General features: G+C 67.5%; 46 protein-coding genes (2 of these 46 only partly in view). 36 read left to right on the top strand and 10 right to left on the bottom strand.

Annotated elements, in window-relative coordinates; translation table 11 throughout:
• From AC1DCJ_RS11285 to AC1DCJ_RS11270, 4 genes are all read left to right on the top strand, one after another.
• Positions 1-971, top strand: partial view of an ESPR-type extended signal peptide-containing protein gene (locus AC1DCJ_RS11285; protein WP_478070974.1) — the final stretch only. 4726 nt of this gene lie to the left of the window's left edge; the window shows 971 of its 5697 coding nt (coding positions 4727-5697); the start codon falls outside the window, past its left edge; it ends in the stop codon at positions 969-971.
• Positions 972-1036: 65 nt separating this feature from the next.
• On the top strand, positions 1037-1480 hold the full coding sequence (locus tag AC1DCJ_RS11280; protein ID WP_478070973.1) for a hypothetical protein: 444 nt from the start codon (positions 1037-1039) through the stop codon (positions 1478-1480).
• Positions 1471-2277, top strand: a complete 807-nt coding sequence (locus AC1DCJ_RS11275; protein ID WP_478070972.1) for a hypothetical protein — start codon at positions 1471-1473, stop codon at positions 2275-2277. Before AC1DCJ_RS11280 ends, AC1DCJ_RS11275 begins: the two co-directional genes overlap by 10 nt.
• Positions 2278-2337: 60 nt before the next feature.
• A complete protein-coding gene (locus tag AC1DCJ_RS11270; protein WP_478070971.1) occupies positions 2338-3183 on the top strand; it encodes a hypothetical protein in 846 nt (281 codons plus the stop codon).
• Between the two features lie 35 nt (positions 3184-3218).
• On the opposite strand, the gene AC1DCJ_RS11265 is transcribed toward AC1DCJ_RS11270, so the two are convergent.
• Positions 3219-3863: a hypothetical protein gene (locus AC1DCJ_RS11265; protein WP_478070970.1), complete on the bottom strand. Its 645-nt coding sequence runs from the start codon at positions 3861-3863 to the stop codon at positions 3219-3221.
• Between the two features lie 144 nt (positions 3864-4007).
• Complete coding sequence (locus AC1DCJ_RS11260; RefSeq protein WP_137190211.1) at positions 4008-6428, bottom strand: penicillin-binding protein 1A; 2421 nt, start codon at positions 6426-6428, stop codon at positions 4008-4010.
• A gap of 224 nt (positions 6429-6652) precedes the next feature.
• On the opposite strand from AC1DCJ_RS11260, the gene AC1DCJ_RS11255 reads away from it, so the two are divergent.
• Genes AC1DCJ_RS11255 through AC1DCJ_RS11235 form a run of 5 tightly spaced genes read left to right on the top strand, consistent with a single transcriptional unit; the run spans position 6653 to position 11760 of the window.
• A complete protein-coding gene (locus tag AC1DCJ_RS11255) occupies positions 6653-7711 on the top strand; it encodes a pilus assembly protein PilM (RefSeq protein WP_038686523.1) in 1059 nt (352 codons plus the stop codon).
• Positions 7711-8556, top strand: a complete 846-nt coding sequence (locus AC1DCJ_RS11250; protein WP_137190210.1) for a PilN domain-containing protein — start codon at positions 7711-7713, stop codon at positions 8554-8556. The genes AC1DCJ_RS11255 and AC1DCJ_RS11250 overlap by 1 nt, the downstream gene beginning before the upstream one ends.
• Positions 8553-9227 (top strand): type IV pilus inner membrane component PilO, encoded by a 675-nt coding sequence (locus AC1DCJ_RS11245; protein ID WP_137190209.1) that lies wholly within the window; start codon positions 8553-8555, stop codon positions 9225-9227. Before AC1DCJ_RS11250 ends, AC1DCJ_RS11245 begins: the two co-directional genes overlap by 4 nt.
• Positions 9224-9757 carry a pilus assembly protein PilP gene (locus tag AC1DCJ_RS11240; protein WP_392731903.1) on the top strand — a complete coding sequence of 178 codons (534 nt, stop codon included), beginning with the start codon at positions 9224-9226 and terminating at the stop codon, positions 9755-9757. Before AC1DCJ_RS11245 ends, AC1DCJ_RS11240 begins: the two co-directional genes overlap by 4 nt.
• Positions 9758-9777: 20 nt before the next feature.
• Positions 9778-11760: a type IV pilus secretin PilQ gene (locus AC1DCJ_RS11235; RefSeq protein WP_428711908.1), complete on the top strand. Its 1983-nt coding sequence runs from the start codon at positions 9778-9780 to the stop codon at positions 11758-11760.
• Positions 11761-11979: 219 nt separating this feature from the next.
• Here the strand turns inward: AC1DCJ_RS11235 and AC1DCJ_RS11230 are convergent, their stop codons facing one another.
• The gene (locus tag AC1DCJ_RS11230) at positions 11980-12723 is read right to left on the bottom strand and encodes a hypothetical protein (RefSeq protein WP_478070969.1); all 744 of its coding nucleotides are present in this window, start codon (positions 12721-12723) and stop codon (positions 11980-11982) included.
• Between the two features lie 400 nt (positions 12724-13123).
• On the opposite strand from AC1DCJ_RS11230, the gene AC1DCJ_RS11225 reads away from it, so the two are divergent.
• From AC1DCJ_RS11225 to tkt, 8 genes are all read left to right on the top strand, one after another.
• Entirely contained in the window at positions 13124-14167 is a 1044-nt protein-coding gene (locus AC1DCJ_RS11225; protein WP_394343865.1) for an AAA family ATPase, read from the top strand.
• A 5-nt stretch (positions 14168-14172) separates the two neighbouring features.
• Positions 14173-15099, top strand: coding sequence for a DUF58 domain-containing protein (locus AC1DCJ_RS11220; protein WP_478070968.1), 927 nt, complete (start codon positions 14173-14175; stop codon positions 15097-15099).
• On the top strand, positions 15096-15557 hold the full coding sequence (locus AC1DCJ_RS11215; RefSeq protein WP_478070967.1) for a DUF4381 family protein: 462 nt from the start codon (positions 15096-15098) through the stop codon (positions 15555-15557). The genes AC1DCJ_RS11220 and AC1DCJ_RS11215 overlap by 4 nt, the downstream gene beginning before the upstream one ends.
• 5 nt (positions 15558-15562) lie before the next feature.
• Entirely contained in the window at positions 15563-16585 is a 1023-nt protein-coding gene (locus tag AC1DCJ_RS11210; RefSeq protein ID WP_478070966.1) for a vWA domain-containing protein, read from the top strand.
• Positions 16582-18315, top strand: coding sequence for a VWA domain-containing protein (locus AC1DCJ_RS11205; protein WP_478070965.1), 1734 nt, complete (start codon positions 16582-16584; stop codon positions 18313-18315). The genes AC1DCJ_RS11210 and AC1DCJ_RS11205 overlap by 4 nt, the downstream gene beginning before the upstream one ends.
• The gene (locus AC1DCJ_RS11200) at positions 18312-20006 is read left to right on the top strand and encodes a BatD family protein (protein ID WP_478070964.1); all 1695 of its coding nucleotides are present in this window, start codon (positions 18312-18314) and stop codon (positions 20004-20006) included. Before AC1DCJ_RS11205 ends, AC1DCJ_RS11200 begins: the two co-directional genes overlap by 4 nt.
• A gap of 66 nt (positions 20007-20072) precedes the next feature.
• A complete protein-coding gene (locus AC1DCJ_RS11195) occupies positions 20073-21395 on the top strand; it encodes a dicarboxylate/amino acid:cation symporter (RefSeq protein WP_478070963.1) in 1323 nt (440 codons plus the stop codon).
• A gap of 163 nt (positions 21396-21558) precedes the next feature.
• The gene (gene tkt, locus AC1DCJ_RS11190; RefSeq protein WP_141057420.1) at positions 21559-23568 is read left to right on the top strand and encodes a transketolase; all 2010 of its coding nucleotides are present in this window, start codon (positions 21559-21561) and stop codon (positions 23566-23568) included.
• Between the two features lie 493 nt (positions 23569-24061).
• Here the strand turns inward: tkt and AC1DCJ_RS11185 are convergent, their stop codons facing one another.
• Both AC1DCJ_RS11185 and AC1DCJ_RS11180 read right to left on the bottom strand, forming a co-directional pair.
• Complete coding sequence (locus AC1DCJ_RS11185; RefSeq protein ID WP_478070962.1) at positions 24062-26014, bottom strand: acetyl-CoA hydrolase/transferase C-terminal domain-containing protein; 1953 nt, start codon at positions 26012-26014, stop codon at positions 24062-24064.
• A gap of 31 nt (positions 26015-26045) precedes the next feature.
• Positions 26046-26603 (bottom strand): flavin reductase family protein, encoded by a 558-nt coding sequence (locus AC1DCJ_RS11180; protein ID WP_478070961.1) that lies wholly within the window; start codon positions 26601-26603, stop codon positions 26046-26048.
• Between the two features lie 118 nt (positions 26604-26721).
• On the opposite strand from AC1DCJ_RS11180, the gene AC1DCJ_RS11175 reads away from it, so the two are divergent.
• From AC1DCJ_RS11175 to AC1DCJ_RS11165, 3 genes are read left to right on the top strand one after another with little or no spacing between them, the layout of a single operon-like run.
• Positions 26722-27087 carry a BlaI/MecI/CopY family transcriptional regulator gene (locus tag AC1DCJ_RS11175; RefSeq protein WP_137190198.1) on the top strand — a complete coding sequence of 122 codons (366 nt, stop codon included), beginning with the start codon at positions 26722-26724 and terminating at the stop codon, positions 27085-27087.
• Positions 27080-28306 (top strand): M56 family metallopeptidase, encoded by a 1227-nt coding sequence (locus tag AC1DCJ_RS11170; protein ID WP_478070960.1) that lies wholly within the window; start codon positions 27080-27082, stop codon positions 28304-28306. The genes AC1DCJ_RS11175 and AC1DCJ_RS11170 overlap by 8 nt, the downstream gene beginning before the upstream one ends.
• Positions 28307-28323: 17 nt before the next feature.
• A complete protein-coding gene (locus AC1DCJ_RS11165; RefSeq protein WP_478070959.1) occupies positions 28324-28878 on the top strand; it encodes a hypothetical protein in 555 nt (184 codons plus the stop codon).
• A 132-nt stretch (positions 28879-29010) separates the two neighbouring features.
• On the opposite strand, the gene AC1DCJ_RS11160 is transcribed toward AC1DCJ_RS11165, so the two are convergent.
• Together AC1DCJ_RS11160 and AC1DCJ_RS11155 are read right to left on the bottom strand one after the other, a co-directional pair.
• On the bottom strand, positions 29011-29817 hold the full coding sequence (locus AC1DCJ_RS11160; protein ID WP_141057426.1) for an MBL fold metallo-hydrolase: 807 nt from the start codon (positions 29815-29817) through the stop codon (positions 29011-29013).
• Between the two features lie 9 nt (positions 29818-29826).
• Positions 29827-30642 (bottom strand): S1/P1 nuclease, encoded by an 816-nt coding sequence (locus tag AC1DCJ_RS11155; RefSeq protein ID WP_478070958.1) that lies wholly within the window; start codon positions 30640-30642, stop codon positions 29827-29829.
• Positions 30643-30746: 104 nt separating this feature from the next.
• Here AC1DCJ_RS11155 and AC1DCJ_RS11150 point away from each other — a divergent pair, with 104 nt between their 5' ends.
• On the top strand, positions 30747-31448 hold the full coding sequence (locus tag AC1DCJ_RS11150; protein WP_478070957.1) for an aspartate/glutamate racemase family protein: 702 nt from the start codon (positions 30747-30749) through the stop codon (positions 31446-31448).
• A 504-nt stretch (positions 31449-31952) separates the two neighbouring features.
• On the opposite strand, the gene AC1DCJ_RS11145 is transcribed toward AC1DCJ_RS11150, so the two are convergent.
• The gene (locus AC1DCJ_RS11145; RefSeq protein ID WP_038686559.1) at positions 31953-32582 is read right to left on the bottom strand and encodes an OmpW/AlkL family protein; all 630 of its coding nucleotides are present in this window, start codon (positions 32580-32582) and stop codon (positions 31953-31955) included.
• Between the two features lie 199 nt (positions 32583-32781).
• Here AC1DCJ_RS11145 and gap point away from each other — a divergent pair, with 199 nt between their 5' ends.
• The 8 genes from gap (at position 32782) to AC1DCJ_RS11105 (ending at position 44878) form a co-directional block, all read left to right on the top strand.
• Complete coding sequence (gap, locus tag AC1DCJ_RS11140) at positions 32782-33786, top strand: type I glyceraldehyde-3-phosphate dehydrogenase (protein ID WP_038686561.1); 1005 nt, start codon at positions 32782-32784, stop codon at positions 33784-33786.
• A 184-nt stretch (positions 33787-33970) separates the two neighbouring features.
• Positions 33971-36667, top strand: a complete 2697-nt coding sequence (locus AC1DCJ_RS11135; protein ID WP_478070956.1) for a DUF2339 domain-containing protein — start codon at positions 33971-33973, stop codon at positions 36665-36667.
• Positions 36667-38031 carry a DUF3999 domain-containing protein gene (locus AC1DCJ_RS11130; RefSeq protein WP_478070955.1) on the top strand — a complete coding sequence of 455 codons (1365 nt, stop codon included), beginning with the start codon at positions 36667-36669 and terminating at the stop codon, positions 38029-38031. Before AC1DCJ_RS11135 ends, AC1DCJ_RS11130 begins: the two co-directional genes overlap by 1 nt.
• 632 nt (positions 38032-38663) lie before the next feature.
• Positions 38664-39839 (top strand): phosphoglycerate kinase, encoded by a 1176-nt coding sequence (locus AC1DCJ_RS11125; protein ID WP_314404346.1) that lies wholly within the window; start codon positions 38664-38666, stop codon positions 39837-39839.
• Positions 39839-40504 (top strand): HAD hydrolase-like protein, encoded by a 666-nt coding sequence (locus AC1DCJ_RS11120; RefSeq protein WP_478070954.1) that lies wholly within the window; start codon positions 39839-39841, stop codon positions 40502-40504. The genes AC1DCJ_RS11125 and AC1DCJ_RS11120 overlap by 1 nt, the downstream gene beginning before the upstream one ends.
• Positions 40505-40717: 213 nt before the next feature.
• Positions 40718-42184, top strand: a complete 1467-nt coding sequence (pyk, locus tag AC1DCJ_RS11115; protein WP_137190187.1) for a pyruvate kinase — start codon at positions 40718-40720, stop codon at positions 42182-42184.
• Between the two features lie 167 nt (positions 42185-42351).
• Positions 42352-43356 (top strand): class I fructose-bisphosphate aldolase, encoded by a 1005-nt coding sequence (locus tag AC1DCJ_RS11110; RefSeq protein ID WP_141057437.1) that lies wholly within the window; start codon positions 42352-42354, stop codon positions 43354-43356.
• Between the two features lie 190 nt (positions 43357-43546).
• On the top strand, positions 43547-44878 hold the full coding sequence (locus tag AC1DCJ_RS11105; protein ID WP_478070953.1) for a M1 family metallopeptidase: 1332 nt from the start codon (positions 43547-43549) through the stop codon (positions 44876-44878).
• Positions 44879-45185: 307 nt separating this feature from the next.
• Here the strand turns inward: AC1DCJ_RS11105 and AC1DCJ_RS11100 are convergent, their stop codons facing one another.
• Positions 45186-45785: an O-acetyl-ADP-ribose deacetylase gene (locus AC1DCJ_RS11100; protein WP_137190185.1), complete on the bottom strand. Its 600-nt coding sequence runs from the start codon at positions 45783-45785 to the stop codon at positions 45186-45188.
• 246 nt (positions 45786-46031) lie between these two features.
• Positions 46032-46991, bottom strand: a complete 960-nt coding sequence (cysK, locus tag AC1DCJ_RS11095) for a cysteine synthase A (protein WP_478070952.1) — start codon at positions 46989-46991, stop codon at positions 46032-46034.
• Between the two features lie 204 nt (positions 46992-47195).
• Here cysK and AC1DCJ_RS11090 point away from each other — a divergent pair, with 204 nt between their 5' ends.
• From AC1DCJ_RS11090 to AC1DCJ_RS11060, 7 genes are all read left to right on the top strand, one after another.
• Positions 47196-48179, top strand: coding sequence for a LysR family transcriptional regulator (locus AC1DCJ_RS11090; protein WP_038686579.1), 984 nt, complete (start codon positions 47196-47198; stop codon positions 48177-48179).
• Positions 48180-48489: 310 nt separating this feature from the next.
• Positions 48490-48924, top strand: a complete 435-nt coding sequence (locus AC1DCJ_RS11085; RefSeq protein WP_478070982.1) for a DUF2946 family protein — start codon at positions 48490-48492, stop codon at positions 48922-48924.
• Between the two features lie 73 nt (positions 48925-48997).
• Positions 48998-51058: a TonB-dependent copper receptor gene (locus AC1DCJ_RS11080; RefSeq protein WP_478070951.1), complete on the top strand. Its 2061-nt coding sequence runs from the start codon at positions 48998-49000 to the stop codon at positions 51056-51058.
• 414 nt (positions 51059-51472) lie between these two features.
• Complete coding sequence (locus AC1DCJ_RS11075; protein WP_137190182.1) at positions 51473-52558, top strand: efflux RND transporter periplasmic adaptor subunit; 1086 nt, start codon at positions 51473-51475, stop codon at positions 52556-52558.
• Complete coding sequence (locus AC1DCJ_RS11070) at positions 52555-55680, top strand: efflux RND transporter permease subunit (RefSeq protein ID WP_478070950.1); 3126 nt, start codon at positions 52555-52557, stop codon at positions 55678-55680. The genes AC1DCJ_RS11075 and AC1DCJ_RS11070 overlap by 4 nt, the downstream gene beginning before the upstream one ends.
• A gap of 338 nt (positions 55681-56018) precedes the next feature.
• Positions 56019-57536 (top strand): alanine/glycine:cation symporter family protein, encoded by a 1518-nt coding sequence (locus AC1DCJ_RS11065; protein WP_478070949.1) that lies wholly within the window; start codon positions 56019-56021, stop codon positions 57534-57536.
• Positions 57529-57671: the beginning of a TrmH family RNA methyltransferase gene (locus AC1DCJ_RS11060; RefSeq protein WP_425533146.1), read on the top strand. Its footprint extends 697 nt past the window's final position; only the first 143 of its 840 coding nucleotides appear in the window; it begins with the start codon at positions 57529-57531; its stop codon lies off the right edge, out of view. Before AC1DCJ_RS11065 ends, AC1DCJ_RS11060 begins: the two co-directional genes overlap by 8 nt.

Below are 57671 nucleotides of genomic sequence, written 5' to 3'. Positions count from 1 at the left end.
TGAATGTAGCAGGTGGCCGCAGTGCCAACGACGCCGCCACCGTAGGCCAGCTCCGTGGCGCGCTTGCGACCCTTGGCAGTGATGTCGATGCCAACGGCAACATCGTCGGTCCAACCTTCAAGGTGCAGGGCGGCTCGCAGCACACCCTGGGCGATGCTCTAACCGCGCTCGACACTGCCGTGATCACCAACGGCAACCGCGTCGACCGGGTGGAGCACCAACTTCGCTCGGTCTTCCAGGACAGCCCCGCCACCCGCGCTGACGGCCTCAACCAGCTCAACCTGGCCGGCGCCAACGGCATGGTGCTCGGCAACGTGGCCAACGGTCTGATCGCACCCGGCAGCCGGGATGCGGTCAACGGCGGCCAGTTGCATGCCATGGAGCAGCGCCTGGATGGCCGCATCGACGGTCTGGAACAGCGCGTTGACACCCCGCCGGAAGGTCGCGCAATGGCGACCGCCAGTGCACCTACGCCGCCCGTGGCTGCGGAGGAGGAAGGCAGTGGCGCGGTATCGGGTACGCCGGAGGCCGCCTCTGCCGCAGACGGGGGTGCTCGCATCGCCAGTGCCGACGACGGCGGCAAGCCGTCCAAGGCCGACGCACCCGCCCCTGCACCCACCCCCACGCCGCAGGTTAGCACCGCCGATCTGGAGAAGATGCTCGCCCGCGCCAACGAGTACACCGATGACGCGATCAAAGGGGTCGAACAGCGTCTGGACAAGATGGACAAGCGCTTCAACCGGCTGGCGGCCATGAACAGCGCGCAGAGCGCGATGGCCATGAACACCGCCGGCCTGGCCACCTACAACCGCCTCGGTGCCGGTGTGGGCTACAGCGATGGCGAATCGGCCATGGCCGTGGGCTACCAGCGGGTGCTCAACGAGAAGGGCTCGGCCACCTTCAGCCTCAACGGCGCGTTCACCAACAGCGGTGAGCAGAGCGTTGGCCTGGGTGTTGGTATCGGTTGGTAACGCGCAGGGCAGGGCAGGGCACCGTCGAGGTGCCCTGCCCACTGCGCAATGAAAAGGGGAACGCGATGGACACCATCGGTAACCAGATCGCCTGGCGGCTGGGCTATCTGAACATTCTTCAGGGCGTTATTGCCCGTCTGGCCAACAGCGCCGCGGCGATGAAGGCGGGCAGCGTGGCAGTGCTGACCGGGCTGCTGGCCTGCGCGGTAGGCCAGCAGGCGTCCTCCTTCCACTGGGCGCTGTTCGTCCTGCCCGGCGCGCTGTTCATGGGCTTTCATGCGTTTTTCCTGCAGCAGGAGCGCGCCTTCGTGCAGTTGTACAACGCGGCCAGCGATGCGCCCCTGGCCCAGGTGCTGTCCTACCGCATCGACGCGGCCCGGTTGGCGGCGGTGCGCGAGCCGTTGCTGAAGGTGCTGTGCCGCCCAACCGTGTTGGCTTTCCATCCGCCGCTGGTGGCCGGCGTCGTGCTGGTCTACCGGGTTGTGCGGGAGGCATCACGATGCTGCTGAAGCTGCGCGTACGCAATTTCAATGGCGCCGGGCTGAAGGTGGACGCGCCGGCCGTCGCCGCGCTCCAGGAGCGGTGTCATGCCACGTGGCGGGCCGTTGCCGCCTACCTGATGGACAGCGGTACGGTGCTGGATGCCGAGTCTGTGCAGCAGGTTGTGGCACCCGCGTTCCAGCCCGACGTGTTCCTGTCGCATGGGCGCGGCGATCGAGAACAGGTGCTGCAGCTCGCGGTCATGCTTGAGCAGCTGGGGCTGACGGTGTTCGTCGACTCGTGCCTGTGGCTCAACGCCTACACCGTGCAGCAGGAATTGGACGAGTCACTCTCGGCGCGCCGGAACTCACCCGGCACGCATCACTTTCACTATCACCGCGTGGTGCGGACGTCGGCCAGCCTGCATATGGTGTTCAATGCCGCCCTGCAGCGGCTGATCGATGGCTGCGAGCTGTTCCTGCATCTGGAGGGCGAGGCCGAAGCTCTACGCACATGCGTGGAGGATGGTCGCCATGCGGGGGCACCGTGGGTGCTTTCCGAGCTGATGTTTGCCCGCCATCTGCCGAGGCGTGGCCGCCCCCGGCTGACCTTGGAGGCAATGAAATCCAAGGCTGACGAAGGCGTGGCGTTCGGCGCCCCTGAAGCGGCGCACGCGCTGGAGTGGGAGGTGCTGGAGCGTGCAATCGCCGACACAACGGGATTCCCGACAACCTCCTACGCTCACGACCATCCGATTTTCCTGGATCACCTTTACGGAAAGCTGCCGTTGAGCGAACAGGAAAGGCGGCTGTTGGGCTGGCTGTGATTCGACATGCCGTGATCTGAACAGCGTAGCTGCACAAGGCAAGAGGAAAAGAGCATGCTTATGGATGTAAGGATCACCGATTTCGACGACCTGCGCCTGCGCGTCACCCAGGACGAGTTGGACGCCTACAAGGCGCGCAATACCCCGGAGCTTGATGACATCACCGACTACCTGTCGGGTAAGGACAACCTGCTGGACGCCGATGCCATTGCAGCGCGTCTGTTTGCGGTGGAAAAGGCAGATGTGTTCCTCTCCCATGCGCATCGGGATCACGACGCCGTAGTGGCGTTGGCGGTGACGCTGGAGAAGTTGGGGTTGAAGGTGTTTGTCGACGCGTGTGTCTGGGGAGATGTTTACGCCCTGTTGCTCAAGGTGGATCAGGCAAGAGCGGAATTGCCACTCCAGCCGGGGCTGTTTGATTACACCCGCGCCACCCGCAATGCCGCCAACATGTACATGATCCTCAACGTGGCACTGCAGCGCATGATCGACCAGTCGGAGCTGCTGCTGTTCCTGGACAGCAACGCGGTGCGCGTCCAGGACTACGTGGAGGGTGAGGCGTACATCGGCTCACCGTGGATATTCGCCGAATTGATGTTCGCGCAGATGGTGGCGCGTCGTCCGCGACTGATGGGTACCGGCATCGAGAATCTCAGGGAGGTTTTTGCCAAGGACGACCGCGATGCGACCGCACCCATGGTCCGCTACCGGTTGCCCGAAAGCTCGCACACGATGCCCGCGGCCACGTTGAACCGGCTGATTTCAAGCGCGACGTTTGCCGCGACGCTGGCGACCCGCTTCAACCTGCGCAGCAGTGGCTACGATTTCCTGGATCACTTTTACCAAGCCCTGCCGTTGCGCGCTGCGGAGCGCGAACTGCTGGGATGGACGAAGGATGCAACGTAGCGCCGTGCGGAAACCGGTCGGGTTACGGCCCGTGGCTATCCCGCCAGGTAGCCGGCCATCTCCGCCTCGGCCAACACCTCACGAAGCTGCGCCACCGAGGCCCGCCGCATCGGCTTGTCATCGATAGCCGACAGAGGCGGCTGGCGCAGCGCGTCGTATGGCAGCACCGCGATGTCGAAGGTCAGGTCTTCGGCGCTGAACACCCAGACCGGCACGTCCAGCACGCGCTCGCGGTCCAGCCGCAGGCGGCGGGTACGCAGCTCGGCCGGGATGCCGTGTTCGTCGAAGTAGCGCTGCACCGCATCGGCGTCGTCGCTGTGCACCTGCAGCTGCACCGGGCTGTTGGCGTCGGCGGTCCCGTCCAGTACGGGCCCGCACAGACGCGGGGCGAACTGGGCCAGGAACTCCATCGCACGCAGGGCCGCTTCGCGGCGCTGGCGCAGGTGGGCACCATGATCGGCGCCGGCGAACAGGCGCTGGTACTCGCGCAGCGCGTCCTCGATTTCGGCGTTGCGGGGCAGGGAGGCGTCGTCGTGGATGTCCAGCCGGGCCGCCGCCTTGAGCTTGGCCTGATGGTAGTCGCGGATGCCGCCCTCGGCCATCAGCCGGGCGGCCTCATGGGCGAGCCGGTGGCGGCGCTCGCGGGTCTGGGTGGCTGCATGCTGACGGGCTCGATGCATGACCGGTACTCCTGTGCGACCTGCACGGCAATGTACACCGGCGATGTGACATACGTGTAGAGCCCGGCTCTACGTGGGGTGGGGGCGAGGGCAACGAAAAAGGCCGGGCAATGCCCGGCCTTCCTCGTCATCCTGCCGTCGACATCAGAAGATATCGAACGCGGCGTCGTCGGCCTGCTGGACATGGGTATCGAAGCTGTACTCCTCGATCTTGTCCATGTCTTCCACCTTGACCCACTCGGTGGCGCCGTTGAGGGTGGCCTGGACCATCCCGGACGGCGGCTCGTTCTGCGCGATCGGGGTGTCCTTCAGCGCAGCGCGCATGTAGTCGATCCAGATCGGCAGTGCAGCCTTGCCGCCGTACTCGCGGTAGCCGAGCGAGCGGAAGTCATCGCGACCCACCCACACGGTGGTGGCGTAAGGACCGCCGAAGCCGGAGAACCAGGCATCGCGGTGGTCGTTGGTGGAACCGGTCTTGCCGCCCACGTCCTCGCGGCCGAGGACCTTGGCCGCGGTGCCGGTGCCGCGCTGGACCACGTCGCGCATCATCGACACCAGCTGGTAGGCGGTGCGTGCGTCGATGGCGCGCGGGGCCACCTTGGCGTCCGGGTTCACCGGCTTGGCCGGTTCGGCCGCCTGCTGCGGCTTGGGCGCCGCGGCGGTGGCCGGGGCAGCCGGTGCGCCAAAGTTGAAGCCGTCCACCACCTGGCTGACCGGCGCGCCGCCGCTGGTGCCGGCGCAGTCGCGGCAGGCCATGGCCGGGTTTTCCTTGAACACCACCACGCCGTCACGGTCGGTCACCTGGTCGATCACCCAGGTGTCCACCCGCGAACCGCCATTGGCGAAGACGGCATAGCCGCGCGCCACCGACAACGGGGTCACCGAGGCGGTACCCAGCGACATCGACAGGTTGGGCGGCAGCTCGGCCTCGGCAAAGCCGAACTCGCTGATGTACTTGCGCGCGTAGTCCACGCCCATGCCGTCCAGCAGGCGCACCGAGACCAGGTTGCGCGACTGCACCAGCGCCTCACGCAGGCGCATCGGGCCACGGAAGCCGCCGCCGTCGTTCTGCGGCGACCAGGTCTTGCCGCGGCGGTCGCGGAACACCACCGGGGCATCCAGCACGATCGAGGCGGGGTTGAAGCCCTTGTCGAACGCGGCCGCATAGATGAACGGCTTGAAGCTCGAACCCGGCTGGCGGCGCGCCTGGGTGGCGCGGTTGAACTTGTTGCCGGAGAAGCTGAAGCCGCCCACCAGTGCCTTCAGGGCGCCACTTTCGGCATCCAGCGAGACCAGCGCGGACTGGCCGCGCGGGATCTGGTCGATCAGCCACTCGCCTTCCTTCTCGCCGGCGCGCACGCGCACAAGGTCGCCCCGGGTCAACAGCTTGGCCGGGGTCTTGTTGACCCAGCGGCTGGCGGCGACGGGTAGCACCAGCTCGCTGCGGTTGGCCAGCACCACGGTGGCGCTGCCGTCGGCGGCGGTGGACGCCACGATCGCCGGCAGCAGCCCGGACTGGGCCGGGATGCCGACCAGCTTGGCCGCCAGCGCCTTGGCATCGGCATCGGCCGGCACCTCGAAGTGCTGCTCCACGCCATGCCAACCATGCCGGTGGTCGTACACGCGCAGGCCATCGCGCACGGCGATGTTGGCCGCCGTCTGCAACTCGGCATTGATCGTGGTGGTCACGTGGTAACCCTTGTTGACCACGTCGCCGCCGAAGCGGGCGATCATTTCCTGGCGGACCAGCTCGGCCACGTAGGGGGCTTCGACCTGCACCGGCGGCTCATGCGCGCTGGCGTGCATCGGCACCGCCTTGGCGGCGTCGGCCTCGGCCTGGCTGATGAAGCCCAGGCTGGCCATGCGCTGCAGCACATAGAAGTCGCGGCGCTCGCGGGCCCGCTCGGGGTTGCTGATCGGGTTGCCCGAGGACGGGAACTTGGGGATGCCGGCCAGCGAGGCCATCTCGTCCAGATCCAGATCGCCCAGCTTCTTGCCGTAGTAGAACTCGGCCGCAGCGGCCACGCCGTAGGCGCGGTTGCCGAAGAAACTCTTGTTCAGGTACAGCTCGAAGATCTCGTCCTTGCTCAGCTCGGACTCGATCTTGCGCGCCAGCAGGATCTCGGCCAGCTTGCGCGTGTAGCTGTATTCGGAGCTCAGGAAGAATTGGCGGGCGACCTGCTGGGTGATGGTGGACCCACCCGGCACGCGCTTGTCGTTGGTGGTGGCCAGCAGCCAGACCGCGCGGCCGATGCCCTTGTAGTCCACCCCGCCATGCTCGTAGAAGCGGGCGTCCTCGGTGGCCAGGAAGGCCTGCTTGAGACGTTCCGGGACCTCCTTCATGGTGATCGGTACGCGCCGCGACTCGCCGAAGACGGCCATCAGCTTGCCATCGCTGGCATACACGTACATGGGCTCCTGCATCTCGATGTCGCGCAGGGTCTGCACGTCCGGGAGCTTGGAGGAAATGGCGTAGTACAGGCCACCTGCGACGGCGGCGCCGATCAGGCCCAGGACCAGGATGGCGACCAGCAACCAGCGCAGCCAGCGGCGAAAGCGTGTCATCAGTGACAGATTCCGATTGCGAATTTCGTGGCCGCAGAGTATAGATTACGCAAGGGAACGGCTGGGGTTGTTCCCGGGGAGCGCAGATCGACGACCGTCTGGGGAGCCGTGAAACGTGCGGTAGTGCACGTTTCACTGCGTGATGGTTGCGGTTTGCAAAAAAAACGTTATTAATGCGCGGGCGCAGGTTATGCGTCCAAGTGCCCGTCGGCAGGGGAGAAACCGTGGGGCTTATCCCAAAAAGCCAGTCGCCGCTTATTGGCGTCGACATCAGCTCGACTGCAGTAAAGCTCTTGCAGCTTTCCCGCAGTGGCAATCGTTTCCGCGTGGAACATTACGCTGTGGAACCACTTCCGCCGAATGCGGTCGTGGAAAAGAACATCGTGGAAGTGGAGGCCGTGGGTGAGGCTATCCGCCGCGCCGTGAACCGTTCCGGTACGAAGGCCCGGCATGCTGCCGCAGCCGTCGCCGGCTCGGCGGTGATCACCAAGCTGATCCCGATGCCGGCTGATCTGGACGAGAACGACATGGAGGCCCAGGTCGAGCTCGAAGCGGTCAACTACATCCCGTACCCGATCGAGGAAGTGAACCTCGATTTCGAGGTGCTGGGCGCCATTCCCAACAACCCGGAGATGGTCCAGGTGCTGTTGGCGGCGTCGCGGTCGGAGAACGTGGAGCTGCGCCAATCGGCGCTGGAGCTCGGCGGGCTGACCGCCCGGGTCATGGACGTGGAGGCCTTCGCGGTCGAGAACGCCTTTGCCCTGGTCGCCAGCGAACTGCCGATCGCCAGTGATGGCGTGGTCGCCCTGGTGGACATCGGTGCCACCATGACCACCCTGAACGTCCTGCGGGGCGGGCGTAGCCTGTACAGCCGCGAACAGGTGTTCGGCGGCAAGCAGCTCACCGACGAAGTGATGCGCCGCTACGGCCTCACCTACGAGGAAGCCGGCTTGGCCAAGCGCCAGGGCGGGCTGCCGGAAAGCTACGAGATGGAAGTGCTGGAGCCGTTCAAGGAAGCCACGGTCCAGCAGATCAGCCGCCTGCTCCAGTTCTTCTATGCCGGTAGTGAATTCAACCGCGTGGACCACATCGTGCTGGCCGGCGGTTGCGCGGCGCTGGCCGGGTTGCCGGAGATGGTGGAAGAACAGCTGGGCGTGGCCACCGTGGTGGCCAACCCGCTGGCACAGATGACCCTGGGTCCCAAGGTCCAGGCGCATGCCCTGGCCCAGGATGCCCCGGCGCTGATGATTGCCACCGGTCTGGCGCTGAGGAGCTTTGACTGATGGCAAGAATCAATCTATTGCCGTGGCGCGCCGAGCGGCGCAAGCAACGCCAGCGCGACTTCTACGGCATGCTCGGCTTCGCCGCCATCGGCGGGGTCCTGCTGTCGCTGTTGATCTGGTTCTACTACGACCGGCAGGTCAGCGGGCAGGGCGAGCGCAATGCCTTCCTGCAGACCGAGATCGCCAAGGTCAAGGAGCAGAACAAGGAGATCGACCGCCTGGATCGCCAGCGTGACCGCCTGCTGGCGCGCAAGAAGGTGATCGAGGAACTGCAGGCCAAGCGCTCGCAGATGGTCCACCTGTTCGACGCGCTGGTGCGCACCATTCCCGATGGGGTGGTGCTGACCGCGCTCAAGCAGGAAGGCGACATCCTCACCCTGCAGGGGCGCACCCAGTCCAACGCCCGGGTCAGCGCCTACATGCGCAACCTGGAAACGTCGGGCTGGATGAGCAAGCCGGAGTTGTCGGTGATCGAGGCCAAGAAGCCCGAGCCCGGCAAGGACGGTCCCACCACCCTGACCGACATCAGCGCGTTGCCGTACATGTTCGAGGTCAAGGTCACCCTGCCGGCGCAGAGCGAGCCGGTCAATGGCGTGAACCCCGATGGCAGCGTGGTGGTGCCGGCCGATGCCGCCGCCGCCCCGGCTGATCCGGCCGCCGCGCCGGTGGCCCCGCTGTCGCCCGGTGCTGCACCGACCTCGACCCCGCCCGCCGCTGCGCCCGCAACGGCCCCGGCCCAGGCACCGGCCGCCGAGCCGGCCAAGCCGTCGGGCAGCCGCATCGCACCGCCCGCCGCGCCTGCACAACCGGCGGCGTCCAGTACGCCGCAGAAGGGGGGCGCATGAGCCAGAAGATGAATCTCAAAGAGCTGGACTTCAACAACATCGGCAATTGGCCGCAGCAGGCCAAGGTGGTGTTTTGCGCGCTGCTCGCCTTGCTGATCGTGTTCCTGGCGTGGTTCGCCCTGATCAGCGGCAAACGTGAAGAGCTGGCCTCGCTGGAAAGCACCGAGACCAGCCTGCGGGAAGAGTTCACCAAGGAGCAGGGGCGTGCGGTCAATCTGGCCCCGCTCAAGCAGCAGCTGGCCCAGATGGAGCAGGTGCTGCAGCAGATGCTGCGCCAGCTGCCCAGCAAGACCGAAATGCCGGACCTGATCATCGACATCTCGCAGACCGCGCTGTCCAGCGGCCTGGTCAATGAGCTGTTCCAGCCCGGTGCCGAGCAGCCCAAGGAGTTCTACGCCGAAAAGCCGATCGCCCTGCGCATGGTGGGTAGCTACCACCAGTTCGGTGCCTTCGTCAGCGGCGTGGCCTCGCTGCCGCGCGTGGTCATCCTGACCATGCACGACATCAACCTGAAGCCCAAGGATCCCAAGACCGGCATCACCGCGCGCAGCGGTGCGCTGGAGCTGTCCGGTACGGTCAAGACCTACCGTTACCTGGACGAGCTGGAAATGGAAGCGCAGGAAAAGGCGGCCGCCGCCGACAAGACCGCCAAGCCCGGAGGCACGCCATGAGCCTGGGGATGACCGCACGGGTATGCGGGTTGCTGGTGCTGGCATTGCTGGCCGGCTGCGCACGGGGGGTGAGCAGTACCCCCGGCGATGCGCCGAACCTGGAAAAGTGGGTGGAGGACGTGCGTGCGCGCCCGGCGCCCCCGCTTGAGCCACTGCCGGTGATGCAGCAGTTTGAAACGTTCGAGTATTCCGCGCAGGGGATGCGGGATCCGTTCACCGATGCCTGGACCAATCCGCAGGGCGGGTCGGGACTGCGTCCGGACCCGAACCGCCGCAAGGAACCGCTGGAAGCCTTCCCGCTGGATGCCTTGGACATGGTCGGTTCGCTGGGAACCGGTGGCGGCCTGGTCGCGCTGGTGATGGCGCCGGACAAGGTCACCTATCGGGTGCGTCCGGGCGTCTACCTGGGGCAGAGCGACGGCCGGGTGACCGGGGTCTTCGAAGACCGGATCGAACTGATTGAACTGGTGCCGGATGGCGCGGGCGGCTGGCTGGAACGGCCTGCATCGCTTGCGCTTGAAGATCAATGAATGATTACGGGGATAGCACGATGACCTTTTCCAATGCCATGCGGCAGCGTCCCAACCGGCGCCCGAAGCTGATCCACCTGTGCGCGCTGGGAGTCGCGCTCATGGTGGCCAATGGCACGCTGTTGGCGGCCACGCCCGCAGCAGCTCCACAGCCTGCCGCCAGCGCCGCGCCGATCACCGCGCCGGCTTCGCTGTCGGTATCCAAGATCGATTTCAAGCGCGGTGAAGACGGCGCCGGGCGGTTGATCCTGCAGTTCGACGGCAAGGGCGCCAGCCCGGACCTGCGCACCCAGGGCAACAACGTGGTGATCGACGTCGGCAACGTACGTCTGCCGGAGAACCTGCAGAAGCCGATCAACGTGGTCGATTTCGCCACGCCGGTGCAGCGTATCGATCCCAAGCCCTACGGTGGCGGCACCCAGCTGGTGCTCAATACCAATACCGCGTTCGAGTCGCTGGCCTACCAGACCGGCAACGAGTACGTCGTAGAGATCAGCCCGCGCAAGGCGGCCCCGGCCACTGGCGCGATCAATGCCACCACCGTGACCCAGGCGGCCACCGCGATCGCCCAGCGCGGTTACAGCGGCAAGCCGGTGACCTTCAACTTCCAGGACGTGCCGGTGCGCACGGTGCTGCAGTTGATCGCCGAGGAGTCCAACCTGAACATCGTTGCCTCCGACAGTGTCGAAGGCAATGTCACCCTGCGCCTGGTCAACGTGCCGTGGGACCAGGCGCTGGACATCGTGCTGCGCGCCAAGGGCCTGGACAAGCGCCGTGATGGCGGCGTGGTGTGGGTGGCCCCGCAGCCGGAGCTGGCCAAGTTCGAGCAGGACAAGGAAGACGCGCGGATCGCGATCGAGAACCGCGAAGACCTGGTCACCGATTACATCCAGATCAACTACCACAACGCCGCGCAGATCTTCAAAGCGCTGACCGAAGCCAAGGGCATCGGCGGTAGCGGCAGCGGTGGTGGCGGTGGTAGTGGCGGTAGCAACAGTTCGCAGGAAGACAGCGGGTTCCTGTCCTCGCGCGGTCGCATCGTTGCCGACGAGCGCACCAATACGCTGATGATCAGCGACATCCCGAAGAAGCTGGCGCGCATGCGCGAGCTGATCAACGTGATCGACCGCCCGGTTGACCAGGTGTTGATCGAAAGCCGCATCGTCATCGCCACCGATACGTTCGCCCGTGAACTGGGGGCCAAGTTCGGCATCAGTGGTGCGCGCGACAATGTGTACTTCGGCGGCAACGTTGAAGAGAACCACGAAAACGTCAACAGCAACTCGACCAATGCTACCCAGTACGCGCGTGACGTGGCGGCATGGGAAGCCGGTGGCCGCACTGGCGCAATACCCGTGCGGACTCCCAACACACTGAGCGGCAAGAACCTCAACTGGAACCTGCCCGTCGCGGCGGCCTCCAACCCGGGTTCGCTGGCACTGTCGATCCTCAATGCCGGTTACCTGCTGGACGTGGAGTTGTCGGCCATGCAGCAGGAATCGCGTGGCGAGGTGATCTCCAACCCGCGCGTGGTGACCACCAACCAGCGCGAAGCGCTGATCAAGCAGGGTAAGGAAATTGCCTACGTCACCATCACCGGTGGCGGCAGCGGTGGTGCCGCAACGCCCAACGTGCAGTTCAAGGAAGTGGTGCTGGAGTTGAAGGTCACCCCGACCATCACCAACGACAACCGCGTGTTCCTGAACATGTCGGTCAAGAAGGATGAAGTGGAGAGCTACATCCGGCTGCAGGGCTACGGTGAAGTGCCCACGATCAATCGTCGTGAGGTAAACACGGCCGTGCTGGTGGAGGACGGTCAGACCGTCGTCATCGGTGGCGTGTACGAGTTCACCGACCGTGACAGCGTCAACAAGGTGCCGTTCCTGGGCGACGTGCCGTTCCTGGGCAACCTGTTCAAGAAGCGTAGCCGCAACAAGGACAAGGCCGAGCTGTTGGTCTTCGTGACCCCGAAGGTATTGCGGGTGGCAAAGCGCGCCGACTGAGACTTGGTCGGCAGGGCTCCTGAGGCTCTACTTGGGTAGTCAGCCAGCGAGCTTATCAGGTGATTCGACAAAAACGACGCCCCGATTGGGGCGTCGTTTTTTGGTTTGCTAAGAAGTGTGGTGTCAGGTGGCTGCCGTGTGCCGTCAAACATCGACATCGACATCGAGAGCGCTGAGCGCTCTCAGCTCGAGTCGCAGGCCTGACGGGCCGCCGTAAATCTAGTTCGCGCCAGCCTGCGTCAAGGCGTCTTCAGTGGCGGAAGTGACCGAGCTGCCGTATCCACGGAAATACGATCCCTTGCACTGAAGGTTGGTCGTGAAAATTACTCCGTTGAGAATTGCAGGCGAGAAAGAGCAGTTAGTTGTAAGGGTTGCAGTCAGGCGCATAACTTTCATTGCGGCGTTGTTGGCTTGATCAATGTCCGAGCCTAGTCCATTTATGTTCCATGCCGCGCCGGCAGCATTTCTGCATTGGTACGAGAAGCGGAAGCCGTGCAGTTCTGGGTAGTAGGAGCCCTGCAGGCTGGCGCTACAGTAGCTGCCGGACGCCGCTCTCTCCGTTGCGATCTCAAGAACGCGGTTCGCTGCAATCGTTGGGGTGCTTCCAATCGCGGTTGTGGGGTACCCATTGCAATAGAAGGTGGCGTATGCGCCTATGCCGTAGCTTCCTGTGGTAACGCTACTGGCTCCCGCAGTACATCGAATGCCAGCTTCCGACACTGCTATGAATCCATTCAAGTTCTTCACCGCTTCATCGGGCGAAACCCCTATTCCATAGACATCTCCTCCAGAGCAGGTCCGTATCGCCAGCGTCGAGGAAAGACTTGTCATCTGCTCAAATCGCGTGCTGCCGCACGATTGCATTTTTATCTCGCTTCCAGCAGCGGGTATGGCCAAGGCAGGCGCCATATGAAGAAGTCCGAGCGCAATGGTGCTCAGAACTAAGGTGGAAGAAACTCTCATCTCGTTGGCATCCTTTCATCGACTGGAGCGGCAAAAGCTACCGTGTAGGCCCGCTCGTAGTCGTAGGGAATCGGCGCCACCGTATGTAGGATATTGCCTCCGATTTCAGATTATGGGGCGTGCATCACGTCAGTCTCAGAGCACGTGCCTCTTTCACGGAGCACGGACGATTCCAGGCACGTGGTCGATTCGCGCATAGGGACGAGGTGGTAGCGCCCGACCAACCCTGGGGGCAAGTTCCCAGGCTGCCGGACTGAGTGAGTAGGAGCCGAGGGACGTGTCCGAGCTTGCGCGCCCTCTCCAACTGACCCGCGGTTCAGCTAGCTTTGATGTCCTTTGTCCGAAGCCCTGCCATCATGTCGATGGAACCTTCGCACGCCGCGTGGGTCACATGGACGCCATGAACCTGCCTCCCCCCATGCCCGATTTCCCGACTGACCTCCCGGTCGATACGCCTGCGGCCGACGCAGCCCATAGCCGCCTCCACGAGGGTTTCCGCGCCCTGCGCGACGCCCTGGCCGGCGAGATCGTCGGACAGGCGGCGCTGGTTGATCGGCTGCTGACGGCCTTGCTGGCCGACGGCCACCTGCTGGTCGAAGGCGCGCCGGGCCTGGCCAAGACCACCGCCATCCGCGCGCTGGCTGCGCGCCTGGACGCGGACTTCTCGCGCGTGCAGTTCACCCCGGACCTGTTGCCGGCCGATCTGACCGGCACTGAAATCTGGCGTCCGCAGGAAGGCCGCTTCGAATTCGTGCCGGGGCCGATCTTCCATCCGATCCTGCTGGCCGATGAGATCAACCGTGCGCCGGCCAAGGTGCAGTCGGCGCTGCTGGAGGCGATGGGCGAGCGTCAGGTCACCGTCGGCCGCCACACCTACGCGCTGCCGGCGTTGTTCCTGGTGATGGCCACGCAGAACCCGATCGAGCAGGAGGGCACCTTCCCGCTGCCCGAAGCGCAGCTGGACCGGTTCCTGATGCATGTACGCATCGGCTATCCCGACTCCGATGCCGAAGCGGAGATCCTGCGCCTGGCGCGCGAGCGCGCCCGCGATGCCTTGGGTGCACCGCCGCCGGCGCCGGCGCGGATGCCGCTGCAGGATGTGTTCGACGCGCGCAAGGAAGTGCTGTCACTGCACATGGCGCCGGCATTGGAGCGCTACCTGATCGAAATCGTGCTGGCCTCCCGCGATGCGTCGCGGTACGACCCGGCGCTGGCCCGTCGCATCGCCTGGGGGGCCAGCCCGCGCGGCTCCATCGCGCTGGAGCGCTGCGCACGTGCGCGCGCCTGGCTGGCCGGCCGCGACTTCGTGACCCCCGATGACGTGCGCAGCGTGGCGCCGGATGTGCTGCGCCACCGTGTGCTGCCCAGTTACGAAGCCACCGCCGAAGGCTGGGATGGCGACCGCCTGGTGGCCGAACTGCTGGCTCGCGTACCGGCACCCTGATCCCGATGGACGCCAACGTGGACAGCGTGGCAGGCACGACCATGGGCGACGGCTTGCGCCCCAGCCTGGCCGAACTGGTCGCCTTGCGGCGCAATGCGCACCGGTTGGCGCCAGCCCGGCGGGGTCGGCTCGGCCATGCCGGCAGCGCGCCCGCGCCGATGCGGGGGCGCGGCATGGAATACGCCGAGTCGCGCGAGTACGTGGCCGGTGACGACGCCCGGCATATCGACTGGCGTGTTACCGCCCGCACCGGGCGCGCGCATACCAAGCTGTTCCAGGCCGAACGCGAGCGCCTGACCCTGCTGGTGGCCGACACCGACCCGGTGCTCTATTTCGGCACCCGGGTCCGCTTCAAGTCGGTGCAGGCCGCGCGCGTCGGCGCGATTGCCGCCTGGTTGGCGCAGCGCCAGGGCGATCGCCTGGGTGCACTGCGCGGCAGTGCGGTTGAAGCGCCGGTGCCGCCTGCCGGTGGCACCCGGGGCGTCCTGCGCGTGCTGGATGCCTTGACCCGCTGGTACGCCGAACCGCCTTCCGACGATGCCGGCCTGGACCGTGCACTGGAACATGCCGCCCGCCTGCTGCGGCCGGGTGCGCGCGTGGTGGTGCTGGCCGACCCCGGCCAGGCCGCCGCCATCAGCGTTGCACGCTGGACCGCGCTGGCGATGCACCACGAAGTGGTGGTGATGCTGCTGGTCGATCCGCTTGAGCTGGCCCCTCCGGCGGCGCCGCTGGCGTTCCTGTCCGAGGGCCGGCGGGTGATGCTCGACCTGGACCGCGCCAACGTCCGCGAGCATTGGCGCACGCGCTTCGTGGCCCCGTTGGAGACACTGCAGAAGCAGCTGTCGTCGCGCCGCATCCAGGTGCATGTGGTGGCCACCGATGACGCCAGCGACTGCTGGTTGACCCCGATGCCCTCGGCGGTGGTGGCATGAGCGCGGCCAGCAGTCTGCCGCTGCGCGATGTGCACCTGCCGCCGTCACCGCCGTGGTGGCCACCGGCCCCGGGCTGGTGGCTGGTGCTGGCGGCGCTGCTGGGTGTGGTCGCGCTGCTGTGGTGGTGGCGGGCGCGTCGCCGTCGCCGCGAACAACGTTGGATGCGCCTGTTCGACGACGGCGTGGCGCAGGCCGCCACCCCGGTGGATGAAGTGGCCGCCATCGCCGCGCTGCTGCGCCGTGCCGCGCGTACCCATCAACCCGGTGCCGAGCTGCTGCAGGGCGAAGCCTGGCTCGAATTCCTCGATGAACCCGGCAGTCGCGCCTTCTCCGATGGCGATGGCCGGCTGCTGTTGGACGGCGGCTACCGCCCCACGGTGGACGCCGAGGCCGCCACGCGCTTGCGGGTATTGGCGCGTCGGCGTTTCCTGGGACTGATGGCGGGGCGTCGCCGATGATCGCGATGCAGATACCCGAACACTGGGCCGCCTGGTTGCCCAACTGGCTGGCGTGGTTGGACACGCTGGCCTGGCCCTGGATGCTGGCCGCGCTGCCGTTGCCGGTGCTGATGCACGGGTGGCCACAGCGCGGCGCCACCGCTGCCGCACTGCGCGTGCCCTATGCGGCGGCGCAGTTGCAGGCGTTGGGCGTGGCCGCGGGCGGGCGTTCGCTGGGGCTGGGGCGGCTGGTGCTGTGGCTGGCCTGGGCCTGCCTGTGCGTGGCCGCCGCGCGCCCGCAACAACTGGGTGAGGCGGTGACGCCGCCGCAGCAGGGACGACAGATGATGCTGGCCGTCGATGTGTCGGGCAGCATGAGCGAAGCGGACATGCTGCTCGGGCACCAGGTGGTGGACCGTTTGACGGCCGCCAAGGCCGTGCTGGCGGATTTCCTCGACCGGCGTGCCGGTGATCGCGTCGGTCTGCTGATCTTCGGCGAACGCGCCTATACGCTGACCCCGTTGACCGGCGACCTGGCCAGCGTGCGCCTGCAACTGGGCGACAGCGTGGTTGGCCTGGCCGGGCGCGAAACCGCCATCGGCGATGCGATCGCGCTGGCGGTGAAACGCCTGCGCGAACAACCGCAGGGGCAGCGCGTGCTGATCCTGCTCACCGACGGCGTAAGCAATGCCGGCGTGCTCGAACCGCTGCGCGCGGCAGAACTGGCCAAGGCCGAAGGCGTGCGCGTGTACACCGTGGCCTTCGGCGGCGACGGCGGCTTCAGCCTGTTCGGCGTGCAGATCGCACCGGGCGAAGACCCCGTTGATGAAGCCACCCTGCAGAAGATTGCCACGCTCACCGGTGGCCGCGCATTCCGCGCGCGCAATACCGACGAGCTGGCCGGCATCTATGCCGAACTGCAGCGGCTGGAACCGGTGGCATCGGCCGGGCCGGCGGTGCGACCGCGCATCGAACGGTATGCCTGGCCGTTGGCGCTGTCGCTGCTGCTGGCCGGGCTGGCTTGGTTGCTGCCAAGGCGGTGGGCATGAACATCGACTGGAATGCCCTGCACCTGGTGCGCCCGCAGGCGCTGTGGCTGCTGCTGGCGCTGCCGCTGATCGCCGCCCTCTGGTACTGGCGCCGCCGCCGCGGCAGCGCCTGGCACACTGCCGTGGATGCACATCTGCTGCGCCACCTGCTGGTGGCCGGCGGGCAGCGTGCGTGGGGCGGCCTGATCGCGTTGCTGCTGGGCTGGACGTTGGCCGTGGTTGCATTGGCCGGCCCCAGCTGGCGGCAGGTGGCCCAGCCGTTGTGGCAATCACCGGCGCCGCTGGTGGTGGCGCTGGACCTGTCCTCGCGGGTGACCGCCACCGACCTGCCGCCCTCGCGGCTGCTGCAGGCGCGGGCCAAACTGGCCGCACTGCTGCGCGAGCGCAAAGGCGGGGAGGTTGCCCTGCTGGTGTACGCCGACGATGCGTACACGGTGGCACCCCTGACAGCCGATACCGCCAATGTGGCGCTGTACCTGGACGCGCTGGGACCAGACGTGATGCCGCGTGATGGCCAGCATGCCGAGCGCGCGCTGGATGCGGCCGTACTGCTGCTGCAACAGTCCGGCGCACGCAGCGGTGACATCCTGCTGCTCACCGATCGTGCCGACGCTGCCGCCAGCAGCGCGGCCACCGCGGCGCGGCGCCAGGGCGTGACGGTCTCGGTACTTGGCGTGGGCACGCCCACCGGCGCCGCCTACCGCAGTGGCGACGGACAGATTGCCCAGGCGCGCCTGGACGAAGCCTCCCTGCGCGCGGTGGCCAGTGCGGGCGGCGGCCAGTACGCGCGGATGGCCAGCGACGATGGCGACCTGCGCGCCTTGGGCGTGCTGACTCCCAAGACAAGCATGGACGATCGCCGCGATGGCAATGGCATGGCGTGGCGCGATGAAGGGTTCTGGTTGTTGCCGCCGTTGATGCTGCTGTCGTTGTGGGCGTTCCGCCGCCGCGGCCTGGCCGTGGTGCTGGTGGCCTGCCTGGCCGCGCCGCTGGCATTGCCAACCCCTGCGTATGCCGCCGAAGGCACCTGGTGGACGCGTGCCGATCAGGTGGACCAGCAGGCACTGGCGGCGGGTGTGGAGGCCTACCGGCGGGGTGACTTCAAGGCCGCCCAGGCGCAGTTCGACGGCATCGACAGCGACGCTGGCTGGTACAACCTGGGCAACGCACTGGCCCGCCAAGGTCAGTACGACGCTGCGATCGAGGCGTATGACAAGGCGTTGCGCAAGACGCCGGGCATGCCCGATGCGGTCGCCAACCGCGCGGCGGTGGATGCCGCCCGCAAGCGCAAGCCGCCGTCGGCGCCGCCCAAGGACGGCCAAGGCAAGCAGCCGCCCACCTCGCCACCGTCGCAGGGCCAGGGCCAACCGGGCAAGGACGCCGGCCAGCCGCCGAAGCAGCCCGGGCAGCAGAGCCCTGGTCAGCCGCCGGGCACGCCGGCGCAAGGCAAGGACAAGGACACGCAGGGCGCCGGCAATCCCGATCCCAACCCCGCCGCCCAGGCCCAGGCCGATGCGGCCCAGCGCCAGCAGATGCAACAGGCGTTGCAGCGGCAGGGCAAGGACGGCAAGGACACCCCGGCGCAACGGCAGGCCGCGGAAACCCCACAGCAGCGCGAGCAGCGCCAAGCCGTGGAAGCCTGGATGCGGCGGGTGCCGGATGATCCGGGCAGCCTGTTGCGCGCCAAGTTCCAACTCGAAAACGAACGCAGGAAACGGGAAGGACGATGAGCACCATTTCGACCACGCGACGCTGGATGCGCGGCTGCTGCTGGCTGCTGCTGGCGGCGAGCAGCTGGGCCCAGGCGCAGACCCGTGCCTGGCTGGACCGCGAGCAGATCAGCGACGGCGAAACGGTGACCCTCAACATCGAGAGCGATGCGGGCGGGGCACCGGACTACGCGCCCCTGCGCGCCGATTTCGAGCTCAGCGGGCAGACCAGCAGCCGCCAGATGCAATGGGGCACGGGCGGTACCACCGCGCGCAATCTCTACGCGGTGGCGCTGTCGCCGCGTCGCACGGGCACGCTGCAGATCCCCGCGTTGCAGGTGGGGGCCAACCGCACCGCGCCGCTGCTGCTGCAGGTGGGCGCCAGCACCGCCGCATCGGCGGCCGTTCCGGGTAACGCGGCGGTCTTCATGGAAACCGAGGTTGATGACCTCACCCCCTATGTGCAGCAGAGCGTGGGCGTGGTGGTGCGGCTGTACTACGCCTCGCAGCTGGTGTCGGGCGAACTGCTGCTGGATACCCCGGCCGGTGCGTCGATGCAGCGGGTGGGTGAGGACCGCAGCCTGGTGCGCGAGGTCAATGGCCGCCGCTACAACCTGGTGGAGCGGCGTTTCCTGCTGATTCCCGAACGCAGCGGGCCGCTGCAGCTGCCGGCCGCCCAGTTCAACGGACGTGCCGCCGGTGGCTTCTTCGATGACATGTTCGGTGGCGACGGACGGCTGCGCGCAACGGCGCCGACGCGCACGCTGCAGGTGCAGCCGCAACCGGCCAACGCGGCGCAGCCGTGGCTCCCACTGCACGACCTGCGCCTGCGCTACACCGCCGCCCCCACCCAGGCGCGCGCCGGGGAGGCGGCCACGGTCGTGGTGGAAGCCGTTGCCCAAGGCGCCACCCGCGCGCAGTTCCCGGAACTGCCGGTGCTGGACGTCGGCCCCGATGCGCAGGTGTTCGCCGAACCGGCCCAGTTCGACGAGACCTTCAGCGGCAACACGCCCCAGCTCAAGCTGACCCGGCGCTACTCGATCGTGCCGCGCACGCCGGGCACCCTGCGCGTGCCCGGGCCGAGCATGCCCTGGTGGGATGTAAAAGCGGGCGAGGCGCGGACGGCCAGCTTGCCGGCGCTGACCCTGCAGGTCGCCGCAGCGGGGGCGGGCAGTGCCGCCGCGGCGGTGCCGGTGGACACCCAGTCGGCGCTGCCGGGCGAGGCGCCGCCGGCCTCCAACGCGCTGCCACTGGCCGACCCGCCGGCGTCGGCGCGCCCCTGGGGCTGGATCGCGGCCGCCGCCGGATTCGCGGTGCTCTGGCTGCTGACCCTGTGGTGGGGCTGGCGCCGGGTGCAGCGCCGGGATACCGCCACCGCCCCGCAGCCGGGCCCAGCCGGTTCGCCTGCGGTCGTGGTGCCGCGCGCGGAACTGCGACGCGCCCTGGAAAGCCAGGGGTTGGACGAGATCATCGCGCTGCTGGCCAGCATGGGTGGGGTCGTGGGTCTGGAGGCCCTGCTGGCACGGCTGGCCGACCCGGTGCAGCGCGAGGCATTGCTGGCGATGCAGCGGGTGCGCTGGTCCGGCCAGGGCGGCGACGTGGCCGCCGCGCGGCAGGCGCTGCGCCGGGCCTTCCATGACGGACCGCACTGGCAGGCCGCCGCGGTGGCGGAAAACAATGGGCTGGCGCCTCTATATCCTTCGGGATCTTGATCCGCTGCCGGGCCTGTCGGGCCGGCTTTGCTAAGCTCGTTCAATTCTTTACAGGAAAGCTGCTAGATGACTGAGGCCGCAACGACCCGCAAGAAACTGCCCTTGCACTGGAAAATGGGCATTGGCTTCGCGCTGGGCCTGGTGCTGGGCCTGATCGTGCACGCCGCCGGCCCGGGCGTACCCGGCCTGACCGACTTCGCCAAGGGCGTAATGGCCTGGGTGACCACGCCGCTGTCGGGGCTGTTCCTCAACCTGATCTTCATGCTGATCGTGCCGCTGATCTTCTCGGCGCTGATCATGGGCGTATCGGAGATGGGCGACATCCGCGCGCTCGGCCGGATCGGCTGGAAGACCCTGGCCTACACGGTGCTGCTGTCGGGCATCGCGGTGGGCATCGGGCTGGTGCTGGTCAACGTGCTCAAGCCCGGCGCCGGGGTGGACCCGCAGGTGGCCGCGCAGATGCTCTCGGAGAACGCCGAGCGCAGCAAGGAAATCGTCGCCGGTATCCATGAAACCCCCAAGGGCATGGACATGCTGCTGTCGATCGTGCCCAGCAACGTGCTGCAGGCCGCATCGGACAATGGCGCGATCCTGTCGCTGATGTTCTTCGCGCTGATGTTCGGCATCGGCATGGTGCTCAGCGACGAGGAAAAGGTCGCCCCGCTGCGTCGCGCCGTGGAAGGCGTGTTCGAAGTGTCCATGACGCTGATCAACCTGGTCATCCGGCTGGCCCCGTACGCGGTGGCCTGTTTCATGTTCAACCTGGCCGCGTTGTTCGGCTTCGACCTGATCATCCGCCTGGGCGCCTACGTGGGCGTGGTGGTGCTGGCGCTGGGCCTGCACATGGTGGTGACCTACGGCACCGCGGTGTGGCTGTCCGGGCGTTCGCCGCTGTCGTTCTTCCGCGATACGCAGGAAGCCACGGTGATGGCCTTCTCCACCGCTTCCAGCAACGCCACCCTGCCGACCGCGCTGCGCGTGGCCGACCAGATGGGCCTGCCGCAGAAGGTGTCGCGCTTCGTGCTGACCGTGGGTGCCACCGCCAACCAGAACGGCACCGCGCTGTTCGAAGGCGTGACGGTGATCTTCCTGGCCCAGTTCTTCGGCGTGGACCTGAGCATCGGCCAGCAGATCATGGTGATGGCGGTCTGCATCCTGGGCGGCATCGGCACGGCTGGCGTGCCGTCGGGCTCGTTGCCGGTGGTGGCGATGATCTGCGCCATGGTCGGGGTCAACCCGCTGGGCATTGGCCTGATCCTGGGCGTGAACCACTTCCTGGACATGTGCCGTACCGCGCTGAACGTCACCGGCGACCTGGCCCTGACCACCCTGGTGGCCAAGGGCGAGACCGAGGACAGCCCGGTGCCGGAACAGGTCAAGCGCGACTGATCGCCCGGCGTGGCGCGGCCTGCCGCGCACCGCACCTGAAAACGCCCCGCCCCCGTGCGGGGCGTTTTTGTTCAGAAAGCCGACGCCCGGCCTGACCCCGCCGGAGGTCTGTGGGACAATTGGCTGCCCGCAGCTCCGCGGGAGCCTCCCGACTCTCAGAACCATGACGCAGCCTACCCGCCGCCAGTTGGCCAATGCCATCCGCTTCCTTGCCGCTGATGCGGTCGAAACCGCAAAGTCCGGGCATCCCGGCATGCCGATGGGCATGGCCGATATCGCCGAGGTCCTCTGGAACGACTATCTCCGTCACAACCCCAACAACCCCAAGTGGTTCAACCGCGACCGCTTCGTGCTGTCCAACGGCCACGGCTCGATGCTGCAGTACGCGCTGCTGCACCTGAGCGGCTACGACCTGCCGATCGAACAGCTCAAGCAGTTCCGTCAGCTCGGCAGCAAGACCGCCGGCCACCCGGAGCACCATGAAACCCCCGGCGTGGAAACCACCACCGGGCCGCTCGGCCAGGGCCTGGCCAACGCCGTGGGCTTTGCGCTGGCTGAAAAGCTGCTGGCCCAGCGCTACAACCGCCCCGAGTACGAGATCGTCGACCACCGCACCTGGGTGTTCCTGGGCGACGGCTGCCTGATGGAAGGCATTTCGCACGAAGCCGCCTCGCTGGCCGGCACCTGGGGTCTGGGCAAGCTGGTCTGCTTCTGGGACGACAACCACATCTCCATCGACGGCAACACCGACGGCTGGTTCACCGACAACACCCCCGAGCGTTTCGAAGCCTATGGCTGGAACGTGGTGCGCGGCGTCGATGGCCACGACCCGGACAGCATCAAGGCGGCCATCGACAGCGCCCTGGCGCAGTTCGACAAGCCCACCCTGATCTGCTGCCGCACCACGATCGGCTTCGGTTCGCCGGGCAAGGCGGGCAAGGAATCCAGCCACGGCGCGCCGCTGGGCAAGGACGAACTGGAGGCCACCCGCAAGCAGCTGGGCTGGAACTACGGTCCGTTCGAGATCCCCGAAGAGATCTACGCCGGCTGGCGTGCCGGCGGTACCGGCACCCTGCGCCAGGCCGAGTGGGAACAGCAGTTCGACAAGTACGCCGCGCATTTCCCGGCCGAAGCCGATGAACTGACCCGTCGCTCGCACGGCGAACTGCCGGCCGACTTCGTTGCCAAGGCCGATGCCTACATCGCCCAGGTGCAGGCCGACGGCCAGACCATCGCCTCGCGCAAGGCCTCGCAGCTGGCCATTGAAGCCTTCGCGCCGCTGCTGCCGGAACTGGTGGGTGGCTCGGCTGATCTGGCCCATTCCAACCTGACCCTGTGGAAGGCCAGCAAGTCGGTGGCCACCGACGACCCGAACGCCAACTACGTGTACTACGGCGTGCGCGAGTTCGGCATGACCGCCATCGCCAACGGCCTGGCCCTGCACGGCGGTTTCATTCCGTTCGACGCCACCTTCCTGGTGTTCAGCGATTACGCCCGCAACGGCGTGCGCATGAGCGCGTTGATCCCGGCGCATGCCATCCACGTGTACACCCACGACTCGATCGGCCTGGGCGAAGACGGCCCGACCCACCAGCCGGTGGAACACCTGGCCTCGCTGCGCTACATCCCCAACAACGATGTGTGGCGCCCGTGCGATGCGGTCGAGTCGGCGGTCAGCTGGAAGTCGGCGATCACCCGCACCGACGGCCCGAGCTGCCTGGTGTTCAGCCGCCAGAACCTGCCGCACCAGCCGCGCAGCACCGAGCAGGTCGCCCAGATCGCGCGCGGTGGCTACGTGCTGGCCGACGCCGAAGGCGGTGTGCCGGACGTGATCCTGATCGGTACCGGTTCGGAAGTGGGTCTGGCCGTGGCCGCCAAGGCTGAGCTGGATGCCGCCGGGATCAAGACCCGCGTGGTGTCCATGCCGTCCACCGACGTGTTCGAGCGCCAGGACGCGGCCTACCGCGAGTCCGTGCTGCCCAACGCCGTGCGCAAGCGCGTGGCGGTGGAAGCGGGCGTTACCGGTTTCTGGCGCCAGTACGTGGGCCTGGACGGTGCGGTGATCGGTATCGACACCTTCGGTGCCTCGGCCCCGGCCGACGCGCTGTACAAGCACTTTGGCATCACCACCGAACACGTGGTGGCGGCAGCCAAGGCGCAGCTGGCCAACTAAGGGTCAGCCACTGACGTAGTGCGAACGGCGCTTCCCGAAACGGAAGCGCCGTTTTCATTTGGGCGCGGAGGCGATGGATCTGCCGTTGCCGTTGCGGGCAGGGTCGGTTCCCAAACGACTGCCGACACAGGTGGGCGCTGCTGGGACGCATGACCTACGAATGGAAACGCGCCTTCGTTTCAGGTCATGCGTTACCGGATGCTGCACCGCCGTCGGCAGTCGTTTGGGAACCGACTCTACCGGCGCGCGATGCGCGCCGCTTCGTTTGGGCGCGGAGGCGATGGATCTGCCGTTGCTGTTGCGGGYAGGGTCGGTKCCCAAACGACTGCCGACACGGGTGGGCGCTGCTGGGACGCATGACCTTCGAACGGAAACGCGCCGTCGTTTCAGGTCATGCGTTACCGGATGYTGCACCGCCRTCGGCAGTCGTTTGGGAACCGACTCTACCGGCGCGCGATGCGCGCCGCTTCATTGCCGGGCCACGCGTTCACCACTACGCGGTGCGCGCCAACCCAAGGCGCACCAAGCGTGCTTCCACCTTTTCGCCAAACGTCGCCGGTGCATCCAGCCCCATCCGCTGCAGGTACACCGCGTCGCCATCGCCGGCCGGCTGGCGCAGGGCGGCCAGCACCGTGCGCAGCTTGCTGCCGCGGGTCTGGGTGTTCTGCTTCAGCCAGCCCAACGCTTTCACCAGGTGCTGTTCGACCTCGGTGAAGTCGCTGCCCAGCGGATAGTCCGGCAGCAGCCCCGACTGGCGGAACGGGGCCAGTGCGGCGCTCACCGCGCTGGCGGTGTTGCGCTGTTCCCAGTGCGCCGGTGCCACGAACGCGGCGTCCAGCTTTTTGGCGGCTTTCGCGGTCTGCAGCAGCGTGGCCTGGAACGTCGCATCGGTGATCGCGGTCATGCCGGTCACGCAGTCCTCGTCGGTCAGGTTGCGCAGGTCGGCGATGCCGTACTCGTTGATGTAGATGTCGCGCAGGTGCCGCGGGATGGTGGTGTGCCCGTAGTTCCAGCGCACGTTCGACTGCACCTGGCCCTTGTCTTCACGCACTGCGCGGAACATCAGCGCGCTGCGGGCTTCAGGCAACGCGTGCGCCATCGCCACGAAGTTGTACTGCCCGCCCACGCCTGACACCACGCGGCCATCTTCCAGCGCATCGGAGGCTGCCGCACCCAGCGCGGTGGCGATCATGCAGGAGTTGAAGAAGCGGGCATGGCGGCGCTGCACGCGCTCCAGGGCCTCGTTGCCCCCGTACAGTTGGTTGATCTCACTGATCCGGCGCATGCCGATTGCGCCGCGCTCGTCGTCCGGCAGGTCGCGCAGCCACTGGTAGAACTCCGGCGAGCCCAGGTAGAACGCGCCATGCAGGTATTCGCCTTCGGCCTCCAGCGTCGCGTGGTCGATGGTCAGGGTGCTGCCGTTCTCGATGCGCTGCATCAGCCCCAGATCGTCATGCACCTTGCGCCGGATCACCCCGGTCTGCACCAGCCGCCGGAAGCCCTCGTTGAGCATCTCGCTGCAGCCATACAGGCCGATCTCGAACGGGTCCAGGCCACCGCATTCGAGCACGGTGGGGTGGCTGGCCAGGCTCGGATCCAGCGCGTGCAGGATCTGCCGGTAGCGGGCGTTGTCGGTATGCCGCAGCACCAGCGCGTGGCTGATTGCGTCGGCCAGCGTGCCAATGCCGATCTGCAGCGTACCGCCATCCCGGACCAGCGCGCTGGCATACAGGCCGATGGCGTAGTCGGCATCGCTGACCGGTTGCCGCGGCAGCCCGAACAGAGCGGGGTAGGGCGGCGGCGGGGTGATCACCAGGTCGAAGAAGCTCACATCCACCGTCGCCGAGCCGCCCAGGTAGGGCAGCTGCGGGTCGATTTCGGCGATCATCAGCGGACGCGGCAGGCCACGCGCGGCCATCGCATCCAGGGTGTCCTGGGTGATGTCGTTGTTGCACGACAGCGACAGCCGCCGATCGTCCGGCCGCATCGCCACCTTCTGCACGATCGCATGCGGCGCGCGCTGCGCCACCGCATCGGCGGCATGGGTGTAGTTGAGGCTGGTGTAGCTGCGCTGCGCCTGCGAGGAGCCGAGCAGGGCGCCGGACTGCATGTAGAACTCTTCCACCTGCACGTGCGCCGGCAGGCGGTCGCGGACCATCGCGTCGGCATACGCCAGGCGCGGGAAGTCGTCGCCGAAATGGCGTTGCGCGAATGGCGCCATGAAGCGCGCTTCCAACCCGCCCGCTGCGGGCCTGGGCGGGTTCAGCGACAGCGCGGTGTAGATCTGCAGCGGCCGTGCGGGATCGTTTTCCACGCGCGCATACAGCGCATTGAGCAGCCGATGCGGTTTGCCCAGGGCCAGCGGCGCGCCGATGCGCAGCGGGCCGTCCACCCGCTGCAGCAACCAGTCGGTGGCCGCGTCGAGGTCGGTAAGGTGATCGGTCATCCAGCACCATCCTGCAGAGTCATGCGGGCCATTACAGCATTTCCGGTTTGAACAGACGGCGACGCGACACTTCGGCGCCGGACAGCATGAACTGCCCATTGCCACGGTAGTGCAGGGTTCGGGGCCGTTTGGGCACCTTCGCCACGTGCGCCTTGACCACTTCCCAGATGAAAAGGCCGTGCCGCTCTACCTGACTGGCATCGTGCAGCCGGCACTCGAAGCTGGCCGGGCACTGCGTCAGCAGCGGCGCATCCACGTCGTGGGCGGGGGTGGTATCCAGCCCGAAGCGTTCGAACTTGTCGACCTCGGCGCCGCTGCAGTTGCCAATGCCCACCACGGTGTCGAGCAGGTCGACGGTGGGCAGGTTGATCACGCACTGGCGGCTGCGCCGGATCAGCTCGAAGCTGTGGTTTCCGCTGGAAATCATCGTCCCCAGCAGCGATGGCGTGAACGCCAGCACCGTGTGCCAGCCCAGCGTCATGACGTTGCGCTGGCCCTTCCACGCCGAACTGACCAGCACCACCGGGCCGGGTTCCAGGAAGCGACGGACCTCGTCCACCGGGTAGTCCAGCGTTCGGTAGCGTTTCATCGCAGGCTCCGCAGGCAATGCCTCGATCCTCGCAGCGGGCGCATGAACCGACCGTCGAAGGGGTTGACAGGCGATTCGATTACGGGCGTAATCGGACCGTCGATTACGGATGTAAATGATGAGCCAGATCAGCGAAGCCGAAGCGGTGGTGATGGACGTGTTGTGGCGCAGCCACCCGCTGGGCGCCGACGAGGTGGTGGCCGCCCTGGCGGAGCGTGACTGGGCCGAGCCCACCATCAAGACCCTGCTCAACCGGTTGTTGACCAAGGGCGCGATCAGCGCCAGCCGCGATGGGCGTCGCTACCTCTACTCGCCGGTGCTGCAGCGCCAGGCCTGGGTGGCCGAACAGAGCAGCGGCATGCTGGACAAGCTGTTCGACGGGCGCGTGGCACCGCTGGTGGCGCACTTCAGCCAGCGCGGAGCACTCAGTCCGCAGGATATCGCCGAGCTCAAGGCGCTGATCGAGGGGCTGGACCATGGCTGAGTCGCTCAACGCACTCCTGCAGGCCAGTGTGTGGCTGGCGATCACGGTGGTGCTGCTGGCCGCGCTGCGACCGCTGTTGCTGGCCTTGGGTGGGGCGGCACTGGTGTATCGCAGTTGGTGGTGCGTGCCGGTACTGCTGGGGGCGCTGCACCTGCCGTTGCCGATGGGGCCGATGGTCGATGCATTGCCCGTGCTGGCCGCCGCCGTCGCCTGGACCGCGCCGGTCGTGGTGCCCGCCGCACCCGCGTGGCCGTGGTTGCTGCTGCTGGCGTGGGCACTGGGGGCACTGGGCATGGGCGGTGCAAGCTGGCGCGCACAACGCCGCTTCGAGCGGGCCATGGGCACGTTGCGGCCCCGCGCCGACGGCACCTGGCAGGCCAGCGCCGACCCCGGCCTGCCGGCGTTGGTGGGGCTGTGGGCACCGCGCATCGTGGTGGGCCCGGCCTTCGAGGCAGATTTCAGCCCGGCCGAACAGGATCTGATTCTGCAGCATGAACGCAGCCATCGCCGCCATGGCGATCCCTGGGCCAACGCCGTGCTGGCGCTACTGCGCTGCGTGTTCTGGTTCCATCCGCTGCTGCCGTGGGCGGCGCGCCGGTTCCTGCGTGACCAGGAGCTGGCCTGCGACGCACGCACGGTCGACCCGCATCCGGCCCTGCGCCGGCTCTACGCCAACGCGCTGCTCAAGGCGCAGTTGGTTCACCCGGTTGCACCGATGGCCTGCCATTGGCGCAGCCAACCGATGTTGAAGGAGCGAATTGCCATGTTGAAGGAACACAAGCGGAAAGCACTGCCGTGGATGACCGGGCAGGTGCTGGTGATGGGGCTGTGCGTGGGGATGGGAACGGTGGCGTGGGCCAGCCAGGGCGGCGCAGGCGCGGGGCCGTCGATCACTGCCGAACCGGCTGCAGCCACCAAGGCTGCCAAGGGCGACGTGGACGCACAGACGCGTGACATGGGACCACCGACGTATCCCAAGGCTGCGCTCGACCAGGGGATCTCCGGCAAGGTGGTGCTGCGCGTGGAGGTCGATGCAACTGGAGCGGTGGGCGATGTCAGTGTGCTGAGCTCCACCCCGGCCGGCGTGTTCGATGAGGCCTCGATCGCCGCGGCGAAGCGATGGACCTTCGAGCCGGCACGCCGGAATGGAACTGCCGTTGCCTCGGCGTTGAAGATCCCGATGACCTACGAGATGAACGAGAAGGCCCCGACACAGTGAAGCAGGGACTGCGGGCGATGACGCTCACACTGCTGGTGAGCGGCTGTGCCGCTCATCCGCCGCTGACCACGACAGACACGGTGGACACCCGCACGGAGAACGTGAACCTGCAGCGCCTGCGGAGTGATGGCGACGGTGGGGCGGGCGCGGTGCAGCCGTATCAGCTGCAGTCCAGCCAGGGGTACCGGATGCCGCAGCTGTACGCCGCACCCGACCCGGTGTTGGGCGACCGCGATCCCCGCCGCGAGCTGGCGCCTACGATGGTCTGCCTGCAGGTGGTGGTGGATGCCGACGGCCGGGTGGAGCGCAGCCTGGCGCTGCTTGACCGGGCCGAATGCAAGGCCGGCGGCATGCCCGAGAACGCGCCGTTGGTGGAAGCGGCACAGGCCGCGGTGGCGCAGTGGCGTTACTCGCCTGCGGCGGTGTGCCACTACCCTGCGGGTCACGTGCCGGGGGACCGTAGCGACTGCACCGGCGCCGAACGCGTCGAACCGGTGCCGGTGAGCCTGCTGTATGCCTTCACCTTCGAGATCGTGAAAGGCAAACAGACCGTGCATCGTCAGGGGCGGTAGAGCCACCCCATGGGTGGCTACGCTACCTACCGGGTAGAGCCACCCCATGGGTGGCTGCGCGGCGGCAGAGGAAGGCAGCGGGGCAGAGCCCCGCTCTACGTGATCGGTGAGGCAGCGGGGCATAGCCCCGCGCTACTTTGGTGGTCCGCCCTGGATGTTGGCCTTTACCGAGGGGTGCATCAGCGCGGGCTCGGCCAGCGTCGCATCGCGTGCCTGTCGGGTGGCGACGAAGTCGGCTTCGCTGACCCCGTCGCGCAGGTGGATGTTGCGTGCGCGCTGTTCGCCGATGGTGGTCTGGTTGGCCACCGCGCGCCCACCGGGGCCATAGTCGTGGCAGATGAACACGCGGGTGGCGTCGGGGAGCGCCAGCAGGCGCTGAATCGACCGATACAGCTGCGCCGCATCGCCGCCGGGGAAATCGCAGCGGGCGGTGCCGCCATCGGGCATGAACAGCGAGTCCCCGGTGAACAGCGCATCGCCGATGCGGTAGGCCACGCTGTCGCTGGTGTGGCCGGGCACCGCGATCACCTCGGCATCGATGCCACCCAGTGCGAAATGCTCGCCATCGGCGAACAGGTGGTCGAACTGCGAACCGTCGGTCGGCACTTCCAGCGCATACCGCGGTGCAAAGGTCTTCTGCACCTGCACGATCCCGTCGCCCATCGCCAGCGTGGCCTGTGGCCAGTGCTGCTTGAGCCAGCGGCCGGCGCTGACGTGGTCGGCATGGGCGTGGGTTTCCAGCAGCCAGTGCACCTGCAGCGCGTTGTCCTGCACGTGGGCAAGCAGCGGCTGCAGCGGCCCGGCACCCAGCGCGTCGGTGTCCGGGTCGTAGTCCAGCACCGGGTCGATCACCGCAGCCTGCAACGTCGCCGGATCATGCACCACGTAGCTGAAGGTATGGCTGTCGGGGTGGAAGAAACTGGCGACGTGCAGTGACATGGGGGTTCCTCAGCGTTTGCCCAGTGTGGCGTTGAGCAGCACGGCCAGGCGTTCGCCGGCCAGGCGCAGCTCCTGTTCCGCGACCGGGCGGTAGGTCGCGGCATACTCCGGGGCCAGCGTACGCTTGCCGGGGTAAACGCCAGGTGCAATGGCGATGCGGCAGCTGGCCTCGGCCCACTGCACCGCGTCGGTGTTGATGCTGGAGCGCTTGCCCAGCTTGGGTGCAGGCAGGGCCATCAGGCGTTTGAGGTACTGGTCGTCATCGAGCTTGAGCTCGTTGAGCATGCCGCTGTCCCACAGCGAGTGCAGGTTGGTGCCGCGGTTGTTGAACTGCACCTGGAAGTCGTTGCCGCCCTTGTCGTGGCCGTAACCGGCATGCATGGGCTGGTGGATGTCACCGGTGAAATGCACCACGAACTTCAGCGCCTGGGCGCGCTCGGCATCGCTTTTGCTGCGGTCGCCGAGGATCGCGGTCTGCACCTTCAACGCCTCGACAATGCAGTTGCCGCCCTTGCAGTGCTTCTGTGCTTCGTAGTGGCAGTTGTCTTCGCCGATGTTGACGTAATGCCAGCGCGCCGAGCGCTTGCCCAGGCCCGGGTCCTTGGCGCGCAGCTGGTCGGCCCAGGGGGCGATGGCGTGCAGGGTGGGGTCCGGTTCGTTGGCGAGCAGGCGGTTCACTTCGGCCTGGGCCGCCGGGGTGAGGCGCGTTTCGGCGACGCGGGCGACCAGGCGGTGGCCTTGTGCGCCCCAGGCCAGGGCATCGGTGGAAACAAGGGTGAGGGCCAGGGCGAGGGCCGTGGCCGGAATCAGGGAGGCGATCTTCATCGGCCTCATTCTAGCGGGCTGCCTGCGGGGAGGCTTGGCCGGATCTGGCTGGCGGCACGCGCGGGCGATAGGCTGGGACCTGGACGACGACGGGAGCAGCGGCAGTGCAGAAGGTCTTGGGTCTGATCGGCGGGATGAGCTGGGAAAGTTCGGCGCACTACTACCGGATGATCAATGAGCAGGTACGCGATGCCTTGGGCGGGATGCACTCGGCGCGCATGCTGCTGTGGTCATTCGACTTCGCCGATATCGAGGCGATGCAGCGGGCGGGCGACTGGGCCGCCGCCACGGCAACCATGGTCGATGTTGCGCGTCGGCTGCAGGGGGCCGGGGCTACCGCGCTGGTGATCTGTACCAACACGATGCACTTGATGGCCGACGAGGTGCAGGCAGCGGTGGAGGTGCCGTTGCTGCACATCGCCGATCCGGTGGGGGAGGCGATCGGCGCGCTGGGGCTTGCGCGAGTGGGGTTGCTCGGTACGGCCTTTACCATGGAGCAGGATTTCTACCGGGTGCGGCTGGCGCAGCGGCACGGGCTGGAGGTCCTGGTGCCCGATGCCGACGACCGTGCGCAGGTGCACCGGATCATCTACGAGGAACTGGTGCAGGGGCGGGTGCTGGATCCATCGCGCGCGGTGTACCGCGCGGTGATGCAGCGGCTGGTGGACCGCGGCGCGCAGGCGATCATCCTGGGCTGCACCGAGATCATGCTGCTGGTGGGCGACGAGGATGCCACCGTACCGCTGTTCGACACGGCAGCGCTGCATGCGCAGGCCGCAGCCCGGCATCTTCTTGCACCACGGTAGAGCCACCCCATGGGCGGCTGCCTTTCGATCCAGAAAGTGGTTCTCGTTTGGATCGACTGGCGATCTCCGATCGGGCCGGCCGCGAGCGTGAGGGCCCCGTAGCAGCCGGTAGGCCCCTGGTGCAAATGTCCCCCGGCCGCGTGGCGGCCTCCTCCTTTATTTTGCCCAGGAGCCTACCGGCTGCTACGGGGCTCGGCTTGCGGTAAGGAAAGGAGGGGACGCCAGGCTTTTCTGGCGCTGTSGGTGGGTYGGGCGCTGGSMCCCCATGCCCTTGGAGGCGAAATAAAGGAGGAGGTGGCGGCCGCAGGCCGACGCCGGGGGACATTCGCCGGAAAGGGCATGGGGTCCCAGCGCCCGACCCACCGACGGCTGCACCTGGAAAGCCTCATCGCACGTTTCTGCTTGCCCTGCAAAGGAGAGAAAAACCAAAAAAAATCCCCGGCCGAAGCCGGGGATAAACGCTTGCTGCGAGGGGTGTTGCGCTTGTCAGTCCTGATCCGCCGATCAGAACTTGAACACGTAGGACACGCCGTAGGCCAGCGGGTCGATGTTGACGGTGCCGATCTTCTCGCCGTCGAGCTTCACCTTGCTGTCGATGTCCATCCAGCGCACATCGACGCGCAGCGAGCCCTTGTCGTTGATCGCGAAATCCAGACCAGCATGGGCGGCCAGGCCCCAGGAGTCGTCCATCTTCAGCTTGCTGCCGGCCAGCGCCCCGCTGGTCTTCTCGCTGAAGAAAGTGGTGTAGTTGATGCCGGCGCCCACGAACGGGGACACCTTGCCCTTGCTGTTGAAGTGGTACTGCAGTGACACCACCGGCGGCAGGTGCTTGGTGCTGCCCACGTTGCCCAGACCGGCGATGTTGATGTCGTGCTTGAACGGCAGCGCGGCCAGGATCTCGATGCCCAGATTGTCGGCAATGAAGTACTCACCGGTGATGGTCGGCTTGACGTCGTTGTCGACGTCCACCTTCAACGTGCCGCCGGCCAGCGAGCCGTTGTTGGACTTCGGGGCGACCTGGTGCACGCCGGCACCGATCGTCCAGTCGCCCTTGGACTGGGCCATGGCCGGGGCGGCAGCCAGCGCAAGTGCGGCGGCCAGGGCGGACAGCAGGAGGGGGGAGGTGTTGCGCATGAGGGTGTCTCGTTGCGGGTGGAATGGGGTCAGTTTTCCCGTCCCCGGCCCGCCGCGCCTTGATCCGGATCAATCCAGGAAATTCCACATGTAACCGGTTCCCATTCGCCTCCCGGGGGCCGGGTCCGGTCTGGCCCTGCTAGAATGAGCGCCCCTTTCCATCGGCGCCGCACCGTCGCGGCTGCAGGAGCTTGTGAACATGGCAATCAAGGTTGGCATCAACGGTTTCGGTCGCATCGGGCGCAACGTGCTGCGCTCGGCCGTGCTGAACTTCGGCAATGACATCGAAATCGTCGCCATCAACGATCTGCTGGAGCCGGACTACCTGGCGTACATGCTGAAGTACGACTCTGTGCATGGCCGCTTCAAGGCCGACGTGGAAGTGTCCGGCAGCGACCTGCTGGTCAACGGCAAGAAGATCCGCCTGACCCAGGAACGCGACCCGGCCAACCTGAAGTGGGACGAAGTCGGCGTAGATGTCGTCATCGAGTCCACCGGCCTGTTCCTGACCAAGGACACCGCGCAGAAGCACATCGATGCCGGCGCCAAGAAGGTGATCCTGTCGGCCCCGTCCAAGGACGACACCCCGATGTTCGTGTTCGGCGTGAACGACAGCACCTACGCCGGCCAGGCCATCATCTCCAACGCTTCGTGCACCACCAACTGCCTGGCCCCGCTGGCCAAGGTCATCAACGACAAGTGGGGCATCAAGCGCGGCCTGATGACCACCGTGCATGCGGCCACCGCCACCCAGAAGACCGTCGATGGTCCGTCCAACAAGGACTGGCGCGGCGGCCGCGGCATCCTGGAGAACATCATTCCGTCCTCCACCGGTGCGGCCAAGGCCGTGGGCGTGGTGATTCCGGAACTGAACAAGAAGCTCACCGGCATGAGCTTCCGCGTGCCGACCTCGGACGTGTCGGTGGTCGACCTGACCGTCGAGCTGGAAAAGGAAGCCACCTACGCCGAGATCTGCGCCGAAGTGAAGGCACAGAGCGAAGGCGCGCTGAAGGGCATCCTGGGCTACACCGAAGACAAGGTGGTCGCCACCGATTTCCGCGGTGAGACCCACACCTCGGTGTTCGACGCCGATGCCGGCATCGCGCTGGACAGCACCTTCGTCAAGCTGGTGTCGTGGTACGACAACGAATGGGGCTACTCCAACAAGTGCCTGGAAATGGCCAAGGTTGTCGCCGCCAAGTAAGCGCGGCGCGTCCTCGGTACGTCCTGCGAACCCCGGCCCCGTGCCGGGGTTCGTCGTTTCCGGGGGCGCAACCGGTCCGGGCGGGCGACCGCCCGCAGCCGCCGCCGATCCATTAGCATGGCCGCGTGCCACCGGCATGGTGTTGGCAAGTGCCGCCGGGGCTTCCCTATGAGGATGGCGTGGAATGGAAGCGTTGATTGCCTTGGTAGCGGTGGTGCTGCTGCTGATCCCGGTGCTGCTGATCGTGGCGCTGGTGATGATCGCCGGCCTGCGCCGGCGGGTTGCCGCGTTGGAACTGCAGCAGTTCGAGGGCCGACCGGCCAACGTCGCTGACCCCGCACACGCCGACGCGCCGGAGGTGCGCTCGGTGCATTGGGCCGACCAGCCTTACCAGGCACGCGTCCCGGTTGCCGACGCTGCCCAAGCGCCTGCCACCAGGACCGGGCCGGCCATGCCGGACGCATCGGCCTTGGCCGCACCTGCCGCAGCTGCTGACCCGGCGCCTGCCGCGCCCCCCAGCCGGCCGCCACCGCTGCCGCCGGCACCGAGCGCGCCGCCACCGCCTTCGGAGCCGGGTCTGGGCGAACGCATTGTGGGGGCCATCAAACACTGGTTCACCGACGGCAACGTGCCGGTCAAGATCGGCATGCTGGTGCTGCTGGCCGGTGTCGCCGCGCTGCTCAAGTACGCCAGCGACCAGGGCTGGTTGAACGCGCCGATCGAGCTGCGGCTGGCCGCCATTGCCGCTGCCGCGCTGGGCGGGCTGGTGTTCGGCTGGGTCCAGCGCGACCGCCGGCGCCTGTTCGCGCTGGCGCTGCAGGGCGGGGCGATCGGCGTGCTGCTGCTGACCGTCTTCGCCGCGTTCAAGCGCTACGACCTGATCGATGCCCTGCCGGCGTTTGCGATGAGCGTGCTGCTGATCGCCGGCATGGGGGTGCTGGCGGTGGTGCAGAATTCGCGCACGTTGGCGGTGCTCGGCATCCTGGCCGGGTTCATGGCGCCGATCTGGCTGTCCACGGGCAGCGGCAACCACGTCGCGCTGTTCTCCTATTACGCGGTGCTCAATGCGGCGATCCTGGCCATTGCCTGGTGGCGTCCGTGGCGGGTACTCAACCTGCTCGGGTTTGCCTTCACCTTCGGCATCGGCACCGCGTGGGGCGTGCTGCAATACAACGCGGACAAGTTCAGCAGCACCGAACCGTTCCTGCTGCTGTTCTTCGCCTTCTACCTGCTGATTCCGATCCTGTATGCACGCCGCCAGCCGGCGGAGAAGCGCGACCTGGTCGACGGCAGCCTGGTGTTCGGTACGCCGCTGATCGCCTTCTCGCTGCAGGCCGGCATGCTGCATGACGACCGGCTCGCGCTGGCGCTGTGTGCACTGGGCCTGGCCGCGCTGTATGCGGTGCTCGGCTGGGCGCTGATCCGGCGCGCGCGCTACGCCGCGCTGGGCCAGTCGCACGCAGTGCTGGCCGTGGGCTTTGCCACCCTGGCGGTACCGCTCGCGCTGTCCGCGCGCGCCACCGCCAGCGTGTTCGCGCTGGAAGGGGCCGGGCTGGTCTGGCTGGGCCTGCGCCAGAAGCGGTGGCTGCCCCAGATCGCCGGCGCGCTGCTGCAGCTGGGTGCGGCGTTCGGGTTCGTGGTGGGCGCCGATTACTGGCACAACGATGCCACGGCGATTGCCAACCCCACTTTCATGAGCGGGTTGCTGCTGGCCGTGGCCGGCTTCGCCTCGGCGTGGTGCTACCGGCGCGCGCGCCAGGATGCGCCGGCCATCGTCTATTACCTGTGGGGCCTGCTGTGGTGGTTGGGCGGCGTGGTCCACGAGGTAGGCCGCTTCGTCGCACGCGACAGCCGCCCGGACGCGCTGCTGATCGCGGTGGCCTTGAGCGCGTGGGGGGCGGCCGAAGTGCATCGCCGTGCACCGGCCCGCGCGCTGGTGCTGACCACGCTGGCGATGCTGCTGGCCGCGTTCCCGCTGGCACTGTGGCAGGCCGACGTGCACCAGCAGCCGTTCGCCGGCTACGGCGCGCTGGCCTGGGCCGTGTTCGCGCTGCTGGGCGTGCGCAGCCTGTGGTGCCTGCGCGGTGGGCAGGACCGGGTGGCGCTGGCCGCACAGTTCAGCTGGTGGCTGTTGTGGCCCAGCGTGGTGTCGCTGGCATGCATGTGGCTGGCCGATCGCTTCGCGCTGGCGCAGGGCTGGTCGTTGGCACTGGCGTTGCTGCCGTGGCTGCTGGTGGCCGCCACCGCGCTGCTGCGCTGGCCGTGGCTGGCGATGCCGTTGGGGGCACGCTTCGACGTACTGCGCACCGCACTTGCCGCCACGCTGTTCGGGGTGCTGGGCGTGAGCTGGCTGTGTCTGCTGGTTCAACCGGCCTCGCCGGCACCGCTGCCGTGGCTGCCCCTGCTCAATCCGATGGAACTGGCGCAGCTGGCCGTGCTCGCCCTGGCGGCACGCTGGTTGTGGTCGGCACCGGCACCGGCCGGGCTGCGTGGCCGGCGCGTCCCGGTGCTGGCTATCGCCGGTTTCGCCCTGCTTACCAGCACCACCCTGCATACCGTGCACCACTGGGGCGCGGTGCCGTGGAACGACGCACTGTGGTCCTCGACCCTGGCCCAGACCAGCCTCACCGTGGTCTGGAGCGTGCTCGGCGTGATCAGCTGGGTGTGGGGCTCGCGCCGTGGCCAGCGCACGCTGTGGCTGGTGGGCGCGGTGTTGATGGGCGTGGTGCTGGCCAAGCTGGTGCTGATCGACCGCCAACACCTGGGCAACCTGCTGGGCATTTCCTCCTTCATCGCCTACGGCCTGCTGTGCACGGTCGTGGGCTACCTCGCACCGGCACCGCCGCGCGCGCCGGACGCTACCGTGGAGTCTCAGTCGTGATGACGTTGCGCACCTTGATCGCCGTGCTGTCCCTTGCCGCGGTGCCGTCGCTGGCGCAGGCCGCCGATGCGCGCCAGGACTACCGCCAGCAATGGCCGTTGCAGCTGTCCCAGCCGCAGGCCGGCGCCTACCGGGTGATGCTGGACGAGGCGGTGTACCGCAGCGCGGTGTCGCCGCGGCTGGCCGACGTGCAGGTGTTCAACGCGCAGGGCCAGGCCCTGCCGACCACATTGCTGAGTGCCGACCAGCCGCTGGCGCGTCCTGCGCAGTGGCAGGACCTGGCCTGGTTCCCGCTGCCGGCGATGGCCGGTGCCGGTGCGGATGACCTGCAGCTGCTGACCGAACGCAACACCGACGGCAGCGTGCGCCGGGTGGAAGCGCGGCTGGGCCGCAGTGGCGGCGGCAGTGCGCAGGCCGCCGGGTGGCTGGTGGACGCAAGTGCGCTGAAGGTGGGCGTTCAGGCGCTGCGGCTGGACTGGCAGGCGCAGTCGTCGCTGCAGGCGCGGGTACGGGTGGAGGCCAGCGACGATCTTCAACAGTGGCAGCGCATTGCCGACGACGTACCACTGGTGGACCTGCAGCACGATGGGCGGCGCCTGCAGCAGCGGCGCATCGAGATCGGCCGCCAGGCGCGCTATTTCCGCATCCTGCCGATCGGTGCCGATGCACTGCCGGTGCTGTCCAACGTGCAGGCGGAACTGGCACCGGCGCTGGAGGCGATCGACTGGCGCTGGGAATCACTGGGTGGCGCGGCCGGCAAGCCGGGGGAGTTTGAATACGAGTTGCAGGGGCGTTTCCCGATCTCGCAGGTCGACATCAGCACGGCCGACAACAGCGTTGTGCAGTGGACGCTGCTCAGCCGCGACGATGCTGCGCAGCCGTGGCAGGTACGCGCAGGCCCGTGGGTGGCCTACCAGGTGCAGGACGCCGCCGAACGCCGTCGGTCGCAGACACAATCGTTGCCGGTGCCCACGCGCGACCGCTACTGGAAGCTGGTGGCGGCGCAGGCCGAGCCGAACCAGGCGCCCACGCTGAAACTGGGCTACCAGCCCGAGGCCCTGGTGTTCCTGAGCCAAGGCGAGCCGCCGTACAGCGTGGCCGCCGGCAGCGTGCGTGCCCGCCGCAGCGATGCGCCGGTGGGCACGGTGATCGCGCAACTGCGCGAGCAGCAGGGCGCGCAATGGCAGCCGGCCGCCGCGACGCTGCAGGGGCAGGCGCAGGTGCTGGGTGGCGACGCGGCCGTGACCCCGCAGCGCGACTGGAAGCGGTGGCTGCTGTGGGGGCTGCTGGTGCTGGGCGTGCTGATCGTGGGCGGGTTTGCGGTAAGCGTGTTGCGGCAGAAGCCTGGGGACGTTGGTGGTTGATTGTTGTTGTTGTTTTTTTGCTGACGGCTAAGGCAGCGCTTTGGTTGTTTCTGCGGTGAGGTGGCCGGGTGGCCTTGCCCAGGACATGCCGTAAATCCATCCCTGGAGGCTCGGTGTTGCCATCCATGGCAACACACGGTCCTGGGCAAGGCCACCCGGCCACCTCCGGACGGTTCACCGCGTTGGCGGTGGGGGAAGAGCTGCCGGGCAGAGCCCGGCACTACGTGTCCGAGTGCCGCTTTGTGGTCGGCTTCTCACCATCCTTCCGCACTGGTGAGACTGAGAGCTGCCGGGCAGCGCCCGGCACTACCGGTGGGCTTTTGCATGCGCGCCGACCAACTGTCGAGTGTGGGGGCCTGTGGGTTCACGGGACCCTGAGCCGCATGGATGCGGCGACGGAGCTTACAGGGACGTACTTGCAGCGTGTCCCGTGAACCCACAGGCCCCCGCACAGCGAAGGAGCATCGGCCGCAGGGCTTTGGACGTGGACGTGGACGTGGACGTGGACTTGGACTTGGCTTCTGCTTCTGCTTCTGCTTCCGCCCCAAAATTTGCGATGCACCCGCGCAGCCGGGACAATGGGCGTCTGCGCCGTGCGTGGCGCCCTTTCCTTTTCAGCCAAAGAGTTGCCCATGTCCATCGTTCGCATGACCGACCTCGATCTCTCCGGCAAGCGCGTGCTGATCCGCCAGGACCTCAACGTACCGATCGAGAATGGCCGCATCACCTCCGAACAGCGCATCACCGCATCGCTGCCGACGCTGAAGCTCGCACTCGAAAAGGGCGCTGCCGTCATGGTCACCTCGCACCTCGGCCGCCCCACCGAAGGCGTCTGGAGCGAAGCCGAATCGCTTGCCCCCGTGGCCCTGCGCCTCTCCCAACTGCTCGGCGTCCAGGTCCCGCTCGTGCGCGACTGGGTTGACGGCGTCGACGTTGCCCCCGGCTCCATCGTCCTCCTTGAAAACTGCCGCATGAACGTCGGCGAAGGCAAGGACGACGAAGCGCTCGCCAAAAAGTATGCCGCCCTCTGCGACGTCTTCGTCATGGACGCCTTCGGCACCGCGCACCGCGCCCAGGCCTCCACCCATGGCGTCATCCGCTTCGCCCCCATCGCCGCCGGCGGCCCGCTGCTCATGGCCGAACTCGAYGCGCTTGCCAAGGCCCTGCTCGCGCCCGCCCAGCCGCTGCTCGCCATCGTCGCCGGCAGCAAGGTCAGCACCAAGCTTGAACTGCTGTCCAGCCTCGTTGGCAAGGTCGACCAGCTCATCGTCGGCGGCGGCATCGCCAACACCTTCATCGCCGCCGCCGGCTACCCGGTCGGCAAGTCGCTGTACGAACCGGACCTGCTCGACACGGCGAAGAAAATCGTCGCCGACGCCAAGGCCCGCGGCGCCGACATCCCCCTGCCCACCGACGTCGTCGTCGCCAAGCAGTTCCTGCCCGACGCCGAAGCCACCGTGAAGGCCGTCGCCGACGTCGCCGAAGACGACCTCATCCTCGACATCGGCCCGGACACCGCCCAGCACTACGCCGGGCTCATCGCCAAGGCCGGCACCGTGGTCTGGAACGGCCCCGTCGGCGTGTTCGAATTCGAAGCCTTCAGCCACGGCACCCAGGCCCTGGCCCAGGCCATCGCCGCCTCCCCGGCGTTCTCCATCGCCGGTGGCGGCGACACCCTGGCGGCCGTGGACAAGTACGACATCGCCGGCCAGGTCAGCTACATCTCCACCGGCGGCGGCGCGTTCCTGGAGTTCCTGGAAGGCAAAACCCTGCCGGCGGTCGCCGCGCTGGAAGCACGGGGCGCCTGATGACCCTCGGTCGTCACACCTTCGAACAGCGTGCAACGCTGTTCTTCGACCTCGATGGCACCCTGATCGACTCGGCGGTCGGCATCACCCAGTGCGTGGCGCATGCGCTCACCCAGATGGGCCAGCCGGTCCCGCCGCAGGACGAACTGCGGCGCTGGATCGGTCCGTCGCTGCGCACCAGCTTCGGGCCGCTGTTTGCCGACCCGGTCGATGTCGAACAGGCGGTCACCTACTACCGTGAGCGTTTCGACGTGGTGGGCTGGCGCGAACACGAGGTGTACCCGCGCATCGGCCAGGTCGTGCAGGAACTGCACGGCCGCGGCCACCGTCTGGCCATCGTCACCGCCAAGAACGAGCCGCATGCACGCCGCATCATCGACCACCTGCCGTTTGGCAGCTGCTTCGAGGACGTCATCGGGGCCACGATCGACGGCAGCCGCAGCGAGAAACCGCAGCTGGTCGCCGAAGCCCTGCAACGCCTCTCGCTGACCCCGGATCAGTGCTGGATGATCGGCGACCGGCGCATGGATATTGCCGGCGCGCGTCATCACGCCATGCGCAATATTGGCGTGTTGTGGGGATTCGGCGGCGCCGAAGAGCTGCAATTGGCCGGTGCGCAGCATCTGGCAAACACGCCGGACGACCTGCTCACGCTGCTCGCCTGAGGCACGCGGYGGCGTCCCGTACGCCGCCGCATGTCCCGCGCAAAGCCAACCGGGTCGGGGCTTGTCGGCATTTCGGCATCAACCGATGTCCGCCCGGCGGTCCGCCGGTGTCTGCAGGACAACAGCAAGAGCCAGCTGCCCCAAGGCTGTAAACGTATTCATGGGACGTGAAGGGTGTGCTAATTTCGATCCTTTCCCGGGAGCCCATTTACCATGATTGAGCGTCAGCGTCGCACCAAGATCCTTGCCACCCTCGGACCGGCAACCGACCCGCCGGGCGTGCTGGAGGATCTCTTCCGCGCCGGCGTGAACGTGGTTCGCCTCAACTTCAGCCACGGTGATCCGTCCGGCCAGGCCAAGCGCGCCGCCGACGTGCGCGCCGCCGCGCAGCGCGTGGGCGTGGAAGTGGGCATCCTGGCCGACCTGCCGGGCCCGAAGATCCGCATCGAGCGTTTCGCCGAAGGCAAGATCAAGCTCAAGGCCGGTGACCGCTTCGACCTGGTCGCCTCGGCCACGCCGCCTCCGGGCGACACCACCCAGGTGGGCGTGAGCTACCTCGGCCTGCCGCAGGACGTGGTGGCCGGTGACGTGCTGCTGCTCGACGACGGCCTGATGCAGCTGCAGGTGCTGGAAGTGCAGGGCGAGCGCATCATCAACACGGTGCTCAACGACGGCGTGCTGTCCGACCGCAAGGGCCTGAACAAGCAGGGCGGTGGCCTGTCGCTGGGCGCGCTGACCGAGCGCGACAAAGAACTGATCGGCATCGTGGCCAAGATCGGCGTGGATTTCATCGCCGTCTCGTTCTGCCGCAACGCGCAGGACATGAACGATGCGCGCGCCATCGCCGAATCGCATGGCTGCTACGCCGCGCTGGTGTCCAAGATCGAGCGCACCGAAGCCATCGAGAACCTGGAAGAAATCGTCGACGCCAGTGATGTGGTGATGGTGGCCCGTGGCGACCTGGGCGTGGAAATCGGCGATGCCGAACTGCCGGGCCTGCAGAAGAAGATCATCAAGGCCTCGCTGGCCCAGAACAAGGTGGTGATCACCGCCACCCAGATGCTGCAGTCGATGGTCGAAAGCCCGATCCCGACCCGTGCCGAAGTGCTGGACGTGGCCAACTCGGTCATCGACGGTACCGATGCGGTGATGCTGTCGGCCGAAACCGCCGCTGGCATGTACCCGGTCAAGGCGGTCGAAGCGATGGCCCGGATCTGCCTCGGTGCCGAACGCCAGTTCCAGACCGAGACCGATTTCGGCGCCTCGCCGCGCAACCTGGAACGTGCCGACCAGGCCATCGCCATGGCCACCATGTTCCTGTCCCAGCACGTGGGCGTGCGTGCGATCGTGGCGATGACCGAATCCGGCGGCACCGCGCGCTACCTGTCGCGCTTCCGTGCCTCGGCCCCGGTGTTCGCGGTGACCCGCCACGACGGCGCCCGTCGCCAGATGGCGCTGATGCGCGACGTGTTCCCGATCAACTTCGACAGCCGCGGTTTCACCCCGCGCGAAGCCGCACGCGGCAGCATCCGCCTGCTGGTGGAAGCCAACCAGCTGCAGGCCGGTGACCGCGTGGTGTTCACCAGCGGCGAGCACATGGAAACCCATGGCGCCACCAACACCCTGCGCCTGCTGGAAGTGGGTGAAGACGGCCGCGCCAGCGGTCTGGGCGACCTGTAAGGGAAACTGCCGGGCAAACCTCGGCAGTGCAGCACACGGCGGCGCGGCGGAAACGTCGCGCCGTCATGCGTTGGGTGCCTGAAAGCGTTTCCAGATTCTGTGGACGGTCAGTTCACGGGAGGCGGGGGCTATAATTGCGTTTTTCCCGCACCCGCCACAGGAAATACATGAGCATCGAACAGCTGGCCGAAACCGCCCAGGCCATGGTCGCCCCGGGCAAGGGCATCATCGCGATCGACGAATCCACCGGCACCATCGGCAAGCGCTTCGCCAGCGTCGGCCTGGAAAACACCGAAGAGAACCGTCGCGCCTACCGCGAAATGCTGCTGACCACGCCGAAGCTGAACGAGCATATCTCCGGCGCGATCCTGTACGACGAAACCATCCGCCAGTCCACCAAGGACGGCGTGCCGTTTGCCAAGTACATGGCCGACAACGGCATCATCCCGGGCATCAAGGTCGACAAGGGCGCCCATGCGCTGGCCGGCTGCCCCGGTGAGCTGGTGACCGAAGGCCTGGACGGCCTGCGCGAGCGCCTGCAGGAGTACTACAAGCTGGGTGCGCGCTTCGCCAAGTGGCGTGCGGTGATCAACATCGGCGAGAGCATCCCGTCGGGCACCTGCATCGAGTCCAATGCCCACGCGCTGGCCCGTTACGCGGCGCTGTGCCAGGAATGCGGCCTGGTGCCGATGGTCGAGCCGGAAGTGATCATGGACGGCGACCACGACATCGAGACCTGCTACGAAGTCACCGAAGCGACCCTGCGTTCGCTGTTCGACGCGCTGTACCAGCAGAACGTGCTGCTGGAAGGCACCATCCTGAAGGCCTCGATGGTCATCTCGGGCAAGGGCTGCGAAGAGCAGGCCGACGTCGAGGAAGTGGCCGAATCGACCGTGATGTGCCTCAAGAGCACCGTGCCGGCGATCCTGCCGGGCGTGGTGTTCCTGTCCGGCGGCCAGACCGACGAGCAGTCCACCGCGCACCTGGATGCCATGAACCAGATGGGCAACCTGCCGTGGCCGCTGAGCTTCTCCTACGGCCGCGCCATGCAGCAGGCCGCACTGAAGCTGTGGGCCAAGGACACCAAGGCCAACATCGCCAAGGCACAGCAGACCGTGTTTGATCGCGCCAAGGAAAACGGCCAGGCGGCACTGGGCAAGTGGAACGGCTGATAACGGCCTGACCGCACCTGAAAGAATGCCGGCCCTGTGCCGGCATTTTTTTTGCTTCTTTGCCCAACCCGCCGACTCCATCGAACATCGCCGGTTTGTTTCCAGGTCCACTACCGTTGTGATGGCGTGCCGCACGCATCCATCGTGGCATGGCAGGATACGCCAGGCCTGGGCGAGAAGGGAGTCGAAGATGGCATGCCGTTCGTTGTTGCACGCGCTTCTGTTGATGCCGTTGTTGTTTGCCGTGCGTGCACATGCGTCTGCACCGCGCGCGTTTGATGTCATCAGCTACGAAGTCGCGCTTGAGCCGGACATTCAGCAAAAGCGCCTGCAGGGAAAAGTGACGGTGTGGTTCGACGCGGTCCAGCGCGTGCAGACATTGACCCTGGATGCCGGCGAGCTGGACATAGCTTCGGTCACCCAGGGCGGGCGTGCGCTGCAGTTCGAGCAGACCAACGGCCGCCTTCGGATCACACTGGCCGAGCCGATACCTTCAGGCGCCTTCGGCAACGTTCGCATTGCATACTCCGGCGCGCCCCGCTTCGGGCTGGAGTTCGCCCCCGAGCGCGACGAGGTGTACAGCGTGTTCTCCACCAGCCAATGGATGCCGTCGGTGGATGCGCCGGATGAGCGGGCCCGCCTGCATCTGTCGCTCACACTACCAGCCGGTCTGCTGGCCGCCGGCAGTGGTCGTGCAAAACCACCGCGCACGCTGGCTGATGGACGAATTGAACACCGGTGGTCGTCCGATAGCGCACTGCCGGCGTACGTGTATGGCTTTGCGGCCGGGCGCTATCAGGAAGCCACCCGCCAGCACGATGCCATCGCACTGCGCTTCCTGTCGGTGGATCGAACCCCGGCACAACTGCAGACGCTGTTTGCCCGCACCGGCGACATGCTCGACTTCTTCGCTGCGCGCGCCGGGCTGCCCTACCGCGGTGAGAGTTACCAGCAGGCACTGGTGAAAAGTACCATCGGCCAGGAAATGGCCGGGCTGTCGCTGATGTCCGAAGACTACGGGCAAGGCGTGCTGGACGATCCGGACAACATCGCGCTGATGGCGCACGAGGCCGCCCACCAGTGGTGGGGCAACCGGGTGACGTGCGCCAGTTGGGAACACTTCTGGCTCAACGAGGGCATGGCCAACTTCATGACCGCCGCCTACCTGCAGCATGCGCAGGGCGAGGCCGCCTACCAGGCGCAGGTGCAGGGCTGGCGCACGCGGTTGGAGGCGCTGCACGCCAAAGGCGCCGACCATGCGCTGGTCTATGCCAACTGGGATGCGCCCACCGGCGACGACCGCGCGGTGGTCTATCGCAAGGGCGCGTATGTGCTGCACCTGTTGCGCGGTGAACTGGGGGAGGACGCGTTCTGGCGTGGCCTGCGCGATTACACCCGCACCTACGACGGGCGTTCGGTGGTTACCGCCGATTTCCAGCGCGCGATGGAGAAGGCGGCAGGTCGTTCACTGCAGCCGTTCTTCGACGAATGGGTCTATACCGCTGGGGCAGCGGAGGGGTAACGGGTCTCCGTCGCCGTCAAGCGCGCACAGCGGCGGAGCCTGCCGAGTGCAGCGTCCCAAGGGCAGCGCGCGCAGCGTCCGAGGTAGGGTCGCACCCCGGTCGACTGCACGTGCGTCGTGTGATCGCGATAGTGGGCCGTGTGTCGGCCGAAGACGGCTGGTGGCGAAAAGCCCGCGCCGTTTCATTTACATGCCGACATCGAACGATGTCTGAGGGTCGGCAGTCGACCGGGGTGCGACCCTACCTAAGCAACCGCAACCGCAACGGACCCAGCCCTACTGACAGGGCCGGCCCCAGGCAGCGTCCTCAGTGCGCTGCCGCTGGCGGCAGCCCCAGGTCCAGCGACGGCATCAGCGGCGACGGCGGCGGCTCGATCGGCTGGCCCTGTGCGGCAAGCGCCGACTGGTAGGCCTTGTACGTGGCCGCGTTGTACGCCACCAGGATGATCCGGCGCGGTTCGCGGTGCGAGCGCTGCCAGGCCACGGTTTCGGTGGCTGCAATCTGCGCCGCCTGATGCAGCGGATAACCGAACACGCCGCAACTGATGGCCGGGAACGCAATCGAGTGCAGGTCCAGCTTTTCAGCCAGCTGCAGCGACTTCCAGTAGCAGTTGGCCAGCAGGGCCGGTTCGTCGCGCTGGCCGTCCTGCCACACCGGACCCACCGTATGGATCACATGGCGGGCCGGCAGGTTGTAGGCCGCGGTGGCACGCACCTCGCCGGTGGGGCAGCGCATGCCCGGGCGGATCTCGGGCAGGGCCTGGCATTCGGCCAGCAGCGCCGGGCCGGCCGCGCGATGGATCGCGCCGTCCACACCGCCACCGCCAAGCAGGGATTCGTTGGCCGCATTGACGATCGCATCCACCGCCAGGGTCGTAATGTCGCCCTGCCACACTTCGATCTTCATGCGTGCCGCTCCTTGATACTGATACCGGGTCCATGCAACGGGTGACTGCTGCCTCGCACGTTACCGGGCGGGGGATCTAGGCTGCGTCATCATCGTCTCAGGCGGCGCGACCCGATGTGCGCCGCCTTGCAGTTCACACGATGCGGTCCATTGCCTTCACCGTAGATGAAGGCAATAGCGATAGCTGAATACGAAGACGCCCACCGGGCGGTGGGCGTCTCGGGCTTATTCAGACCAACGCGGGGCTCAGGGCAGACCGGCCAGCCAGTCGTCGTCGGAGCCCTCGTTGATGTCGGCAAACAGCGGGGTCGAGAAGTAGCGCTCGCCGGTGTCGGGCAGCATCGCCAGGATCACGCTGCCCTTGTCGGCCCGGTCGGCGATGTCCAGCGCGCTGGCCACCGTGGCCCCGGCGGAAATACCCACGAAGATGCCTTCCTCGGCGGCCAGCCGGCGCGAGGTCTCGATCGCGCGCGCATCGTCGACCGTCAGGAGTTCGTCGTAGACACCCCGGTTGAGCACCTCCGGCACGAAGTCCGGGGTCCAGCCCTGGATCTTGTGCGGCTTCCATTCCTCGCCCTTGAGCAGCGCCGCACCGGACGGTTCGGTGGCGATGATGCGGGTGTCCGGGCGGGCCACCTTCAGCACCTCGCCCACGCCGGTCAGGGTGCCGCCGGTGCCCCAGCCGGTCACGAAGTAGTCCAGGCGCTTGCCGGCGAAGTCGCGCAGGATTTCCGGCGCGGTGGTGTTGCGGTGGTAGGCCGGGTTGGCCGGGTTGGCGAACTGGCTGGCCAGGAACCAGCCGTGCTCGTCGGCAAGTTCCTTGGCGCGGCGGACCATGCCCGAGCCGCGCTCGGCCGCCGGGGTCAGGATCACCTTGGCCCCGTAGGCGCGCATCAGCTTGCGGCGCTCGATGGAGAAGGTCTCCACCATGGTGGCCACGAACTTGTAGCCGCGCGCGGCCGCCACCATCGCCAGCGCCACGCCGGTATTGCCGGAGGTGGCTTCGACGATGGTGTCGCCGGGCTTGAGCACGCCGCGCGCTTCGGCGTCCAGGATGATCGCCAGCGCAAGCCGGTCCTTCACCGAACCGCCGGGATTGAATGACTCGACCTTGGCGTAGACGGTGACGTGGTCGGGGGCGATGCGGTTCAGGCGGACCACCGGGGTGTTGCCGATGGTGTCCAGGATCGAGTTGTACAGGGCCATGGGAATGCTCCAGGGAAGTCCGTTCACCGCGCCCGGCGCGGCAGGGGGAGGGCAGGGCGGGGATGCTCCGGCAGACCGTAGCCCCGGCATATGCCCCCGGGAAATGACCTGATACCCTTCTTAAACAACATTTGGTTATAAGCTGGTGACGGCAATTGCCCTACAGTCGGATTGCCCTCCCTTCGCCTGCCGTGCCACACGCCCATGACGCTGACCCAACTCCGTTATCTGGTGGCCATCGCCGACGCCGAGCTCAACATCACGCTCGCCGCGTCGCGGGTGCATGCCACCCAGCCTGGCTTGTCCAAGCAGCTCAAGCAGCTGGAAGACGAGCTGGGCTTCCTGTTGTTCGTGCGCAAGGGGCGCAGCCTGGAAGCGGTCACGCCGGCCGGCGTGGAAGTGATCGGCCGCGCACGCGCCGTGCTGGGCGAAGCCAACAACATCCGCACCTACGCGGCCAACCAGCGCCGTGAAAGCCAGGGCCAGCTGGTCCTCACCACCACCCATACCCAGGCGCGCTTCGTGCTGCCGCCGGCGGTGGCGAAGATCAAGCAAGCCTACCCGCAGGTCAGCGTGCACCTGCAGCAGGCCGCTGAAAGCGATGCGCTGGACCTGCTCAGCCAGGGCGATGCGGACATTGCGATCATTTCCACGGCTGGCGCCGAACCCAGCGCCGGTATCGCCATTCCGCTGTACCGCTGGCGGCGGCTGGTGCTGGTGCCGCGCGGGCATGTACTGGACCGCCCCGGCGCGGCGCCGGACCTGCAGGCGCTGTCCACCCAGCCGTTGATCAGCTATGAATCCTCCACCCGCGGCAGCTCCTCGTTGCAGCGTGCCTTCGCCAGTGCCGGGCTGACCCCGGACATCGCGCTGACCGCGCTGGATGCGGATCTGATCAAGACCTACGTGCGCACCGGCCTGGGCGTTGGCCTGCTGGCGGAGATGGCGGTCAACGCCAGTGATGAAGACCTGCGCGCGTGGCCGGCCCCGGCCCCGATCGACGAGTGCATCGCCTGGGCGGTGCTGCCGCGTGACCGCGTGCTGCGCGACTACGCGCTGGAGCTGGTGCACGTGCTGGCCCCGCAGATCGACACCCGCGACCTGCGTCGCGTCATCGACGGCAACCAGGAGGCCAACTGGCCGCTGCCGCCCACTTGGGAATCGCTGACGCAGACCATCACCGTCTGACGGGGTGCCCGACCAACGGTCGGGCGCTACCGCTGCACGGGACGCGGGACGCGGGTGGCACAGACCACCGGACACGTGCGGCACATCGCACCCGGTTGGGACCACACATCGCACCCACGGCCCGGCAGGTGCCGACCGTTGGTCGATACATTGCCTCCGACAGCGCGCATGCCGCCCGCATTCGCTGCGACGGTTGGTCGCAGGGCGTCGGGCCGCCCGAGCCATGGTCGGGCGCTACCATGACCGGGTGAATGTCCGCCGTCGCCCGTATGCCGTCCTGCTGCAGCTCGCCTTCGTGGCCACGCTGCTGATGGCGCTGGCGCCGCTTGTCAGCCGCTGGCAACAGGCGCATGCCGATGCGCCGTTGATGCTGATGCCCTCGGGCATGGCCCATGCCATGCCGGTTGCCGATGCTCCCGCCGACCCGCACGCCGGGCACGGCATGCCGGCCTCGCACCAGCACCACGCGATGCCGATGCAGGACATGCCGATGCAGGGCATGGACACGCACGCCGCCGCCCCGTCGCCGAGTGCACCTGCGCCACCGCTGGACGAACACGCCGGCCATGGCGAGGCGTGCGAGTACTGCATGATGGCCTCGCGGCTGATGCCGTGGCTGGCGGTGCTGATCCTGTTGCTGCCGGCACTGCCGGTGATTGCCCCGACGGTGCTGCGCGCCGTCGCCACGCCGCGCAGCCTGCGTTGGCCCGCGCATGCCGCACGCGGCCCGCCGCTGAACGCCTGAAACCGCCGATGCCCTTTCCTGCTGCGTGACGCCGTGATGGCGGCGCGCGCCTGTGCGTTTTCTGGAGTTCCACATGAATCTCGCTTCCCGCAGTGCGGGCGCAATGACGCGCCTGTCTGTTTCCCTGTCGCTCGCCCTGGCCATGCTGCCGCTGCACGCCGCCGAGCGTGAGCCCGCGCAGACCCTGGACACGCTGGTGGTGACCGCCACCGCCCCGTCCTCGCCACTGCATTGGGTCACCGACCCGCGCCTGCCGCGCCAACCGGTGCCGGCCAGCGATGGCGCCGACTACCTCAAGACCGTGCCGGGCTTTTCGGCGATCCGCAACGGCGGCACCAACGGCGATCCGGTGCTGCGTGGCATGTTCGGGTCACGCCTGAACATCGTCAGCAACGAGGGCAACCTGATCGGTGCGTGCCCCTCGCGCATGGACAATCCGCTGTCCTACATCGCGCCGGAAACCTTCGACCGGCTGACCATCATCAAGGGACCGCAAAGCGTGCGCTGGGGCGCCGGCGCGTCGGCCGGTACGGTGCGTTTCGAGCGCGACACTCCGCGTTTCGACGCACCGGGCGTGGACATCAACGCCAGCGCGCTGGTGGGCTCGCGCAACCGCAATGATCAAGTGCTGGACCTGACGGCCGGTGCGTCGCAGGGCTACGTGCGCGTCAACGGCAACCGCTCTGAGGCCGACGATTACAAGGACGGCAATGGCGACGTGGTGCCGTCGAAGTGGCGCAAGTGGAACAGCGACGTGGCCGTCGGCTGGACGCCCGATGCCGACACCGTGCTGGAGCTGTCGGCCGGCACCGGTGACGCCGTCGCACGCTATGCCGGGCGTGGCATGGACGGGGCCGCGTTCAAGCGCACCAGCTATGCCGCCCGCTTCGAGAAGGACAACCTGCCCGGTGCCTGGGACAAGCTGCTGGCCAACGTGTATTACAACGACGCCGACCACGTCATGGACAACTACACGCTGCGCACGCCGAACCCGGACAGCAGCATGCCGATGCCGATGGCCGCCAATGTCGACCGGCGTACCACGGGCGGGCGCATCGCCTCGGAATGGCGCTGGCAGGACATCGCGGTGGTCGCCGGCGTGGACGCGCAGGACAGCCGGCACCGCGACCGCAGCGGCATGGGCCGCAACACCTATCAACAGCAGCCCTGGCGCACCGATGCCCGCTTCGAGAGCCTCGGTGCCTTCAGTGAAATCACCTTGGGCGAAGGCACCGCCCAGCGCTGGGTGGGCGGCCTGCGCATCGACCGCGCCGAGGTCACCGACGAACGTCGTACCAGCGGCATGATGGCCATGCCCAACCCCACCGCCGGCCAGCAGCGCCGCGAGCACCTCGGCAGCGGCTTCCTGCGCCTGGAGCGTGACCTGGCGCCGTCGCTGACCTGGTACGCCGGCATCGGCCACAGCGAACGCATGCCCGACTACTGGGAACTGTTCTCGCCAGATAGGGGGCCGATGGGCGCGGCGAACGCGTTTGCTGGCATCCAGCCGGAGCAGACCACCCAGCTGGACCTGGGCCTGCAGTACCGCAGCGCGCGCCTCAACGCGTGGGTATCGGCGTATGCCGGCCGCCTGCAGGACTACATCCTGTTTACCTATAGGGACGGCGGCATGATGGGCAGCATGACCCAGGCCAACAACGTGGATGCCCGCATCGCCGGGGCTGAAGCCGGGGCCGACATCACGCTCGGTGCGCACTGGAAACTGGGCGGAAGCCTGGCCTATGCCTGGGGGGAAAACCGCAGCGATGGCGCCCCGTTGCCGCAGATGCCGCCGCTGGAAGCGCGTGTGAGCGCCACCTGGGAAGCCGACCGCTGGAGCATCGGCGCGCTGGCCCGGGCGGTGGCGCACCAGCACCGCGTTGCCGACGGCCAGGGCAACGTGGTGGCCCGTGACCTGGGCCCGAGTGCCGGCTTTGCCACCCTGGCGCTCAATGCCAGCTACCGCATCAACGATGCGCTGCTGCTCAGTGCCGGCATCGACAACGTGTTCGACCGCGCCTACAGCGAACACCTGAACCTGGCCGGCAGCGCCGACTTCGGCTTCCCCGCCGACCCGGTGCGGATCAACGAACCGGGCAGGACGGCGTGGATGAAGGTGAACTACCGGTATTGAAGACGTAGCGCCGGGCGTTGCCCGGCTGCATGCCCACCCCCACGTAGAGCCGGGCTCTGCCCGGCTGAAGGCGTCACCGCCCGACATGGACCCGCAGCCACGTAGAGCCGGGCTCTGCCCGGCTAAAGGCGTCACCGCCCGACACGGACCCGCAGCCACGTAGAGCCGGGCTCTGCCCGGCTGAAGGCGTCACCGTCCGACACGGACCCGCAGCCGGGCAGAGCCCGGCTCTACGCGATGCCCCCGGCTATTGACGCCATCCGACACGCGCCGATACACGCCGTTACACACCCGAACAGGCCAGCACGAAAGGCGTTTCGGCTGCCACCGGGCGCCGGTAAACGCTTGGCACATATGCCCGGCCAGCCCCGACCCGTACACTCGGCGATCGTGGGTTTAACGGGATTTTTTCAAATGTTGGGACGCATCACCGCGCGCATCGCCGCTGGCCTCACCCTGGCCCTGCTGGCCGGGTGCAGCAGCAAGGACGACACCGCGCGCCGGGCGGCAGACGCCGTACCGGTCACTACCCAGGTGGTGCAGACCTCCGCATGGAACGACACGCTGCAGGCGCTGGGCACCGCCAAGGCCCGTGAGTCGGTGACCATCACCGCCAAGGTCAGCGAGATCATCGAAACCGTCCACTTCGAGAGCGGCCAGCAGGTCAGCGCCGGCACCCCGTTGGTCACCCTGCGCGGTCAGGCCCAGGAAGCGGCCCTGCTGCAGGCGCAAGCCACCTTTGCCGAGGCCGACCAGCTGTACAAGCGGCAGCGCGAACTGGCGGCCCAGCAGCTGGTGGCCAGCGCCACCCTGGACACCCAGCGTGCCATCCGCGATGCCGCCGAGGCGCGCGTGCGCGAAATGCAGTCGGACATCGGCGACCGTCGCGTGCGCGCGCCGTTCGCCGGTGTGCTCGGCATTCGCCAGGTCAGCGCGGGTTCGCTGGTCACCCCCAGCACAAGCATCGCCACCCTGGACGACATCGAACGCATGCACGTCGATTTCCAGGTGCCGGAAGCCGAACTTGCCAGCCTCGGCAACGGCGACAAGGTCACTGCCACCAGTGTTGCCTATCCCGGCCGCAGCTTCGAAGGCGTGGTGGCTACCATCGACACCCGGGTCGACCCGGGCACCCGCGCGGTCACCGTGCGCGCCGACTTCATCAATGCCGACCACGCCCTGCGCCCGGGCATGCTGCTGGATATCCGCATGTTCCGTCCGGAGCGCCAGGCCCTGGTGATCCCGGAAATCGCCGTGGTCCAGGTGGGCCGCGACTCGTTCGTGTACCGGGTCAAGGCCGACCACAGCGTTGAACGCCTCGACATCACCAGCGGCGCGCGCCGTGCGGGCGTGGTCGAAATCCGCAGCGGGCTGAAGGCCGGCGACCGCATCGTGGTCGACGGTACCGGCAAGCTGCGCCCGGGCCTGAAGGTCGATGACCGCCCGGCGCCGGCGGCGTCCGCCGTGCCCGCCGCCAAGCCCGCGGACCCGGCCGGATGAAACTCTCCAACATTTCCATCCAGCGCCCGGTCTTCGCCGTGGTGATGAGCCTGCTGCTGGTCGTGCTGGGCGTCATGTCCTTCACCCGCCTCACCCTGCGCGAGCTGCCCGCGATCGACCCGCCGATCGTCTCGGTCTCGGTGGATTACACCGGCGCCTCGGCCGCGGTCATCGAAAGCCGCATTACCCAGGTGCTCGAAGATGCGCTGGCCGGCATCGAAGGCATCGACACCATCAACGCGCGCAGCTCCAACGGCCGCGCCCAGGTCAGTATCGAATTCACCTCCAACCGCGATATCGAAGCGGCGGCCAACGACGTGCGCGATGCGGTCAGCCGCGTCGCCGACCGCATGCCCGAAGAAGCGCGGCCGCCGGAAATCGCCAAGGTCGAGAGCGACGCCGACCCGATCATCTGGTTCAACATGACCTCCTCCAGCATGGACACGCTGGAGCTGAGCGACTACGCCGACCGCTACGTGGTCGACCGCTTCTCCAGCCTGGATGGCGTGGCCCAGGTCCGCATCGGCGGGCGCCAGCGCTATGCCATGCGCATCTGGCTGGACCGCGACCAGCTCGCCGCGCGTGGCCTCACCGTGGGCGATGTGGAAACCGCGCTGCGCAACGAGAATGTCGAGCTGCCGGCGGGCCGCATCGAATCGGCCGACCGCGACTTCACCCTGCGCGTGGAGCGCAACTACGTGAAGCCGGAAGACTTCGCCACCATTCCGCTCGGCAAGGGCGCCGATGGCTACGTGGTGCGCATGGGCGATGTAGCCAAGATCGAGCTGGCCTCCTCCGAACGACGCGCGTACTACCGCAGCAATGGCGAACCGGGCATCGGCCTGGGCATCGTCAAGACCTCCACCGCCAACTCGCTGGACGTGGCCCGCACCGCGCGTGCCGAAGCCGAGCGGGTCGGGCAGACCCTGCCCGAAGGCACCCACATCTTCGTCGCCTTCGACAACACCACCTTCATTGAAGCGGCCGTGGACCGCGTCTACGCCACGCTGGTGGAAGCCATGCTGCTGGTGCTGGCGGTGATCTGGCTGTTCCTCGGCAGTTTCCGCGCCGCGCTGATTCCCGCAGTCACCGTGCCGGTGTGCCTGGTGGCCGCGTTCATCGCGCTGTACGCGTTTGGTTTCTCCATCAACCTGCTGACCCTGCTGGCACTGGTGCTGTGTATCGGCCTGGTGGTCGATGACGCCATCGTGGTGGTGGAGAACGTGCAGCGCCGCATCGACCTGGGCGAACCGCCGCTGGTGGCCTCCAAGCGCGGTACCGCGCAGGTGGCCTTCGCGGTGATCGCCACCACCGCCGTACTGGTGGCGGTGTTCCTGCCGGTGGGCTTCCTGGAAGGCAATACCGGCCGCCTGTTCCGCGAGTTGGCCGTGGCCCTGGCCGCCGCCGTGGCGCTGTCGGCGTTCGTGTCGCTCACGCTGACCCCGATGATGGCCTCCAAGCTGCTCAAGCCGCATACCGGACAGCCGCCGCGCGGTCTGCACGGCGTGATCAACCGCAACCTGGACCGCGTCTCGGCGGCCTACGGGCGGGTGCTCGACGCGCACGTCGGGAGTACCTGGATATACGTAGTGGTGATGGTGCTGTCGCTGCTGGCGAGCGCGCTGCTGCTCAAGGTGCTGCCGTCCGAACTGGCGCCGGCCGAGGACCGCGGTTCGTTCCAGATCATGATCGATGGCCCGGAAGGTGCCGGCTACGACTACACCGTGGGCCAGGTGCAGGAAGTGGAGAAGGTGGTGGCCGGGTTCGTCGGCGACGACAAGCCGATCGTGCGTGCCAACCCGCGCGTGCCCGGCGGCTTCGGTGCCAGCGAAGAAATGCATACCGGCCGCATCAGCGTGTTCCTGCAGCCGTGGAAGCAGCGCGACGTGGGCACGCCGGACGTGGCCGCCGACCTCCAGAAGCACCTGGACGGCATCCGCGGCGTGCGTGTGCGTACCCAGGTCGGTGGCGGCCTGGTGCGCAGCCAGGGCCAGCCGTTCCAGATCGTGCTGGGCGGGCCGGAGTACGCCGAAATCGCGCAGTGGCGCGATCGCATGCTGGCGCGCATGGCCGACAACCCGGGCCTGGTCGGCCCGGATTCGGACTACAAGGAAACCCGGCCGCAGATGCGGGTCAACATCGACCGCCAGCGCGCCGCCGACCTGGGCGTGTCGGTCACCGCGATCGGCAGCGCGCTGGAAACCATGATGGGCTCGCGCCGGGTCACCACCTTCGTCGACAACGGCGAGGAATACGACGTGCTGGTGCAGGCCGGCCGCGATGGCCGCGCCACCCCGGCCGACCTGGCCGCCATCCGCGTGCGCGCCAGTGGCGGCGAACTGGTGCCGTTGTCCAACCTGGTCACGCTCAGCGAAGTGGCCGAGGCGGGCAACCTCAACCGCTTCAACCGGCTGCGCTCGATCACCATCACCGCCGGGCTGGCCCCGGGCTACCCGCTGGGCGAGGCGATCGCGTGGGCCCAGCAGACCGCCCGCGATGAACTGCCGCAGCACGCGCAGCTGGACTGGAAGGGCGAATCGCGCGAATACCAGAACGCCGGTAGCGCCGTGCTGCTGACCTTCGCCATGGCATTGCTGGTGGTGTACCTGGTGCTGGCCGCGCAGTTCGAGAGCTTCATCCACCCGCTGGTGATCATGCTGACCGTGCCGCTGGGCGTGCTCGGCGCGCTGCTGGGCCTGTATGTCAGTGGCGGCAGCATCAACCTGTTCAGCCAGATCGGCATCGTGATGCTGGTCGGGCTGGCGGCCAAGAACGGCATCCTGATCGTGGAGTTCGCCAACCAGCTGCGCGACGAAGGCCGCGACGTGCACCGGGCCATCGTCGAGTCGTCGATGGTGCGCCTGCGCCCGATCCTGATGACCTCCATTGCCACGGTGGTCGGCGCGATCCCGCTGGTGGTTGCCGGCGGCCCGGGCTCGGCCAGCCGCGGCACCATCGGCATCGTGGTGATCTTCGGCGTCACCGTGTCCACCTTCCTGTCCCTGTTCGTGGTGCCGGCGTTCTATTCGCTGCTGGCCCCGTACACGCGTTCGCCCGAAGCGGTGGCCCGTGAGCTGGAGAAGCAGGAGGCGGAGACCCCGTCGGTGGGCGGGCACGCCTGACCGGGGTCCGGTGGGGCGGCGATGCTGAATGCGTTGCCGCGCGCCGGGGCCAATGAAAGGATCGCGGCCGTAGAGCCCGGCTCTACGGCGCTGGCGTGTCGTTGCCGGGGCGCGGCGTGTCGTTCCCCCGCCGCATGGCAACGCGTTCATCCCCCTCGCCGCCGGCCCCCACACACCCGGCTGGATAGTGACGGGGCAGCCGCGTAGAGCCGGGCTCTGCCCGGCTGCTCTGCCCCCACGCACCCGGCGCTACCCGTGGCGGCCCTGATGGTGGAGAATCGACGCGGTCCCCTCCAGCCGACGGGACGTCCTTTTTTTCCGCCGACTGGAGAGAGCGCGTGGAAGCAACCGTACATTTCATCAACAGCATCATCTGGAGCAAGGCGCTGATCGCCGTGTGCCTGGGTGCCGGCCTGTTCTTCAGCATCCGCACCCGGTTCATGCAGATCCGCGGCTTCTTCGAGATGTGTCGCCTTACCGTCCAGGGCGAGAAGTCCGACGCGGGCGTGTCCTCCTTCCAGGCCCTGGCCATGTCGATGGCCGGCCGCATGGGCATCGGCAACATCGCCGGCGTGGCCACCGCCATCGCCTTCGGCGGTCCCGGTGCGATCTTCTGGATGTGGGTCATGGGCTTCGTCGGCGCCTCCACCTCGTACGTGGAATGCACCCTGGCCCAGATCTACAAGACCAAGGACGCCGAAGGCCGCTACCGTGGCGGCCCGGCCTACTACATCGAAAAAGCCATGGGCATGAAGTGGTACGCCCTGGCCTTCGCCGTGGCCACCATCATCGCCGCCGGCTTCCTGATGCCGGGCGTGCAGGCCAATGCCATCGCCGACAGCATCATCAACGCCTGCCGTGGCGGCGCGCTGTGCGGCCCGCTGGATGGCCAGGTGCTGGGCATGGAATCGGTCCAGGCGCTCAAGCTGGGCATCGGCGTCGTGGTGGCGCTGCTGCTCGGCGTGGTCATCTTCGGCGGGGTCAAGCGCATCGCCAACTTCGCCGAAGTGGTGGTGCCGTTCATGGCCGCCGCGTTCATCCTGATGGCCATCGTCATCATGATCATCAACTACGACCGCGTGCCGGAAATGTTCGGCATCATCTTCGACAGCGCCTTCGGCACCCACGCCGCGTTCGGCGCGATGATGGGCCTGGCGGTGGAGTGGGGCATCAAGCGCGGCATCTATGCCAATGAAGCCGGCCAGGGCTCGGGCCCGCACGCCGCCGCCGCCTCGGAGGTCTCGCACCCGGCCAAGCAGGGCTACGTGCAGGCCTTCGCGATCTACTTCGACACCATGATGGTGTGCACCGCCACCGCCTTCCTGATCCTGGCCAGCGGCACCTACAACGTGTACTCGCCGGTGGAAGGTGCCGCCCCGATCTTCCAGGGCCTGGCCGGTATCCCGGAAGGTGCGGGCTACGCGCAGGCCGGCGTGGAAGCGGTGTTGCCGGGCTGGGGCGCCTCGTTCGTGTCGGTGGCGATCTTCTTCTTCGCCTTCACCACGATCATGGCCTATTACTACATGGCCGAAACCAACCTCAGCTACATCAACCAGAACCGCAAGCGCCCGCTCACCGTGCTGGTGCTGCGCCTGGGCATCATCGGCATGGTGGTGTTCGGTGCGTTCCACAACGCCACCCTGGCGTGGGCGCTGGGCGACATCGGCGTGGGCCTGATGGCCTGGTTGAACATCATCGCCATCCTGATCGTGCAGAAGCCGGCGATGCTGGCGCTGCGCGATTACGAACGACAGAAGAAGCTCGGCCTGGATCCGACCTTCGACCCCGATGCATTGGGCATCAAGAACGCCGATTTCTGGCGTCAACGCAAGCTGGAGTTGTCCCGTAGTGAATGATCCCTGGAAGAATGCCCGCCGCCCGTCTTCGCGGCCGCCGCGGGCCACCCCGCTGCCCCCGCGCGAGAGCGGCACGCCGCCACCGCCGGGGCGGGGCAACGACGAGCTGCGCCTGTACGGCTGGAACGCCGTGCA

The sequence above is a fragment of the Stenotrophomonas sp. 10N36 genome (assembly GCF_056395005.1).
This window is presented reverse-complemented; position numbering and strand designations above follow the sequence as displayed.

What these genes read in the sequence shown, in the direction of transcription:
- pyk (WP_137190187.1), top strand. Translation starts at nt 40,718, where the DNA reads ATGATTGAGCGTCAGCGTCGCACCAAGATCCTTGCCACCCTCGGACCG.
- AC1DCJ_RS11215 (WP_478070967.1), top strand. Translation starts at nt 15,096, where the DNA reads ATGAGCGCGGCCAGCAGTCTGCCGCTGCGCGATGTGCACCTGCCGCCG.
- AC1DCJ_RS11275 (WP_478070972.1), top strand. Translation starts at nt 1,471, where the DNA reads ATGCTGCTGAAGCTGCGCGTACGCAATTTCAATGGCGCCGGGCTGAAG.
- AC1DCJ_RS11075 (WP_137190182.1), top strand. Translation starts at nt 51,473, where the DNA reads ATGTTGGGACGCATCACCGCGCGCATCGCCGCTGGCCTCACCCTGGCC.
- AC1DCJ_RS11220 (WP_478070968.1), top strand. Translation starts at nt 14,173, where the DNA reads ATGGACGCCAACGTGGACAGCGTGGCAGGCACGACCATGGGCGACGGC.
- tkt (WP_141057420.1), top strand. Translation starts at nt 21,559, where the DNA reads ATGACGCAGCCTACCCGCCGCCAGTTGGCCAATGCCATCCGCTTCCTT.
- AC1DCJ_RS11080 (WP_478070951.1), top strand. Translation starts at nt 48,998, where the DNA reads ATGAATCTCGCTTCCCGCAGTGCGGGCGCAATGACGCGCCTGTCTGTT.
- AC1DCJ_RS11145 (WP_038686559.1), bottom strand. Translation starts at nt 32,582, where the DNA reads ATGCGCAACACCTCCCCCCTCCTGCTGTCCGCCCTGGCCGCCGCACTT.
- AC1DCJ_RS11195 (WP_478070963.1), top strand. Translation starts at nt 20,073, where the DNA reads ATGACTGAGGCCGCAACGACCCGCAAGAAACTGCCCTTGCACTGGAAA.
- AC1DCJ_RS11270 (WP_478070971.1), top strand. Translation starts at nt 2,338, where the DNA reads ATGGATGTAAGGATCACCGATTTCGACGACCTGCGCCTGCGCGTCACC.
- AC1DCJ_RS11235 (WP_428711908.1), top strand. Translation starts at nt 9,778, where the DNA reads ATGACCTTTTCCAATGCCATGCGGCAGCGTCCCAACCGGCGCCCGAAG.
- AC1DCJ_RS11085 (WP_478070982.1), top strand. Translation starts at nt 48,490, where the DNA reads ATGGCGCTGGCGCCGCTTGTCAGCCGCTGGCAACAGGCGCATGCCGAT.
- AC1DCJ_RS11205 (WP_478070965.1), top strand. Translation starts at nt 16,582, where the DNA reads ATGAACATCGACTGGAATGCCCTGCACCTGGTGCGCCCGCAGGCGCTG.
- AC1DCJ_RS11160 (WP_141057426.1), bottom strand. Translation starts at nt 29,817, where the DNA reads ATGTCACTGCACGTCGCCAGTTTCTTCCACCCCGACAGCCATACCTTC.
- AC1DCJ_RS11230 (WP_478070969.1), bottom strand. Translation starts at nt 12,723, where the DNA reads ATGAGAGTTTCTTCCACCTTAGTTCTGAGCACCATTGCGCTCGGACTT.
- AC1DCJ_RS11250 (WP_137190210.1), top strand. Translation starts at nt 7,711, where the DNA reads ATGGCAAGAATCAATCTATTGCCGTGGCGCGCCGAGCGGCGCAAGCAA.
- AC1DCJ_RS11070 (WP_478070950.1), top strand. Translation starts at nt 52,555, where the DNA reads ATGAAACTCTCCAACATTTCCATCCAGCGCCCGGTCTTCGCCGTGGTG.
- AC1DCJ_RS11210 (WP_478070966.1), top strand. Translation starts at nt 15,563, where the DNA reads ATGCAGATACCCGAACACTGGGCCGCCTGGTTGCCCAACTGGCTGGCG.
- AC1DCJ_RS11110 (WP_141057437.1), top strand. Translation starts at nt 42,352, where the DNA reads ATGAGCATCGAACAGCTGGCCGAAACCGCCCAGGCCATGGTCGCCCCG.
- AC1DCJ_RS11225 (WP_394343865.1), top strand. Translation starts at nt 13,124, where the DNA reads ATGAACCTGCCTCCCCCCATGCCCGATTTCCCGACTGACCTCCCGGTC.
- AC1DCJ_RS11155 (WP_478070958.1), bottom strand. Translation starts at nt 30,642, where the DNA reads ATGAAGATCGCCTCCCTGATTCCGGCCACGGCCCTCGCCCTGGCCCTC.
- AC1DCJ_RS11170 (WP_478070960.1), top strand. Translation starts at nt 27,080, where the DNA reads ATGGCTGAGTCGCTCAACGCACTCCTGCAGGCCAGTGTGTGGCTGGCG.
- AC1DCJ_RS11245 (WP_137190209.1), top strand. Translation starts at nt 8,553, where the DNA reads ATGAGCCAGAAGATGAATCTCAAAGAGCTGGACTTCAACAACATCGGC.
- AC1DCJ_RS11090 (WP_038686579.1), top strand. Translation starts at nt 47,196, where the DNA reads ATGACGCTGACCCAACTCCGTTATCTGGTGGCCATCGCCGACGCCGAG.
- AC1DCJ_RS11175 (WP_137190198.1), top strand. Translation starts at nt 26,722, where the DNA reads ATGAGCCAGATCAGCGAAGCCGAAGCGGTGGTGATGGACGTGTTGTGG.
- AC1DCJ_RS11185 (WP_478070962.1), bottom strand. Translation starts at nt 26,014, where the DNA reads ATGACCGATCACCTTACCGACCTCGACGCGGCCACCGACTGGTTGCTG.
- AC1DCJ_RS11135 (WP_478070956.1), top strand. Translation starts at nt 33,971, where the DNA reads ATGGAAGCGTTGATTGCCTTGGTAGCGGTGGTGCTGCTGCTGATCCCG.
- AC1DCJ_RS11280 (WP_478070973.1), top strand. Translation starts at nt 1,037, where the DNA reads ATGGACACCATCGGTAACCAGATCGCCTGGCGGCTGGGCTATCTGAAC.
- AC1DCJ_RS11165 (WP_478070959.1), top strand. Translation starts at nt 28,324, where the DNA reads ATGACGCTCACACTGCTGGTGAGCGGCTGTGCCGCTCATCCGCCGCTG.
- AC1DCJ_RS11240 (WP_392731903.1), top strand. Translation starts at nt 9,224, where the DNA reads ATGAGCCTGGGGATGACCGCACGGGTATGCGGGTTGCTGGTGCTGGCA.
- AC1DCJ_RS11265 (WP_478070970.1), bottom strand. Translation starts at nt 3,863, where the DNA reads ATGCATCGAGCCCGTCAGCATGCAGCCACCCAGACCCGCGAGCGCCGC.
- AC1DCJ_RS11105 (WP_478070953.1), top strand. Translation starts at nt 43,547, where the DNA reads ATGGCATGCCGTTCGTTGTTGCACGCGCTTCTGTTGATGCCGTTGTTG.
- AC1DCJ_RS11120 (WP_478070954.1), top strand. Translation starts at nt 39,839, where the DNA reads ATGACCCTCGGTCGTCACACCTTCGAACAGCGTGCAACGCTGTTCTTC.
- AC1DCJ_RS11180 (WP_478070961.1), bottom strand. Translation starts at nt 26,603, where the DNA reads ATGAAACGCTACCGAACGCTGGACTACCCGGTGGACGAGGTCCGTCGC.
- gap (WP_038686561.1), top strand. Translation starts at nt 32,782, where the DNA reads ATGGCAATCAAGGTTGGCATCAACGGTTTCGGTCGCATCGGGCGCAAC.
- AC1DCJ_RS11260 (WP_137190211.1), bottom strand. Translation starts at nt 6,428, where the DNA reads ATGACACGCTTTCGCCGCTGGCTGCGCTGGTTGCTGGTCGCCATCCTG.
- AC1DCJ_RS11100 (WP_137190185.1), bottom strand. Translation starts at nt 45,785, where the DNA reads ATGAAGATCGAAGTGTGGCAGGGCGACATTACGACCCTGGCGGTGGAT.
- AC1DCJ_RS11200 (WP_478070964.1), top strand. Translation starts at nt 18,312, where the DNA reads ATGAGCACCATTTCGACCACGCGACGCTGGATGCGCGGCTGCTGCTGG.
- AC1DCJ_RS11130 (WP_478070955.1), top strand. Translation starts at nt 36,667, where the DNA reads ATGACGTTGCGCACCTTGATCGCCGTGCTGTCCCTTGCCGCGGTGCCG.
- cysK (WP_478070952.1), bottom strand. Translation starts at nt 46,991, where the DNA reads ATGGCCCTGTACAACTCGATCCTGGACACCATCGGCAACACCCCGGTG.